Source organism: Kitasatospora sp. NPDC101801, assembly GCF_044766665.1.
In the GTDB taxonomy this organism is placed as follows: Bacteria; Actinomycetota; Actinomycetes; order Streptomycetales; family Streptomycetaceae; genus Kitasatospora.
Window position 1 is genome coordinate 1 of sequence record NZ_JBIWML010000004.1, and the last position, 56,150, is coordinate 56,150.

General features: G+C 71.0%; 52 protein-coding genes (1 of these 52 running past the window's edge). 30 read left to right on the plus strand and 22 right to left on the minus strand.

The annotated features are described in order from the left end of the window. Positions 1–329: 329 nt before the first annotated feature. The 12 genes from ACIRPK_RS07780 to ACIRPK_RS07835 all read left to right on the plus strand — a co-directional run bounded on the left by ACIRPK_RS07780 (position 330) and on the right by ACIRPK_RS07835 (position 16,346). Positions 330–2,054 (plus strand): ABC transporter family substrate-binding protein, encoded by a 1,725-nt coding sequence (locus ACIRPK_RS07780; protein ID WP_403034517.1) that lies wholly within the window; start codon positions 330–332, stop codon positions 2,052–2,054. Between the two features lie 233 nt (positions 2,055–2,287). After that, a complete protein-coding gene (typA, locus tag ACIRPK_RS07785) occupies positions 2,288–4,156 on the plus strand; it encodes a translational GTPase TypA (RefSeq protein WP_403034520.1) in 1,869 nt (622 codons plus the stop codon). Positions 4,157–4,567: 411 nt separating this feature from the next. Next, entirely contained in the window at positions 4,568–6,190 is a 1,623-nt protein-coding gene (locus ACIRPK_RS07790) for an ABC transporter substrate-binding protein (RefSeq protein ID WP_403034523.1), read from the plus strand. A gap of 152 nt (positions 6,191–6,342) precedes the next feature. Next, the gene (locus ACIRPK_RS07795) at positions 6,343–7,269 is read left to right on the plus strand and encodes an ABC transporter permease (protein ID WP_403034525.1); all 927 of its coding nucleotides are present in this window, start codon (positions 6,343–6,345) and stop codon (positions 7,267–7,269) included. Next, on the plus strand, positions 7,262–8,206 hold the full coding sequence (locus ACIRPK_RS07800; protein WP_403034526.1) for an ABC transporter permease: 945 nt from the start codon (positions 7,262–7,264) through the stop codon (positions 8,204–8,206). The genes ACIRPK_RS07795 and ACIRPK_RS07800 overlap by 8 nt, the downstream gene beginning before the upstream one ends. A 15-nt stretch (positions 8,207–8,221) precedes the next feature. Beyond that, the gene (locus tag ACIRPK_RS07805) at positions 8,222–9,271 is read left to right on the plus strand and encodes an ABC transporter ATP-binding protein (protein WP_057227189.1); all 1,050 of its coding nucleotides are present in this window, start codon (positions 8,222–8,224) and stop codon (positions 9,269–9,271) included. Then, positions 9,264–10,277, plus strand: a complete 1,014-nt coding sequence (locus ACIRPK_RS07810; RefSeq protein WP_403034529.1) for an ABC transporter ATP-binding protein — start codon at positions 9,264–9,266, stop codon at positions 10,275–10,277. Before ACIRPK_RS07805 ends, ACIRPK_RS07810 begins: the two co-directional genes overlap by 8 nt. A gap of 152 nt (positions 10,278–10,429) precedes the next feature. Then, on the plus strand, positions 10,430–12,049 hold the full coding sequence (locus ACIRPK_RS07815; RefSeq protein ID WP_403034530.1) for an ABC transporter substrate-binding protein: 1,620 nt from the start codon (positions 10,430–10,432) through the stop codon (positions 12,047–12,049). A 228-nt stretch (positions 12,050–12,277) separates the two neighbouring features. After that, entirely contained in the window at positions 12,278–13,204 is a 927-nt protein-coding gene (locus tag ACIRPK_RS07820) for an ABC transporter permease (protein WP_403034533.1), read from the plus strand. Continuing rightward, on the plus strand, positions 13,197–14,195 hold the full coding sequence (locus tag ACIRPK_RS07825) for an ABC transporter permease (protein WP_403034535.1): 999 nt from the start codon (positions 13,197–13,199) through the stop codon (positions 14,193–14,195). Before ACIRPK_RS07820 ends, ACIRPK_RS07825 begins: the two co-directional genes overlap by 8 nt. 17 nt (positions 14,196–14,212) lie before the next feature. Then, complete coding sequence (locus ACIRPK_RS07830) at positions 14,213–15,265, plus strand: ABC transporter ATP-binding protein (RefSeq protein WP_403034538.1); 1,053 nt, start codon at positions 14,213–14,215, stop codon at positions 15,263–15,265. A 25-nt stretch (positions 15,266–15,290) separates the two neighbouring features. Continuing rightward, positions 15,291–16,346 carry an ABC transporter ATP-binding protein gene (locus ACIRPK_RS07835; RefSeq protein ID WP_403035114.1) on the plus strand — a complete coding sequence of 352 codons (1,056 nt, stop codon included), beginning with the start codon at positions 15,291–15,293 and terminating at the stop codon, positions 16,344–16,346. Positions 16,347–16,383: 37 nt separating this feature from the next. Here ACIRPK_RS07835 and ACIRPK_RS07840 read toward each other — a convergent pair whose 3' ends face one another. The 9 genes from ACIRPK_RS07840 to ACIRPK_RS07880 all read right to left on the minus strand — a co-directional run bounded on the left by ACIRPK_RS07840 (position 16,384) and on the right by ACIRPK_RS07880 (position 27,086). Further along, complete coding sequence (locus ACIRPK_RS07840) at positions 16,384–17,457, minus strand: ABC transporter ATP-binding protein (RefSeq protein ID WP_403034540.1); 1,074 nt, start codon at positions 17,455–17,457, stop codon at positions 16,384–16,386. Between the two features lie 16 nt (positions 17,458–17,473). After that, a complete protein-coding gene (locus ACIRPK_RS07845; protein ID WP_403034543.1) occupies positions 17,474–18,550 on the minus strand; it encodes an ABC transporter ATP-binding protein in 1,077 nt (358 codons plus the stop codon). 65 nt (positions 18,551–18,615) lie between these two features. Further along, complete coding sequence (locus ACIRPK_RS07850) at positions 18,616–19,593, minus strand: ABC transporter permease (protein ID WP_403034546.1); 978 nt, start codon at positions 19,591–19,593, stop codon at positions 18,616–18,618. A gap of 141 nt (positions 19,594–19,734) precedes the next feature. Next, entirely contained in the window at positions 19,735–21,501 is a 1,767-nt protein-coding gene (locus ACIRPK_RS07855) for an ABC transporter substrate-binding protein (protein WP_403034548.1), read from the minus strand. A 112-nt stretch (positions 21,502–21,613) separates the two neighbouring features. Continuing rightward, on the minus strand, positions 21,614–22,639 hold the full coding sequence (locus tag ACIRPK_RS07860; protein ID WP_403034550.1) for an ABC transporter permease: 1,026 nt from the start codon (positions 22,637–22,639) through the stop codon (positions 21,614–21,616). A gap of 537 nt (positions 22,640–23,176) precedes the next feature. Beyond that, on the minus strand, positions 23,177–25,270 hold the full coding sequence (locus ACIRPK_RS07865; protein ID WP_403034552.1) for a peptidoglycan binding domain-containing protein: 2,094 nt from the start codon (positions 25,268–25,270) through the stop codon (positions 23,177–23,179). 261 nt (positions 25,271–25,531) lie between these two features. Beyond that, positions 25,532–25,960, minus strand: a complete 429-nt coding sequence (locus ACIRPK_RS07870; protein ID WP_403034555.1) for a DUF6113 family protein — start codon at positions 25,958–25,960, stop codon at positions 25,532–25,534. Continuing rightward, complete coding sequence (gene mshB, locus ACIRPK_RS07875) at positions 25,957–26,856, minus strand: N-acetyl-1-D-myo-inositol-2-amino-2-deoxy-alpha-D-glucopyranoside deacetylase (RefSeq protein WP_403034557.1); 900 nt, start codon at positions 26,854–26,856, stop codon at positions 25,957–25,959. Before mshB ends, ACIRPK_RS07870 begins: the two co-directional genes overlap by 4 nt. A 35-nt stretch (positions 26,857–26,891) precedes the next feature. Further along, positions 26,892–27,086 carry a DUF2304 domain-containing protein gene (locus tag ACIRPK_RS07880; RefSeq protein WP_403034560.1) on the minus strand — a complete coding sequence of 65 codons (195 nt, stop codon included), beginning with the start codon at positions 27,084–27,086 and terminating at the stop codon, positions 26,892–26,894. Positions 27,087–27,318: 232 nt separating this feature from the next. Between ACIRPK_RS07880 and ACIRPK_RS07885 the strand changes: the two genes are divergently transcribed. From ACIRPK_RS07885 to ACIRPK_RS07905, 5 genes are all read left to right on the plus strand, one after another. Further along, positions 27,319–29,436, plus strand: coding sequence for an alpha/beta fold hydrolase (locus tag ACIRPK_RS07885; protein ID WP_403034562.1), 2,118 nt, complete (start codon positions 27,319–27,321; stop codon positions 29,434–29,436). Positions 29,437–29,585: 149 nt separating this feature from the next. Next, positions 29,586–30,536: an ABC transporter ATP-binding protein gene (locus tag ACIRPK_RS07890; protein WP_403034565.1), complete on the plus strand. Its 951-nt coding sequence runs from the start codon at positions 29,586–29,588 to the stop codon at positions 30,534–30,536. After that, positions 30,533–31,255 carry an ABC transporter permease gene (locus tag ACIRPK_RS07895; RefSeq protein ID WP_403034568.1) on the plus strand — a complete coding sequence of 241 codons (723 nt, stop codon included), beginning with the start codon at positions 30,533–30,535 and terminating at the stop codon, positions 31,253–31,255. The genes ACIRPK_RS07890 and ACIRPK_RS07895 overlap by 4 nt, the downstream gene beginning before the upstream one ends. An 8-nt stretch (positions 31,256–31,263) precedes the next feature. Next, the gene (locus ACIRPK_RS07900) at positions 31,264–32,505 is read left to right on the plus strand and encodes a histidine kinase (RefSeq protein ID WP_403034571.1); all 1,242 of its coding nucleotides are present in this window, start codon (positions 31,264–31,266) and stop codon (positions 32,503–32,505) included. Next, the gene (locus ACIRPK_RS07905; RefSeq protein WP_403034573.1) at positions 32,502–33,107 is read left to right on the plus strand and encodes a response regulator; all 606 of its coding nucleotides are present in this window, start codon (positions 32,502–32,504) and stop codon (positions 33,105–33,107) included. Before ACIRPK_RS07900 ends, ACIRPK_RS07905 begins: the two co-directional genes overlap by 4 nt. Positions 33,108–33,307: 200 nt before the next feature. Here the strand turns inward: ACIRPK_RS07905 and ACIRPK_RS07910 are convergent, their stop codons facing one another. Both ACIRPK_RS07910 and ACIRPK_RS07915 read right to left on the minus strand, forming a co-directional pair. After that, entirely contained in the window at positions 33,308–34,180 is an 873-nt protein-coding gene (locus tag ACIRPK_RS07910; RefSeq protein WP_403034576.1) for a transglutaminase family protein, read from the minus strand. 21 nt (positions 34,181–34,201) lie between these two features. Continuing rightward, positions 34,202–35,215: a GNAT family N-acetyltransferase gene (locus tag ACIRPK_RS07915; protein WP_403034578.1), complete on the minus strand. Its 1,014-nt coding sequence runs from the start codon at positions 35,213–35,215 to the stop codon at positions 34,202–34,204. 131 nt (positions 35,216–35,346) lie between these two features. Here ACIRPK_RS07915 and fdxA point away from each other — a divergent pair, with 131 nt between their 5' ends. Beyond that, positions 35,347–35,679 carry a ferredoxin gene (gene fdxA, locus ACIRPK_RS07920; protein ID WP_057227153.1) on the plus strand — a complete coding sequence of 111 codons (333 nt, stop codon included), beginning with the start codon at positions 35,347–35,349 and terminating at the stop codon, positions 35,677–35,679. 4 nt (positions 35,680–35,683) lie between these two features. Then, the gene (gene dapC, locus ACIRPK_RS07925; RefSeq protein ID WP_403034582.1) at positions 35,684–36,829 is read left to right on the plus strand and encodes a succinyldiaminopimelate transaminase; all 1,146 of its coding nucleotides are present in this window, start codon (positions 35,684–35,686) and stop codon (positions 36,827–36,829) included. A gap of 383 nt (positions 36,830–37,212) precedes the next feature. On the opposite strand, the gene ACIRPK_RS07930 is transcribed toward dapC, so the two are convergent. Together ACIRPK_RS07930 and ACIRPK_RS07935 are read right to left on the minus strand one after the other, a co-directional pair. Next, the gene (locus tag ACIRPK_RS07930) at positions 37,213–37,953 is read right to left on the minus strand and encodes a hypothetical protein (protein ID WP_403034585.1); all 741 of its coding nucleotides are present in this window, start codon (positions 37,951–37,953) and stop codon (positions 37,213–37,215) included. Positions 37,954–38,269: 316 nt separating this feature from the next. Beyond that, positions 38,270–39,208 carry a hypothetical protein gene (locus ACIRPK_RS07935; protein ID WP_403034588.1) on the minus strand — a complete coding sequence of 313 codons (939 nt, stop codon included), beginning with the start codon at positions 39,206–39,208 and terminating at the stop codon, positions 38,270–38,272. A 99-nt stretch (positions 39,209–39,307) separates the two neighbouring features. Between ACIRPK_RS07935 and dapE the strand changes: the two genes are divergently transcribed. Continuing rightward, positions 39,308–40,396 carry a succinyl-diaminopimelate desuccinylase gene (gene dapE, locus ACIRPK_RS07940; protein ID WP_403034590.1) on the plus strand — a complete coding sequence of 363 codons (1,089 nt, stop codon included), beginning with the start codon at positions 39,308–39,310 and terminating at the stop codon, positions 40,394–40,396. A 64-nt stretch (positions 40,397–40,460) separates the two neighbouring features. Next, positions 40,461–41,267 (plus strand): TIGR00730 family Rossman fold protein, encoded by an 807-nt coding sequence (locus ACIRPK_RS07945; protein WP_403034593.1) that lies wholly within the window; start codon positions 40,461–40,463, stop codon positions 41,265–41,267. Between the two features lie 158 nt (positions 41,268–41,425). On the opposite strand, the gene folP is transcribed toward ACIRPK_RS07945, so the two are convergent. Continuing rightward, positions 41,426–42,238, minus strand: a complete 813-nt coding sequence (folP, locus tag ACIRPK_RS07950; protein ID WP_403035116.1) for a dihydropteroate synthase — start codon at positions 42,236–42,238, stop codon at positions 41,426–41,428. A 161-nt stretch (positions 42,239–42,399) separates the two neighbouring features. Here folP and ACIRPK_RS07955 point away from each other — a divergent pair, with 161 nt between their 5' ends. Then, complete coding sequence (locus ACIRPK_RS07955; protein ID WP_403034595.1) at positions 42,400–42,786, plus strand: DivIVA domain-containing protein; 387 nt, start codon at positions 42,400–42,402, stop codon at positions 42,784–42,786. Next, positions 42,783–43,352 carry a DNA-3-methyladenine glycosylase I gene (locus ACIRPK_RS07960; protein ID WP_403034597.1) on the plus strand — a complete coding sequence of 190 codons (570 nt, stop codon included), beginning with the start codon at positions 42,783–42,785 and terminating at the stop codon, positions 43,350–43,352. Before ACIRPK_RS07955 ends, ACIRPK_RS07960 begins: the two co-directional genes overlap by 4 nt. 235 nt (positions 43,353–43,587) lie before the next feature. Here the strand turns inward: ACIRPK_RS07960 and ACIRPK_RS07965 are convergent, their stop codons facing one another. Next, positions 43,588–44,376: an enoyl-CoA hydratase-related protein gene (locus ACIRPK_RS07965; RefSeq protein WP_403034600.1), complete on the minus strand. Its 789-nt coding sequence runs from the start codon at positions 44,374–44,376 to the stop codon at positions 43,588–43,590. A 291-nt stretch (positions 44,377–44,667) separates the two neighbouring features. Here ACIRPK_RS07965 and ACIRPK_RS07970 point away from each other — a divergent pair, with 291 nt between their 5' ends. Continuing rightward, the gene (locus tag ACIRPK_RS07970) at positions 44,668–44,835 is read left to right on the plus strand and encodes a DUF3117 domain-containing protein (protein WP_082597987.1); all 168 of its coding nucleotides are present in this window, start codon (positions 44,668–44,670) and stop codon (positions 44,833–44,835) included. Between the two features lie 118 nt (positions 44,836–44,953). Here the strand turns inward: ACIRPK_RS07970 and ACIRPK_RS07975 are convergent, their stop codons facing one another. Beyond that, positions 44,954–45,619 carry an O-methyltransferase gene (locus ACIRPK_RS07975; protein WP_403035118.1) on the minus strand — a complete coding sequence of 222 codons (666 nt, stop codon included), beginning with the start codon at positions 45,617–45,619 and terminating at the stop codon, positions 44,954–44,956. Positions 45,620–45,877: 258 nt separating this feature from the next. Here ACIRPK_RS07975 and sigE point away from each other — a divergent pair, with 258 nt between their 5' ends. The 4 genes from sigE to ACIRPK_RS07995 all read left to right on the plus strand — a co-directional run bounded on the left by sigE (position 45,878) and on the right by ACIRPK_RS07995 (position 48,756). Beyond that, complete coding sequence (gene sigE, locus ACIRPK_RS07980; protein WP_403035121.1) at positions 45,878–46,582, plus strand: RNA polymerase sigma factor SigE; 705 nt, start codon at positions 45,878–45,880, stop codon at positions 46,580–46,582. After that, positions 46,579–47,415: an anti-sigma factor family protein gene (locus ACIRPK_RS07985; RefSeq protein WP_403034603.1), complete on the plus strand. Its 837-nt coding sequence runs from the start codon at positions 46,579–46,581 to the stop codon at positions 47,413–47,415. The genes sigE and ACIRPK_RS07985 overlap by 4 nt, the downstream gene beginning before the upstream one ends. 129 nt (positions 47,416–47,544) lie before the next feature. Next, on the plus strand, positions 47,545–47,973 hold the full coding sequence (locus tag ACIRPK_RS07990; protein WP_403034606.1) for a sec-independent translocase: 429 nt from the start codon (positions 47,545–47,547) through the stop codon (positions 47,971–47,973). A gap of 114 nt (positions 47,974–48,087) precedes the next feature. Next, positions 48,088–48,756: a hypothetical protein gene (locus ACIRPK_RS07995; protein WP_403034609.1), complete on the plus strand. Its 669-nt coding sequence runs from the start codon at positions 48,088–48,090 to the stop codon at positions 48,754–48,756. 78 nt (positions 48,757–48,834) lie between these two features. Here the strand turns inward: ACIRPK_RS07995 and ACIRPK_RS08000 are convergent, their stop codons facing one another. Genes ACIRPK_RS08000 through ACIRPK_RS08010 form a run of 3 tightly spaced genes read right to left on the minus strand, consistent with a single transcriptional unit; the run spans position 48,835 to position 51,960 of the window. Beyond that, entirely contained in the window at positions 48,835–49,995 is a 1,161-nt protein-coding gene (locus ACIRPK_RS08000; RefSeq protein ID WP_057227126.1) for an Mrp/NBP35 family ATP-binding protein, read from the minus strand. A 56-nt stretch (positions 49,996–50,051) separates the two neighbouring features. Continuing rightward, a complete protein-coding gene (locus ACIRPK_RS08005) occupies positions 50,052–50,624 on the minus strand; it encodes a DUF1003 domain-containing protein (protein ID WP_403035122.1) in 573 nt (190 codons plus the stop codon). A gap of 49 nt (positions 50,625–50,673) precedes the next feature. After that, the gene (locus tag ACIRPK_RS08010; protein WP_403034612.1) at positions 50,674–51,960 is read right to left on the minus strand and encodes a magnesium transporter MgtE N-terminal domain-containing protein; all 1,287 of its coding nucleotides are present in this window, start codon (positions 51,958–51,960) and stop codon (positions 50,674–50,676) included. Positions 51,961–52,068: 108 nt separating this feature from the next. On the opposite strand from ACIRPK_RS08010, the gene ACIRPK_RS08015 reads away from it, so the two are divergent. After that, positions 52,069–52,485: a VOC family protein gene (locus tag ACIRPK_RS08015; protein WP_403034615.1), complete on the plus strand. Its 417-nt coding sequence runs from the start codon at positions 52,069–52,071 to the stop codon at positions 52,483–52,485. Positions 52,486–52,492: 7 nt separating this feature from the next. Here ACIRPK_RS08015 and ACIRPK_RS08020 read toward each other — a convergent pair whose 3' ends face one another. Both ACIRPK_RS08020 and ACIRPK_RS08025 read right to left on the minus strand, forming a co-directional pair. Beyond that, complete coding sequence (locus tag ACIRPK_RS08020; RefSeq protein WP_403034617.1) at positions 52,493–53,317, minus strand: MerR family transcriptional regulator; 825 nt, start codon at positions 53,315–53,317, stop codon at positions 52,493–52,495. Between the two features lie 356 nt (positions 53,318–53,673). Continuing rightward, positions 53,674–54,225, minus strand: a complete 552-nt coding sequence (locus ACIRPK_RS08025) for a hypothetical protein (RefSeq protein ID WP_403034620.1) — start codon at positions 54,223–54,225, stop codon at positions 53,674–53,676. 169 nt (positions 54,226–54,394) lie between these two features. On the opposite strand from ACIRPK_RS08025, the gene ACIRPK_RS08030 reads away from it, so the two are divergent. Next, positions 54,395–55,312, plus strand: a complete 918-nt coding sequence (locus ACIRPK_RS08030; protein WP_403035125.1) for a DMT family transporter — start codon at positions 54,395–54,397, stop codon at positions 55,310–55,312. On the opposite strand, the gene ACIRPK_RS08035 is transcribed toward ACIRPK_RS08030, so the two are convergent. Beyond that, positions 55,309–56,150 carry the 3' portion of a magnesium and cobalt transport protein CorA gene (locus tag ACIRPK_RS08035; RefSeq protein WP_403034622.1) on the minus strand. Its footprint extends 280 nt past the window's final position, so the window shows 842 of its 1,122 coding nt (coding positions 281–1,122); its start codon lies off the right edge, out of view — the gene reads right to left on this strand; it ends in the stop codon at positions 55,309–55,311. The two genes, ACIRPK_RS08030 and ACIRPK_RS08035, sit on opposite strands and share 4 nt — an antisense overlap.

Sequence of the window (56,150 nt, forward strand, 5' to 3'; positions counted from 1 at the left end):
CGAGCAGGCCTGGATCAACGAACCGAAGCGAGAGACAGAACCAGCACAACAGCCCGCATAGCATCAAACCGTCTCATTTGACTTGACAACTTCCGGGCCCCTGGGTGGTCGACGGCTGAGTGCCTGCCTACGGTGCAGCCCCGGGCCCCTGGGTGGTAGACGGCTGAGCGCCTGCCGACAGCGCAGCCCCCGGGCCCCTGGACCGTAGACCTGGAGCGCCTGCCTACGGTGCGGCCCCGGGCCCCCCGGGCAGTGCCATTCGGGTGCATCTCCGGGGTCTGACGTCGTGTCAGCCACCGGGGGTCGTCGGGGGCCGGTTGACTCGGGAGATGCGTGCCCGTCAGCTTCTCGCCGTTGCCGTCCTGACCGTGCTGTTGGCCGGGTGCTCCGAGGACCCGGGGCCCGAGCCGAGGGCGTCGGACGTCGCCACCGTGGCCCGGGACCAGGTCAAGGACGGCGGGACGCTGCGGTGGGCGGTGGAGGCGGTCCCGGCCACGCTCAACGTGTTCCAGCCGGAGGCCACCGCCGACAGTGAGCTGCTCACCGAGGCCCTGCTGCCGCACCTGTTCCGGTGGGACGACCACGCCCGCCCCACCGCGGACCCGGACTACCTGGCCGCCGCGGAGTCCACCCCGGCCGGCCAGCGCCCGCAGACCGTCACGTACCGCCTCAACCCGAAGGCGGTCTGGACCGACGGCACCCCGATCACCGCGGCCGACTTCATCGCGCAGTGGCACGCCCTGGGCGAGGCCGCCGACCCGGCCTACCGGACCGACCGCCCGGCGGGCTACGCCGCGATCGCCGCCGTCACCCAGGGCGCCGACGCCCGCGAGGTCAAGGTCGCGTTCAAGCAGTCGTACGCGGGCTGGCGGACGCTGTTCAGCCCGCTCTACCCGGCCGCCGCCAGCGCGACCCCGGCCGCCTTCAACCAGCCGCTGACCAACGCCCCGTCGGCCGGACCGTTCACGGTGAAGACGTACGACCGGGCCGGCGGCAGGGCCACCGTGGTCCGCAACCCGCGCTGGTGGGGTGACCCCGCCAAGGCGGAGGCGATCGACTTCCTGGCCACCCCGGCCGCCAAGCGCCTGGACGCTCTCGACCAGGGCACGCTGGACATCGCCGCGCTCACCGACGCCGTCGACCACGCCACCCCGGCCGCGCAGACCAACGCCGCCCCGCCCGACGCGGCCGCCGTCGCGGAGGCGTCCGCCCAGGCGCTGCGCCGGGCCGAGGCACTGCCGGGCCTGAAGCTGCACCGGGCCGTCGCCCCGGCCTTCGCCCAGCTGACCCTGAACGGCACCCGGGGGCCGCTGGCCGACCCCGCCGTCCGCCGGGCGGTGGCCCGCGCGGTCGATCGGCAGCGGGTCGCCGAGGCCGCCGTCGACCCGCTCGGGCTGACGCCCGTACCGCTCGGGCACCACCTGCTGATGGCGGGTCAGGACGGCTACCAGGACAACAGCTCCGCCGCGGGCGGTGCCTCCGCCGCCGAACTGCTCGACCAGGCCGGCTGGCACCGGGGCGGCGCGGCCCGGACCAAGGACGGCAAGGAACTGGCCCTCGGTCTGCTGATCCCGGAGGGCTCGGCCGGAGCCCGACGCGCGGCCGACGCGCTGACCGCCGGTCTGGCCGAGGCGGGCATCACGCTCCGCCCGCAGGCCGTCCCCGCGGAGAGCTTCCTGAAGGACCACCTGGCCACCGGCGAGTACGACCTGGCGCTGTTCTCCTGGCCGGCCGGCCAGGACGCCACCGGCGCGGCCACCCGCTACGGCAAGCCCCGGCCCGGTCCGGACGGCCTGCCGGTGATCGGCCGCAACTACGCCAGGACCGGCAGCGAGGAGATCGACCAGTTGATCGCCCAGGCGGACGCCGAGCTCGACCCGGCGGCCCGGCGGGCCCTGCTCCAGGAGGCCGACGCGCGGATCTGGCAGGTGGCCCACTCCGTCCCGCTCTACCAGCGCCCCGACCTGGTCGCGGTCCGGACCGAGGTGGCCAACGCGGGCGCCTTCGGCTTCGCCACCCCGCGCTTCCAGGACCTCGGTCTGCGCCGGGGCTGACCCGTTCAGAACCGCCCTGTGACCCGTCCGGCCTGCCCGTTTCGGTGGCGCTCGGTGGTTCCACGTACCATAGGAGGAAGCCGTGGCATGTCGTGCCCGGCGGGTGGACCGGTAGTAGCAGGCGGAACGGGCGGCGGCGATCAACGGATCGCAGGTCGCCCGCGGCGAAGACGCTGATCAACGCTGAACGCAGCCGGGCGCCGTAACCCACGATCCGGGAGATACCGCTCAGCATGCCCACGCGCAGTGACATTCGTAACGTTGCCATCGTCGCCCACGTCGACCACGGCAAGACGACCCTCGTCGACGCCATGCTGAAGCAGGCCGGTGCCTTCGCCGCCCACCAGCACCTCGACGACCGGATGATGGACTCCAACGACCTGGAGCGCGAGAAGGGCATCACCATTCTCGCGAAGAACACGGCAGTGAAGTACCACCCCAAGGAGGGTGGCGCGCCGATCACGATCAACATCATCGACACCCCGGGCCACGCCGACTTCGGTGGCGAGGTGGAGCGCGGCCTGTCCATGGTCGACGCCGTCGTGCTGCTGGTGGACGCCTCCGAGGGTCCGCTCCCGCAGACCCGCTTCGTGCTCCGCAAGGCGCTGACCGCCAAGCTGCCGGTCATCCTCTGCATCAACAAGACGGACCGCCCGGACTCCCGGATCGACGAGGTCATCAACGAGACCTACGACCTCTTCCTGGACCTGGACGCGACCGAGGACCAGATCGAGTTCCCGATCGTCTACGCCTGTGCGCGTGACGGTGTGGCCTCGATGACCAAGCCGGAGAACGGCACCGTGCCGCCGGACAGCGACTCGCTGGAGCCGTTCTTCTCCACCATCCTGGAGCACGTCCCGGCCCCGGTGTACGACGAGGCCGCCCCGCTCCAGGCGCACGTCACCAACCTGGACGCCGACAACTTCCTCGGCCGTATCGCCCTCTGCCGGGTCGAGCAGGGCGAGCTGCGCAAGGGCCAGCAGGTCGCGTGGATCAAGCGTGACGGCACCATCCAGAACGTCAAGATCACCGAGCTGCTGATGACCGAGGCGCTCACCCGCAAGCCGGCCGAGGTGGCCGGCCCCGGCGACATCTGCGCCGTCGCGGGTATCCCGGACATCATGATCGGCGAGACCCTGGCCGACCCGGAGAACCCGATCGCGCTGCCGCTGATCACGGTCGACGAGCCCGCCATCTCGATGGTCATCGGCACCAACACCTCGCCGCTGGTCGGCAAGGGCGGCAAGGGCCACAAGGTCACCGCCCGCATGGTGAAGGACCGCCTGGACCGCGAGCTGGTCGGTAACGTCTCGCTCCGCGTGCTGCCGACCGAGCGTCCGGACGCCTGGGAGGTCCAGGGCCGTGGTGAGCTCGCGCTCGCCATCCTGGTCGAGACCATGCGCCGGGAGCTGTTCGAGCTCACCGTCGGCAAGCCGCAGGTGGTCACCAAGATCGTCAACGGCAAGACCCACGAGCCGGTCGAGCGGATGACCATCGACAGCCCCGAGGAGTATCTCGGTGCCATCACCCAGCTGATGGCGACCCGTAAGGGTCGGATGGAGACCATGACGAACCACGGCTCCGGCTGGGTCCGGATGGAGTTCATCGTCCCGTCGCGCGGCCTGATCGGCTTCCGCACCCAGTTCCTCACCGACACCCGCGGCACCGGCATCGCGCACTCCATCTTCGAGGGCCACGAGCCGTGGTTCGGCGAGCTCCGGATGCGCAACAACGGTTCGCTGGTGGCCGACCGCGCGGGCGTCGTGACGCCGTTCGCGATGATGGGCATCCAGGAGCGCGGCACGCTCTTCGTGGAGCCCACCACCGAGGTGTACGAGGGCATGATCGTCGGCGAGAACTCGCGCCAGGACGACATGGACATCAACATCACCAAGGAGAAGAAGCTCACCAACATGCGTGCCGCTTCCTCCGACACCACCGAGAACCTGGTGCCGCCGCGCAAGCTCTCGCTGGAGCAGAGCCTCGAGTTCTGCCGCGAGGACGAGTGCATCGAGGTGACCCCGGAGACCGTGCGCATCCGCAAGGTCGTCCTGGACGCCAAGGAGCGTGGCCGTACGGCCTCGCGCGCCAAGAAGAACTGACGCAGTACCACCGGCCCGGCCCGGCACCTCTCTTGGGAGTGCCGGGCCGGGCTTTTTCGTGACGCTGTGCTGTCAACGCGCGTAGCGATTGTGAGAGGTAAGTGTTCGTTAATCGGACGTGACGAGCTGTCATTCATGACAACTGTCCGTTTAGTACCTGTCTGGGTATGTCTGGTATGTCCGATTTTCGAAACTCGGCGTCCGCTCATGTGACCAAAATGAGATCAGTAATGGCCTAGTTCGTATCCGAGCGTGACGGATAGTGGGTGCAGTCGAGCTCGGGTCAAAGGTTTGCGCAGGGGTGCGCGCCGAACCTGAGCGAGGAAAGCACCGTCTGACCCACGGCGACGAAGCCGGTCAGCCCCCCGCGGTGCGCTCCACGTTTGCAACAGGAATTCAGGAGGCACACCCATGCGCGGTGCCAGCCAGGCCAAGTGGGTCGTCGCAGCCGTCGCGGTCGCCCTTGCGGCCACCGCCTGCGGTAGCGGTTCGTCGTCCAGCTCGGACGGAGCGGCCAACGCGGCCGGGACGTTCAGCTACCAGAGCACCGAGCCGCAGCACCCGCTGCAGCCCGCCAACGCGATGGAGGTCGGTGGCGGTCGCGTCGTCAAGAACCTCTTCCGCGGTCTGGTCGACTACGACCCCGCCGACGGCAAGCTGCGCAACCAGGTGGCCGACAAGATCGAGACCACCGACGCCCAGCACTACACCGTCACCCTGAAGTCCGGCTGGACCTTCCACGACGGAACCCCGGTCACCGCGGCCTCCTTCGTGGACGCTTGGAACTGGTCGGCCAACACGAAGAACGACCAGATCAACTCGAACTGGTTCTCCGACATCGCCGGCTACGACGCGGTGCACCCGGAGAAGGGTGACCCGACTGCCGACAAGATGTCCGGTCTGAAGGTCGTGGACGACACGCACTTCACCATCGACTTGACTGCCCCGGTCTCGTACTTCCAGTACAAGCTCGGCTACACCGCCTTCTCGCCGCTGCCGAAGTCCTTCTTCGCGGACCCGGCGAAGGCCGGCGAGAACCCGGTCGGCAACGGCCCCTACAAGTTCGTCTCGTGGGAGCACAACAAGGCCGTCACGCTCGCCGCCTACGACAAGTACGCCGGCAGTGACAAGCCGAAGAACGGCGGCATCGTCTTCAAGAACTACTCCCAGGCCGAGGCCGCCTACAAGGACCTGGTCTCGGACAACCTGGACGTGCTCGACCAGGTGGACCCGTCCGACCTGGCCTCGTACAAGAACGACCTGGGTGACCGCGCGGTCGACCAGCCGATGGGTGGCATCACCTCGATCGCCTTCGCCATGTACCAGGACGCTTGGAAGAGCGTCGACAAGGCGAAGGTCCGGCAGGGCCTGTCGATGGCGATCGACCGCGAGACCATCACCAAGACCGTGCTGAACGGTTCGCGGGCCGCCGCCGACGCCTGGGTCGCCCCGGGTGTCGCGGGTTACAAGAAGGGCGCCTGCGGCGAGGCGTGCACCTTCAACCCCGAGCAGGCGAAGAAGCTGATCACCGAGGGTGGCGGCGTCCCGAACAACAAGCTCACCATCACGTACAACGCCGACGGTGGCCACAAGGACTGGGTCGACGCGGTCTGCAACTCGATCCGCCAGTCCACCGGTGTGGAGTGCGTCGGCGACGCGAAGCCGGACTTCAAGTCCGCCCGTGACGTCATCGACGGCCACAAGGTCGAGTCCCTGATGCGCTCCGCCTGGCAGCAGGACTACCCGCTGAACGCCAACTTCCTGCGGGACATCTACGGCACCGGCGCCTCGGCGAACGACTCGCTGTACTCCAGCCCGGCGTTCGACAAGCTCGCCAAGGAGGCCGACGCGGCCGCCGACGTGACCAAGACCACCGAGCTGTACGCGCAGGCCGAGGCCCAGCTGGCCAAGGACATGCCGTCCATCCCGCTCTGGTACTACAAGGTCAACTCCGGTTGGTCCAAGAAGGTCCAGAACGTGAAGTTCGACTCGTTCGGCGACCCGGTCTTCACCCAGGTCGAGGTCAAGAAGTAATTCGGCCGGAACCACTCGGCCCGCCTGGGCTGCGAGCAGCGCAGCCCGGCACACAGCAGCAGGCGTAACGGGCCGGTGCGGATCCCCGCTCCCCACAAGGGAGTTGGGGCCCGCACCGGCCGCTTCCGCGCCGACCACGCAATGGAGGCATGATGGGGCGCTTTGTCGCGAGGCGACTGCTCCAGATGATCCCGGTGTTCCTCGGTACGACCGCGCTCATCTTCTTTATGGTGAACGTTCTGCCGGGTGACCAAGTCCGGGCACTGTGGGGCGACAAGCAGCCGGACCCGGCCCAGCTCGCCTCGCTGAAGCACAAGCTCGGCCTGGATCTCCCGCTCTGGCAGCAGTACCTGCACTACATGGGGAACCTGTTCACCGGGAACTTCGGCGAGACCATGGCGGGCCGTCAGGTGATCGACGTGATCACCGAGGCGCTGCCGGTCACGATCCGGCTGGCGCTGATGGCCTTCGCCATCGAGATCGTCTTCGGGGTCGGGATCGGCCTGCTGTCCGGTCTCAAGCGCGGGAAGTTCGCCGACAAGAGCACCCTGGTCTTCACGCTGATCCTGATCTCGATCCCGGTGCCGGTGCTCGGCTACCTGTTCCAGACGCTCTTCGCGGACCAGCTCAAGTGGGTCACGCCGACCGTCCAGGACTCGATGAACCTGAGTCAGCTGCTGCTGCCCGCCGTGGTGCTGGGCTCGCTCTCGCTGGCGTACGTCGCCCGGCTGAGCCGCACCTCGATCGTGGAGAACATCCGCGCCGACTACATCCGCACCGCGACGGCCAAGGGCCTGCCGCGTCGGAGGATCATCGGCACCCACCTGCTGCGCAACTCGATGATCCCGGTCGTCACCTTCCTCGGCACCGACCTCGGCGCCCTGATGGGCGGCGCGATCGTCACCGAGGGCATCTTCAACGTCAAGGGTGTCGGCAACGCGCTGTTCCGCGCGATCAACCAGAAGGAAGGCGCGACGGTCGTCGGCTTCGTGGTCGTCCTGGTCATCGTCTACCTCGTCGCCAGCCTGATCGTCGACCTGCTCTACGCGGTCCTGGACCCGAGGATTCGGTATGCCTGACCTGATCGAGAAGAAGACCGCCGCCAAGATCCCGGCCCAGAGCGGTGGTTCGGCCCCCGCGCCGAAGCCGGAGAAGGCCCGCAGCCTCGGCTCGGACGCCTGGGACGACCTGCGCCGCCGACCGATCTTCCTGATCTCGGCCGCGCTGATCCTGGTGCTGATCGTGATGACCGTGGTCCCCGGCCTGTTCACCTCGGTGGACCCGCGCGCCGGCGACCTGCGCAACCACTACCTGAGCACGCCGAACTACGGCCACTTCTTCCAGGCCGACTGGCTCGGCTACGACGGCCAGGGCCGGTCGATCTACGCCCGCGTGGTGTACGGCGCCCGGGCCTCGATCATCGTGGGCATCTGCGTCACGGCCGCGGTGACCGTGACCGGTGGCATCATCGGCATGCTGGCCGGCTACTTCGGCGGCTGGATCGACACCCTGCTCTCCCGGGTGACCGACATCTTCTTCGGCATCCCGCTGCTGCTCGGCTGCCTGGTGGTGCTGAACGCCTTCACCGAGCGCACCGTGTGGTCCGTGGTCTTCGCGCTCACCGCGCTCGGCTGGACCCAGATGGCCCGCGTGATGCGCGGCTCGGTGATCACGGTCAAGCAGGCCGACTACGTCACCGCCGCCAAGGCGCTCGGGGCCGGCACCAGCCGGATCCTGCTCAAGCACGTGCTCCCGAACGCGATCGCCCCGGTGATCGTGGTGGCCACCATCGCGCTGGGCGGTTACATCGCCACCGAGGCGACGCTGAGCTTCCTGGGCATCGGTCTGCAGGACCCGACCATCTCCTGGGGCATCGACATCAACTCGGCCCAGAAGGTGATCCGCACCGCCCCGTTCGCGCTGTTCTTCCCGGCCGGGATGCTCAGCCTCACGGTGCTGGCCTTCATCATGATGGGCGACGCCGTGCGTGACGCCCTCGACCCGAAGCTGCGCTGAGAGGCGGTAGGCACCATGACCACTGTGATCGAGAAGGCCCAGGCGACCGACCGCCTCGTCCCCGGCACGCCCCTGCTCGAAGTGCGTGACCTGCACGTCGAGTTCAAGACCAAGGACGGCATCGCCAAGGCCGTCAACGGGGTCAACTACAGCGTGAGCGCGGGGGAGACCCTGGCCGTGCTGGGCGAGTCGGGCTCCGGGAAGTCCGTCACCGCGCAGACCATCATGGGCATCCTGGACATGCCGCCGGGCCGGATCACCTCCGGGGAGATCCTGTTCCGCGGCCAGGACATGCTCAAGATGAGCAACGAGGAGCGCCGGAAGCTGCGCGGCCGGAAGATCGCGATGATCTTCCAGGACGCGCTGTCCTCGCTCAACCCGGTGCTCAGCGTGGGCTACCAGCTCGGCGAGATGTTCCGGGTGCACGAGGGCGCCTCCCGCAAGGAGGCCAAGGCCAAGGCCATCGAGCTGATGGACCGGGTGCGCATCCCGGCCGCCAAGCAGCGGGTCGGCGACTACCCGCACCAGTTCTCCGGCGGCATGCGGCAGCGCATCATGATCGCGATGGCGCTGGCCCTGGAGCCGGACCTGATCATCGCGGACGAGCCCACCACCGCCCTGGACGTCACCGTCCAGGCCCAGGTGATGGACCTGCTGGCCGAGCTCCAGGCCGAGTACCACATGGGCCTGATCCTGATCACCCACGACCTCGGCGTGGTGGCCGACGTCGCGGACAAGATCGCCGTGATGTACGCCGGCCGGATCGTCGAGACCGCCCCCGTGCACGAGCTGTACGCCAACCCGGCGCACCCGTACACCGAGGGCCTGCTCCGCTCGATCCCGCGGTTGGACCAGAAGGGCCAAGAGCTCTACGCGATCCAGGGCCTGCCGCCCAACCTGCTGAAGGTGCCCGCCGGTTGCGCCTTCAACCCGCGCTGCGACAAGGCCACCGACCTGTGCCGCAGCGAGATCCCCGCGCTGCACCAGGTGCTCGACCGGGACGGCGCCGAGCTCGCCGGCCGGAAGAGCGCCTGCCACCTCTGGAAGGAGACCCTCCATGGCTGAGCCCATCCTGGAGGTCAAGGACCTGGTCAAGCACTACCCGCTCAGCCAGGGCATCCTCTTCAAGAAGCAGATCGGCGCGGTCAAGGCGGTCGACGGCATCTCCTTCGACCTGATGCGCGGTGAGACGCTGGGCATCGTCGGCGAGTCGGGCTGTGGCAAGTCCACCCTGGCCAAGGTGCTGATGAACCTGGAGCGGGCCACCGCCGGCCAGGTGCTCTACAAGGGCGAGGACATCTCCAAGCTCTCGGGCGCCGCGCTGAAGGCCGTCCGCCGCAACATCCAGATGGTGTTCCAGGACCCGTACACCTCGCTGAACCCCCGGATGACGGTGGGCGACATCATCGGCGAGCCGTACGAGATCCACCCGGAGGTGGCGCCGAAGGGCGACCGTCGCAAGGCCGTTCAGGACCTGCTCGACGTGGTCGGCCTCAACCCGGAGTACATCAACCGGTACCCGCACCAGTTCTCCGGCGGTCAGCGGCAGCGGATCGGGATCGCCCGTGGGCTGGCGCTCAAGCCGGAGATCATCATCTGCGACGAACCGGTCTCCGCGCTGGACGTCTCGGTGCAGGCCCAGGTGATCAACCTGCTGGAGCAGCTACAGAGCGACTTCGAGCTGTCGTACATGTTCATCGCGCACGACCTCTCGATCGTCCGGCACATCTCCGACCGGGTCGGCGTGATGTACCTCGGCAAGATGGTGGAGATCGGCACCGACGAGGAGATCTACGAGCACGCCACCCACCCGTACACCCAGGCGCTGCTGTCGGCGGTGCCGGTGCCGGACCCGACCGCGCGGGCGAACCGGGACCGGATCGTCCTGGTCGGCGACATCCCCTCGCCGGCCAACCCGCCGAGCGGCTGCCGGTTCCGGACCCGGTGCTGGAAGGCGGAGGAGCGTTGCTCCACCGAGCTCCCGCTGCTCGCGGTGCCGTCCCTGGACGGCGCGGCGGCGCACGAGTCGGCCTGCCACTTCGCCGCCGAGCGGGTGCTCAGCACGGTCTGACCGAGCCTCAGTCTGACGGCCCCACAGCTCACGCTGTGGGGCCGTCGGCGTTGTGGCCTCCACCCATCCGGCGGTACCACGGTCGCGCCGTCGGGCCGGTGCCCGTCGAATGGGGTGTGATGCGTCACAGACCTTCTGAGGAGGAGCCCTCCATGCCCGCAGCCACCAGAACCCGCTGGGCCGTTATCGGTGCGACGTCCGTGGCCCTGGTGGCCACCGGATGCGGAAGCAGCGGGAGCGGCGGCGGCTCGGCCGACGCCGGCAAGACCTTCAGCTACCAGAGCAGCGAGCCGCAGAACCCGCTCCAGCCCGCCAACGCGAACGAGGTGGGCGGCGGCCGGATCTCGCAGAACCTGTTCAAGGGTCTGGCCGACTACGACCCGGACAACGGCAAGCTGCGGATGCAGATGGCCGACAAGATCGACACCACCGACTCGAAGACGTTCAACGTGACGCTCAAGTCGGGGTGGACCTTCCACGACGGCACGCCGGTCAAGGCGAAGAACTTCGTGGACGCCTGGAACTGGGCGGCGACCACGGCGAACAACCAGATCAACAGCTCCTGGTTCTCCGACATCCAGGGCTACACCGACGTGCACCCGAAGAGCGGGGCCGCGACCAAGACCACCATGTCGGGCCTGACGGTGGTGGACGACACCCACTTCACCATCGTGCTCAACAACACGGTGTCGTACTTCCCGTACAAGCTCGGCTACGTCGCCTTCTCCCCGCTGCCGGACGGCTTCTTCGCCGACCCGACCGGGTACGGCCAGAAGCCGGTCGGCAACGGCCCGTACCAGTTCGTCAGTTGGGAGCACAACTCCCAGGTCGTCACCAAGGCCTTCGCCAACTACCAGGGCGTGGACAAGCCGAAGAACGGCGGTGTCGTCTTCAAGATGTACACCACAGCCGAGGCCGCCTACGCGGACCTGCAGTCCAACAACCTGGACGTGATGGACCAGGTGCCGCCGTCGGCGCTGGCCAACTACAAGAACGACCTCGGCGACCGGGCGATCGACGCGCCGCAGGGGTCGATCCAGAACATCGGCTTCACGCTCTACCAGTCCGACTGGGCCGGGGCGAACAAGGCCAAGGTCCGGCAGGGCCTGTCGATGGCGATCGACCGCGACACCATCACCAAGACGGTGCTCCAGAACTCCCGCAAGCCGGCCAGCTCCTGGGTGGCCGAGGGCGTCGAGGGCTACAAGGAGGGCATCTGCGGTGACTCCTGCAAGTTCGACGCCACCAAGGCCAAGCAGCTGATCACCGAGGGCGGCGGCGTCCCGAACAACAAGCTGCTGATCACCTACAACGCCGACGGCGGCCACAAGGAGTGGGTGGACGCGGTCTGCAACTCGATCCGGCAGGCCACCGGCGTCGACTGCGTCGGTGACCCGAAGACCGACTTCAAGACCGCCCGTGCGGCGATCACCGGACACACCATCAACGGTGCGTTCCGGACCGGCTGGCAGCAGGACTACCCGCTGAACGCCAACTTCCTCGCCGACGTCTACCGGACCGGTGCGGCCTCGAACGACTTCGGCTACAGCAGCCCGCAGTTCGACCAGCTGGCCAACACCGCCGACCAGGCCGCCTCGGTGCAGGCCTCGGTCACCGGCTACCAGGCGGCGGAGGCGGTGCTCGCCCAGGACTTCCCGGCGATCCCGCTCTGGTACTACCGGACCAACTCCGGCTACTCCACCAAGGTGCAGAACGTGAAGTTCGACTCCTTCGGCAACCCGGCCTGGACCCAGGTCGAGGTCAAGGGCTGACAGCCACCCCCGCCGGCCCCGCCCTCCCCATCCGGGAGGGCGGGGCCCAGGCACCCGGGAGTGGCCCGTGGATCAGGCCGCGGCGCCAGGGCACGCACCTCGCCGGTCTGTCGCCGATGCTCCGCATGGACTCCCTCCTCCGCACCGCCGAGGCACGCACCCTGGCGCCGCGGCCTGATCCGACCTGATCCACAAGCCACTCCCGCCCCCCTTGCGGAAGGAGGAACGATGGGCAGCTACGTCCTACGGCGAGTGCTGCAGATGATCCCGGTGTTCTTCGGTGCGACCCTGCTGATCTTCCTGATGGTCTACACCCTGCCGGGTGACCCGATCGCCGCCATGTACGGCGACAAGGCGGCCGACCCGGCGACGGTGGCCAACCTGCGGCACAAGTTCTACCTGGACCAGCCGCTCTGGAAGCAGTACCTGCACTACATGGGCAACGTCCTGACCCTGGACTTCGGCACCAGCTTCACCGGACGCCCGGTCTCCGAGATCATGGCCGACGCGTTCCCGGTCACCATCCGGCTGGCCCTGGTCGCCTTCTTCTTCGAGATCGTGATCGGTCTGACGCTGGGTCTGCTCTCCGGTCTCAAGCGCGGCTCGGTCGCCGACACCCTGGTGCTGGTGCTCACCCTGGTGGTGATCTCGATCCCGGTGTTCGTGCTCGGCTACATCGCCCAGACCATCTTCGCGATCGATCTCGGCTGGGTGACCGCGACCGTGCAGGACTCCACGGACATCACCCAACTCATCCTGCCCGGCCTGGTGCTGGCCTCGCTCTCGTTGGCGTACGTGGCCCGGCTCACCCGGACCTCGATCGGCGAGAACCTGCGGGCCGACTACATCCGCACCGCGACGGCCAAGGGCCTGCCCCGACGCACCATCATCAGCCGTCACCTGCTGCGCAACTCGCTGATCCCGGTGGTCACCTTCCTCGGGACCGACCTGGGCGCGCTGATGGGCGGTGCGATCGTCACCGAGGGCATCTTCAACATCGCGGGCGTCGGCAACATCCTCTACCGGGCGATCAACCAGAAGGAGGGCCCGACCGTGGTCGGCGTGGTCACCGTCCTGGTGCTGGTCTACCTGGTCGCCAGCCTGGTGGTGGACCTGCTCTACGCCGTCCTGGACCCGAGGATCCGCTATGCCTGACGTGCACGACGAGAACGACCCGAGGCCGGTCCCGCCGGCCGGCAGCAGCCACCTGGACTACGCGGGCAGTCAGGGCCTGCTGGTCGAGCAGGACACCATACTGGAGCCCGATCCGACCAAGCGCGAGGAGGCCCGCAGCCTCTGGGGCGACGCCTGGCGGGATCTCCGGCGGCGGCCGATCTTCCTGATCTCCGCCGTGCTGATCGTCCTCCTGCTGGTGATCGCGGCCTTCCCCGGCCTGTTCACCGACGCCGACCCGCGCCAGGCGGACCTGGTCAAGAACTACCTGCGCAAGCCGGACTGGGCCGACGTCTTCGGCGCCGGCTGGTTCGGCTACGACGGCCAGGGCCGGTCGATCTACGCCCGGGTGCTGTACGGCGCCCGCGCCTCGATCATCGTCGGTGTCTGCGTCACCCTCGCGGTCACCCTGGTCGGTGGCCTGGCCGGCATGCTGTCCGGGTACTTCGGCGGCTGGGTGGACGCGATCATCTCCCGGATCGTGGACATCTTCTTCGGCATCCCGCTGCTGCTCGGCGCCCTGGTGCTGCTGAACGCCTTCACCACCCGCACGGTGTGGAGCGTGGTCATCGCGCTGGCCTTCCTGGGCTGGACCCAGATCGCCCGCGTGATGCGCGGCGCGGTGCTGACGGTCAAGCAGGCCGACTACGTGGTGGCGGGCCGGGCCCTCGGCGCGGGCACCAACCGGCTGATGTTCCGGCACATCCTGCCGAACGCGATCGCCCCGGTGATCGTGGTCGCCACCATCGCGCTGGGCGGCTACATCACCGCCGAGGCGACGCTGAGCTTCCTGGGCATCGGCCTGCAGGACCCGACCATCTCCTGGGGCGTGGACATCTCCTCGGCCCAGAAGGTGATCCGCACCGCCCCGTTCGTGCTGTTCTTCCCGGCCGCCGCGCTGTCCGTCACCGTGCTGGCCTTCATCATGATGGGCGACGCCGTGCGTGACGCCCTCGACCCGAAGCTGCGCTGAGAGCGAGGGACGCACCGATGACCACCGCAGTCGACACCGGCAAGCAGGTCCACGAGGCGCCCTACCAGGGGCCGCTGCTGGACGTCCGGGACCTGCACGTCGAGTTCAAGACCCGGGACGGGCTGGTCAAGGCCGTCAACGGGGTCAACTACAGCGTGAGCGCGGGGGAGACCCTGGCCGTGCTGGGCGAGTCGGGCTCCGGGAAGTCCGTCACCGCGCAGGCCATCATGGGCATCCTGGACATGCCGCCGGCCCGGATCCCGCAGGGCGAGATCCGGTTCCGCGGCCAGGACATGCTCACCATGGACAAGGAGACCAGGCGGCAGATCCGCGGCCAGAAGATCGCGATGATCTTCCAGGACGCACTGTCCTCGCTCAACCCGGTGCTGACCGTCGGCTTCCAGCTCGGCGAGATGTTCCGGGCCCATCGGGGCGCCTCCCGGAAGGACGCCAAGGCCAAGGCGATCGAGCTGATGGACCGGGTGCGGATCCCGGCCGCCAAGGACCGGGTGGGGGACTACCCGCACCAGTTCTCCGGCGGCATGCGGCAGCGCATCATGATCGCGATGGCGCTGGCCCTGGAGCCGGACCTGATCATCGCGGACGAGCCCACCACGGCGCTCGACGTGACGGTGCAGGCGCAGGTGATGGACCTGCTGGCGGAGTTGCAGGCCGAGTACCACATGGGCCTGATCCTGATCACCCACGACCTCGGTGTGGTCGCCGACGTCGCGGACAAGATCGCGGTGATGTACGCCGGCCGGATCGTCGAGACGGCACCCGTGCACGAGCTGTACGCGCGCCCGGCGCACCCGTACACCCGGGGGCTGCTGGACTCGATCCCCCGGCTGGACCAGAAGGGCCAGGAGCTCTACGCGATCAAGGGCCTGCCGCCCAACCTGCTGCACATCCCGCCGGGCTGCGCCTTCAACCCGCGCTGCCCCCGGGCGCAGGACATCTGCCGCCAGGAGGTGCCCGCGCTGTTCCAGGTCACCGACCGGGACGGGGCCGAGCTGACGGGGCGGCAGAGTGCCTGCTTCTACTGGAAGGAGACCCTCGGTGACGCCTAACGGAGCGAGTGCGCTCGGCACCACGGTGCCGGAGGAGGTGGCCTTCCAGCAGGAGGTGCCGAAGGGCGAGCCGATCCTGGAGGTGCGCGACCTGGTCAAGCACTTCCCGCTGACCAAGGGCATCCTGTTCCGGAAGCAGGTCGGCGCGGTCAAGGCGGTCGACGGGGTCTCGTTCGACCTGATGCAGGGTGAGACGCTGGGCATCGTCGGCGAGTCGGGCTGTGGCAAGTCCACGCTGGCCAAGGTGCTGATGAACCTGGAGAACGCGACGGCCGGCTCGGTCCGCTACAAGGGCGAGGAGATCTCCCGGCTGAGCGGTGCCGCGCTGAAGGCGGTGCGGCGCAACATCCAGATGGTGTTCCAGGACCCGTACACCTCGCTGAACCCCCGGATGACGGTGGGCGACATCATCGGCGAGCCGTACGAGATCCACCCGGAGGTGGCGCCGAAGGGTGACCGTCGTAAGGCGGTGCAGGACCTGCTGGACGTGGTGGGGCTGAACCCGGAGTACATCAACCGGTACCCGCACCAGTTCTCGGGCGGTCAGCGGCAGCGGATCGGGATCGCGCGAGGTCTGGCGCTCAAGCCGGAGATCATCATCTGCGACGAACCGGTCTCCGCGCTGGACGTCTCGGTGCAGGCCCAGGTGATCAACCTGCTGGAGCAGCTGCAGAGCGACTTCGAGCTGTCGTACATGTTCATCGCGCACGACCTCTCGATCGTCCGGCACATCTCCGACCGGGTCGGCGTGATGTACCTCGGCAAGCTGGTCGAGATCGGCAGCGACCTGGAGATCTACGACCACGCGATCCACCCGTACACCCAGGCGCTGCTGTCGGCCGTGCCGGTGCCCGACCCGACCGCGCGGGCCGACCGGGACCGGATCGTGCTGGTGGGTGACATCCCGTCGCCGGCCAACCCGCCGAGCGGCTGCCGGTTCCGCACCCGGTGCTGGAAGGCCCAGCCGAAGTGCGCGGAGGAGGTGCCGGAGCTGGTGGTCCGGCCCTGGTTGCACGATCTGGCGGCGCACGACTCGGCCTGTCACTTCGCTGCCGAGCGTGAGACGGACCTGGAGAAATGACGAAGGGCCGCCCCCTCGGGGGCGGCCCTTCCGCCTTCTACAGTTCCTTCGCTTCCCGGGGCTCCGGGACGGCGGCGGTGCTGCCGTCCTCCGGGAAGTGGCAGGCCGTCAGGTGGCCGGCCAGGTTGCCGGAGAGCTGCACCAGCGGCGGCTCCTCGGTGGCGCACTTGTCCTGCGCCTTCCAGCACCGGGTGCGGAACCGGCAGCCGGTCGGCGGGTTGATCGGCGACGGGACGTCACCGACCAGCCGGATCCGCTCGCGGACGTCGTCCGGGTCGGCCTCGGGCACGGCGGAGAGCAGCGCGTGGGTGTACGGGTGCCGGGGGCTCTCGTACAGCGACTTGCGGTCCGCGATCTCGACGATCTTGCCCAGGTACATCACCGCGACGCGCTGCGAGAAGTGCCGGACGATCGAGAGGTCGTGCGCGATGAACAGGAAGGCGATGCCCAGGTCCTTCTGCAGCTGCTGCAGCAGGTTGACCACCTGGGCCTGGATCGAGACGTCGAGCGCGGAGACCGGCTCGTCGGCCACGATCAGCTTCGGGCTGAGCGAGAGCGCGCGGGCCACGCCGATGCGCTGGCGCTGGCCGCCGGAGAACTCGTGCGGGAAGCGGTTGTAGTGCTCCGGGTTGAGGCCGACGGTCTCCAGCAGCTCCTGCACCCGGTTCTGGATGCCGCCCTTGGGGTTGATCCCGTTGATCTCCATCGGCGCGCCGATGATCGCGCCGACGGTCTGCCGCGGGTTCAGCGAGGAGTACGGGTCCTGGAAGATCATCTGGATCTCGGACCGGATCGGCGCCAGCTGCTTGCGGGAGGCGTGGGTGATGTCCTGGCCCGCGTAGGTGAGCTTGCCGTCGGTCGGTTCCAGCAGGCGGGTGACCACCCGGCCGAGGGTCGACTTGCCGCAGCCGGACTCGCCGACCAGGCCGACCGACTCGTTGGCGTACACGTCGAGGTCGATGCCGTCCACCGCGTGGACCGCGCCGACCTGACGCTTGAACAGCAGACCGTCCATCACCGGGAAGTGCTTCTTCACGCCGGAGAGCTGGAGCAGCGGGTCACCGGTGGCGGGGGTCGCGTCGGGCTTGTCGAGGGTCAGTTCGTTGCTCATGGTGTCGCCGTCCCTCTCAGCCGAGTCGGGGCTGGATCTGGTCGATGAAGATGCTCTGCTTCTGTCCCGCGGACAGGTGGCAGGCGGTGGCGTGCCCGGTCTCCGGCGCGAGCGGCGGACGCTCGGTGGTGCACTTGCCGCCGACCACCTGCTCCCGGTGGTCGCAGCGCGGGTTGAACGGGCAGCCGGTGGGCAGGTTGATCAGGCTGGGCGGGGTGCCCCGGACCGGCCGGAGCGGGACGTCCACCGGGCCGGTGAGGCTGGGCATCGAGGACAGCAGGCCCCAGGTGTACGGGTGCTGGGGGTTCTTCAGCACCTCGCGCACGGTGCCGCGTTCGACCGCCCGGCCCGCGTACATCACCATGATGTCCTGCGCGGTCTTGGCCACCACACCGAGGTCGTGGGTGATCAGGATGATCGCGGTGCCCATCTCCTGCTGGAGGTCCTTGAGCAGGTCGAGGATCTGGGCCTGGACGGTGACGTCCAGCGCGGTGGTCGGCTCGTCCGCGATGACCAGCTTCGGGTTGCAGACCAGCGACATGGCGATCATCGCCCGCTGGCGCATACCGCCGGAGAACTGGTGCGGGTAGTCGTCCACCCGGGTGGTCGGCTGCGGGATGCCGACCTTGGTGAGCATCTCGATCGAGCGGTCCCGGGCCTCCTTCTTGCTGGCCCCGGTGTGCTTCCGGAAGGTCTCGCCGATCTGCTTGCCGATGGTGTGGAACGGCGACAGCGCGGTCAGCGGGTCCTGGAAGATCATCGACATGGTGGCGCCGCGGAGCTTCTCCAGCTCCTTGGCCGGGGCGCCCACCAGCTCCTGGCCGGCCAGCCGGATCGAGCCGGTGATCTCGGTGCTGTCCGGGTTGTGCAGACCGAGCACGGCCAGGTTGGTCACCGACTTCCCGGAGCCGGACTCGCCCACGATGCCGAGCGTGGTGCCCGGCTCGACCTCGAAGGACAGGCTGTCCACGGCCCGGACCACGCCGTCCTCGGTGCTGAAGCGGACCGAGAGGTCACGGACGGAGAGGAAGGGCGAGCTGCTGCTGCCGCCGCGGTCGGCGGCCGCCTCCTCGGGCTTGGCCAGGGTGGTCATGGACGGGGCTCCTCGGTGTGGTACGTGAGGTCGGGCGGGCTGGAACGGCCAGGGGGTGTCGGCCGTCAGGCCAGACGGATGCGCGGGTCGATCAGGGCGTACGCGGCGTCCACGATGATGTTGAAGACCACGATCAGGGTGGCGGCCACCAGGGTGACACCGACCAGCATCGACAGGTCGGAGTCCCGGTAGGCGCCGATCGCGAGCTCGCCGAGACCGTGCAGGCTGAAGACGGTCTCGGTGATGATCGCGCCACCGAGCAGGACACCGAGGTCGATGCCGAAGACGGTGACGATGGTGCCCATCGCGCCGCGCCAGGCGAACCGGAGGAAGACCGAACGGCCCGACATGCCCTTGGCCCGCGCGGTCCGGACGTAGTCCTCGGACAGCTGCTCGACCATGGAGGAACGCGTCATGCGGGTGTAGTTGGCGGTCCAGATCAGCGAGAGCACGATCCACGGGACCAGCAGGCCGCTGAACCAGGCGATCGGGTCCTCGGTGATCGGGGTGTAGGACGGCTGCTTCAGCAGGTCGGTGGAGTACACCAGCGCGAACAGGGCGAGCGGGCCGGCCACGTAGATCTGCATCGAGGAGGCGATCAGCGAGGCGGCGCTGGCGATCTTGTCGGCGGCCTTGCCCTGCTTGTGGGCGGCCAGCATGCCGGTACCGATACCGAAGACCAGGAAGACGGCGGCCGAGCCCACGGTCAGCGACAGCGTGGTCGGGAAGCGGTCCAGCAGGACGTCGGTGATCATCTCCTGCTTGACGAAGGAGTAGCCGAGGCAGGGGGCGTCGCAGTGGGCGGCGGAGTAGTCACGGCCGATGAAGATCCCGCTGAACCAGTGCCAGTACTGCATGATCGTCGACTCGTCGAGCCCCATGCTGTGCCGGATCAGGGCGAGGTTCTCGGGGGTGCAGACCTTGCCGCAGGAAAGGCGTGCCGGGTCCGCCGGGATTTTGAAGAACAGCCAGAAGGTGACCAGGCTGATGATCAGCAGGATGACGAGTGCGCCGAGAGAACGGCGGACGAGGAAACGGAGCATGGGGTCGGGCTCTCCTGGTCGGGGCGCCGGCTGCGAGTGCGGTGGGCGGAGCAGGGCGGTGGGGCGATGGCCGGACCACGGGGCGCCGGTGCTCGGGGATGTGCGAGACCGGCGCCCCGTGGAACTACCGCTGGGCTGTTACTACTTGACGTAGATGTTCAGCGGGTACTGCAGGCCGAACAGGCTGTCGAACTTGACGCCACCGAGGCCCGAGCCGTAGAGGCTGAGCGAGCGCTGGTAGACGTCCGGGATCGAGTAAGCCTTCTTCTGCAGCTCCTTGTCGATCGCGGCCCACGCCTTGCCCTGGGCGACCGGGTCGGCGATCTTGACCGCGTCGTCCATCAGCTTGTTGATGGCCTCGTCGTTGACGTGCGCGTAGTTGGCCGCACTGTCAGCGATCGCGCGACCGTCCCACACCGGCTGGAGCGAGGTGTAACCGGTCGGCCAGTCGGCACCCCAGCCACCCCAGTACAGGTCGAACTCGTTGTTCACGACGCCGATGGCGTCGTAGTAGGTCTTGGCGTCGAGCGGCTTCGGGACGAACTTGAAGCCGGCCTTCTCCAGGGCGATGCGGATCGCCTCGGTGACCTTCTGCTGCAGCGGGGTGTTGTTGTACGCGTAGACGATGGTCTGACCGGTGGCGCCGGCCTCCTCGAGCAGCTTCTTGGCCGCCTCCGGGTCACCCTCGGGCTTCTTGAGGATGCCGTACTGGTCGTTGGCCTCGTAGCCGAGAACAGTCGGGCTCATGTAGTTGGTCGCGTAGTCACCGTAGCTGGTGCCGCCCTGGAGCTGACGGGTCTGCTGGTGCGGGAACGCGCGGAGCAGCGCCTCGCGGACCTTCTGGTCCTTGATGCGGCTGTTGTTGATGTAGTAGTAGTCCACGTACGGGGTCAGGCCCTCGAGCGTGCGGGACTTGAGGGTCTCGTCGCCCTTCACCTTGTCGATGAAGGTGGGGTGGACCTGGTTGTGGAAGCTGAAGGTCGTCTTGTCAGCGCCGTTGTCCGCGATGAAACGCTCGGTGGACTGCTGCGACTGGACGCCGAACTCCATGTGCCACTTGTCCGGGTACGCGTTCCGGATCGGGTCGGTGGCCGGGTCCCAGTTGGGGTTGCGGACCAGGTCGAGCGACTTGTCGGTGACGTGCTCGGCGATCTGGTACGGACCGGAGGAGAACGGCTTCTTGTCGTAGGCCTCCTTGGTGTCCTGGGCCTTCGGCACGACGCCGTAACCGGTCATCGCCACGGTGAAGTTGGCGTCCGGGTGGACGTCCTTGAAGTTGAAGACGACCGTCTTCGCGTCCGGGGTCTGGATCGCGTCCAGCTCCTTGCCCTCGTACGGGCCCGGGTACGCCTCGCGGTACTTGTCGCTGGTCAGCCACGTCTGGAGGTACGTCGGGCCGGACTTGATGAACGGCGCGAAGGTGCGCTCCACCGAGTACTTGACGTCCGCCGAGGTGATCGGGGTGCCGTCCTGCCACTTCACCCCGTCCTTCAGGGTGAACTTCCAGGTCTTGCCACCGTCGGTGGTGCTGCCGGTGTCGGTCGCGAGGTCGCCGACCAGCTTCGAGGTGCCGTCCGCCTGCAGCTTGTAGCCGGTGAGCTGACGGGTGAAGAGCAGCGAGGCCTCGCTGTTGTAGTTCAGGTAGACCTGGGCCGGGTCGAGGTGCGAGAAGTCGTCGCGGTCGATCATCGTGACCGTGCCGCCCTTCTTCGCGCCGGGCTCCGCGACGGCCGGGCCGACCGAGTCGGCAGCGGTGCCGACGGTGATCGAGGTGGCCGCAACCTTGGACTTCGAGGCATCGGGCTTGCTGCCGGAGTTGCTGTTGCCGCTGGAGCACGCCGTGGTGACGGTGAGGGCCCCGACAACCATGACGGCCGCGGCGAGCTGCCGCGACTTACGAGCGTTCATGTTCTTCCTGCCTCTTGAGTGCCAGATAGGTGGTGGGTTGCCCGGGGCGGGCATGCCGATCCCCCCGGAGTCTGTGGGTCTTGGTACGCGGCTCACCGACGGCGGGCGACGGTCATCGCTTCGTCTTCGGGTCGAAGGCGTCGCGGACGGAGTCCCCGAGCAGGTTGAAGGCGAGGACGAACAGCACCATCGCCAGGCCCGGGAAGAGCAGGAAGGTGACGTCGGTGCGCAGGAAGTCGGCCGCGAGGGCGATCATCCGGCCCCAGTCCGGGGTGGGCTCGGGGACACCGACACCCAGGTAGGACAGACCGGCCTCGGCGGTCACGAACGCGGGCAGCGTCAGCGTGGACTGCACCAGGATCGGGGTCCACAGGTTGGGGAGCAGCTCCTTGAAGATGATCCGGAGCGGCGAGGCCCCGGTCACCTTCGCGGCCTCGATGAACTCCCGCTCGCGCAGCGACAGCGCGGTCGCCCGGAGGATGCGGGCCAGACCCATCCAGCCCAGCACCGAGAGCACGATGGTCACCGCGACGAACGGCAGCCAGGTGGGCTGCGCCTCGTTGTTGGCCACCAGCAGACCGGTCACCACCGGCATGATCGCGATCAGGAAGATCTGCGACGGGAACGACATCAGGATGTCGATGATGCGGCCGATGAAGTAGTCCGTCTTGCCGCCGAGGTAGCCGGCGGCGATACCGATCGCCACACCCAGCACCGTGGTCAGCAGCGAGGTGAGGAAGGCGATCAGCAGCGAGGTGCGGATGCCGTAGATCAGCTGCATGAACACGTCGCGGCCGAGGCCGGGCTCCAGACCGAACCAGAAGTCGGGGCTGATGCCGCCGTTCGGCCCCGTCGGCAGACCGGAGTCGGTCAGCAGGTCGGGGGTGTTCTGGCCGTACGTGGTGTTCGGGTCCTTGCCGTAGATCATCGAGATCAGCGGCGCACAGACGGCGATCAGGATGAACAGCAGCACGATGGCGGCACTGACCACGCCGGTGCGGTCGCGCAGGAAGCGGCGCCACATCAGCTTGCCGGGCGAGAGCCCGCGGAAGACCGGGGCCGACGCGCCGTCGGTCGGCGCGAGGGTGTCGGCCGTTCCGAGTTCGTCGGCCTCGGGGGCCTTGGTGGGGTTAGTCATGGTGCTGGAGCTCCCGCCCGGGGTGTAGCGGCTGCAAAAAGGTGATCGCACGGACTCTTGCAAGTCGTTTATCGAACGTCAAGAGTTCCCCAGTTGCTGGCCGTGCATTTCTTGGTTCGTGTTGGAATATCAACCACTTCGTAGTTCCAGACACCTTGACAAGCGTCCAGCGATACCGTCAAAAGTGGACATAGCGCCACAAAGTGAGTTCATGCGTCCGTAACCCGAACTTGGCAACTCCGGTATCAGGACAGACTGTCCGCGCATCCGTAAATGTGATGCGCGTAGACCCGGTGTCCGTTATGACGGTTATCACGGTCAATGTCCAGTGCAATTGCATGTCCGATAATCGGACACTACCGCTTTGTTGGGTCCGGCGGGGAATTTGGGGGCCATCGACCCAATTCAACCGGGGTCGTTGTCACGCACGGTTGCTGGCAATTTCACGCCACTGGCGAGTATTCGCCGCCCGGGGGAGCGGAAAGCGCGAGCCGGAGCCGTGGTGGCTCCGGCTCGCGCTGGGGCTTGCAAGGCGGGTCAGGCGAACTTGTACGCCCTGGTGCCGGTCTTCTCCAGCATCGAGGTGATGCCGTCCGCGACGTCCTGGGTGGTGATCGGGACGAGCGCGCTGCCCTTCTTGGTCTTGCTCTTGGCGAAGGCGCCGTCCAGCTCGGCGGTCAGCTTGTCCAGGTCCCAGGTCGGCACGATCTTGCCGGAGGCGTCCGGGGCCAGCGTGAGCACCTTGGCGGCGATCGCCTTGGTGAAGTCCCAGCGCTTGGTGCCGGCGGTGACCGAGACCGGCCCGCTGGTGACCTGCTTGCCGAGCGACTCGGCGGCGGCCTTCAACGCCTCCTCGGAGACCTTCGGCTGAGCCGCCGTCACCGGGACGCTCAGCACCGCGTCCGGCTGCCCGGCGGCCCGGGCCCGGTACGCCTGCTCGACCTGGTCCAGCGCGGCGGCGGCGTCCACCCGCTGTCCGGCCCGGCCGGGCACCACCTCGGCCTTGCCGTCCGGGGTGAACCGGACGAAGCCCTCCTGCAGGCCCGTGCTGGACTTGGCGCTCAGGCCCTCCAGCGCGGCCTTCAGCTTGGCCCGGTCGACCCGTACGGCGGGGGCCACCGCCTTGCTGCCGCCGGCCAGCGAACCGATCACCTCGACCGGGTTGTAACTGTGCCGGGTCAGCCCGTCCACCGTCTCGGTGGTGTCGAAGCCGAGCCCGGCGGCGGTCGGGTCCAGGTCCACGGTCTGCTCGCCGAGCTTGAGCTTGAGCGGCTGCTGGCCGGTCTTGGCCACCGTGCCGTCCAGCACGCTGACCGCCTGGTCCCGGGTGTCCCCGCCGATGTCGGTGCCGAGCACGGTGGTGCCCTTGGGGATGTCGGCCTGATTGAGCATCAGGCCGGTGCCGTACGCGGCGGCTCCGGCGAACAGCAGGCCGACCACGGCGTAGGTGGCCAGCTTGCGGCCCTTGCCCCGGCGGGCGGGGGCGGCGGCCGGGGCCTTGGCGGCGGGCTTCGGCGCGGGCGGCTCGGCCTCGGCGGCGGCCGGCTCGGGCGTGGCGGTGCCGAACGGGTCGGCGGGGGCGGTGCCGAACGGGTCGGCGGCCGGCGGCCGGGAGCCGTTCGGCCGGGTGCCGGGGAACGGCTCGGCGGGCTCGTACGAGACGTCGGCGAACCGGCCCGGCGCGGGCGACCGGCCGGTGCCGAACGGGTCGTTCGGGGGCTGCGGAGTGGCCTGCGGGGCGGAGCCGAACATCGCGGCACCGCCAGGTATGGCACCGGGCCTGGCCGAGGGGTCCTCGTAGTCGTCCCGGATCGGGTCGAAGCCGCCGATCTGGGTGTCCTCCGGCTCGCCGTGCGGGCGGGTCGCGAACGGGTCCGCCACCGGCGGGGCCTGACGGACCGGCTCCTCGCGGAACTGCTCCCCGCGGAACGGTTCGGCGGCGTACGGGTCGGCCGCGTACGGGTCGTTGGAGAACGGCCCGGCCGGCGGCCGGTGGTCGGCGTACGGGTCGTCGGACCGGCCGCCCGCAGGGGGCGGTCCCGAGGGCGCGAACGGCGAGGCGGGGGCCCCGGACGGGAGTGGTCCGGGCGGCATCCCGGGGCCGCCGGGGCGGGCCTGCCGGTCGGCGCTCTCGGCGCGCGGCGCACCGGCGGTCACCGGGGCCTGCGGGCCCTTCTGCCGGGGCCTGAACCACTCGCCGGTGTCGCTCCCGGATGGTGCGGCCGGGCCCTCCTGCTGCCACTCGGGCGGCAGGTTCGCCGGGGTGCTGCTCGGGGCGGTCGCGTCGACCACGCCCAGCACCGGGGAGGAGGGGGCGGCCGAACGGTGCCGGGGACCGGCGGGCTCGGCCGGCTCGCCGCTCTTCACCGGACTGCGCATCACCACCGGCGGGATCGGCCGGGAGCCCGGGATGTTGATCCGGACCCGGGTGGTCAGCGTGGTCTCGGTCTTCGGCACCTCGTCGGCCTCGGCCGGCTGGGCGGCCGCTGGCTGACCGGGCGTCGGGCCGAACGGGTCGGCACCGGAGCCGTTCGGGATGCCCGTGCCGTACGGCGGGGTGCCCGACGGGTAGGCATCCGGCCCGGTACGTCGGGGCGACGGATGCGCGCTGTCAGATTCGCGGCTGCTCAATGCTGCTCTGCTCCGGGTTCGCGGCCGCGCCGTGGGAACGGCGGTCGCGGGTTGTGGGGGTCACGGTCTCCCGGCGGCGGCTGCTGCACCGGCCGATGGGACCGAACACCCCTCCGACACCAGCTCTTCACATAGCTTCGGCAGGCCAGCAGGCCTGTCGCGGCACCACCTTACTGGGCAAACGTGCGTGGCGAACTGGTTCGGATAGAACCCGTTACGTCCGGTTCCTCCGGGAAAGGCGGGGTGACCGCTCGGGACCGGTCAGCGCGTCAGGCTGCCGTAGCCGAAGCCGGACCTGGTCGGCAGGGTGGCGCAGATCACTCCGCCGACCGCGCCGAGGAACAGGTAGGCGTAGGAGGTGAACCCGGCCGCCAGTACGAAGTCACCCTCCGGGCGCGGGGCCATCAGGACCATCAGCAGCAGGAACCAGCCCGCCAGCGGGACCCCGGCGCCGAGCTTGGTGCCGGTCACCCGCAGGCCGCCGTAGAACACCGCGAGGGTGGCGGCCAGCGCCAGCAGCAGGCCGGCCGGCGGCCAGAGCGACTGGACGAAGCAGCCGCAGAGCGAGACCACGGCGCCCAGGACGAACAGCAGCGGGTAGGCCACCAGGCGTCCGGTGCGCGACGGCTGACGCTCGGCCAGCCGCTCCGCGCGGCTGCCGAGGATCCGGGCGGGCAGGGTGCGGATCATCGGTGCGCCTCCAGCCCGAGACCGGCGAACAGGTCGGTCTCCGGCAGCTCGGGCCCGGGCTCGCCCCGGACCAGCTGGTAGTACTCGGTGGCCACCAGCGGCTGCCCGAGGTCGTTGCTCAACGCGAAGTACTCGCCGGAGACGGTGATCTGGGTGGCGTGCGCCGCCATCGCGGCGGCCTTCGCCCCGGCGTACGCCGCGCCGTCCAGCACGGTGGTGACCAGCTCGTCCGGCACCACCCCGGGCACGTCGGCCGGTGCCGCGACGCCGGGGAAGGGCGCGGCGGCGGCGGTCGCGGCCAGGCCGGCCTCGATCACCGAGCGCGGCATCCGGTTCCAGTACACCTTGGCGATCCGCCAGGCCGGGCCGAGCTCGGGGCGCCAGGCCGGGTCGGCGGCCAGTTCGGCGGCCCGCATGGCGACCTGATGGGCCTTCACGTGGTCCGGGTGCCCGTAGCCGCCCTGCTCGTCGTAGGTGACCAGGACCTGCGGCCGCAGCTCGCGGACCACCGCCACCAGGTGCCCGGCGGCCTCGTCCAGCGGGGCCCGCCAGAAGCAGTCGGGGCGGTCGTTCTCCGGCAGGCCCATCATCCCGGAGTCCCGGTAGCGGCCGGGGCCGCCCAGGAAGCGGAGGTCGGTGACGCCCAGCTCGCCCATCGCGGCGGCCAGTTCGCCGATCCGGTAGGTGCCCAGGGTGTCGGTCCGGTCGGCGGTCAGCTCGGCCAGCTCCGGCGGGATCACCTCACCGCCCTCGCCGAGCGTGCAGGTCACCAGCGTGACGGCGGCACCTTCGGCGGCGTACCTGGCCATGGTCGCGCCGTTGCCGATCGACTCGTCGTCGGGGTGGGCGTGCACCAGCAGCAGCCGGCGCGCGGGCCGTTCGGAGGCAGCGGTCATACCGGGCAGCCTACCGACCAGCCTGTCCCGTCCGGTCAGAGCTTCAAGCCGTTGATCATGCCGGCCACGTTGCTGGTCACCTGCTGGATCGAGGGGGCGATCGAGCTGGACGCCAGGTAGAAGCCGAGCAGTGCGCAGATGACCGCGTGCGCCAGCTTCAGTCCGGAGCGGCGGATCAGCACCACCACGATGACCAGCATCAGCACGGCTGCGGAGATGGAGAGAGCCATCAGGCTCACACCCTTTCTCGGGTGCACCGCCCTGGGCGGGGCGGCAGGGGGGACGTGATGGCTCAAGGAATACCCGATCAGTGAGGGGCGCATTACTTTCCGTGAGCCGTCGGGTCCGTCCGGAGCAGCCCGCCGTCCGGCCCCTTGGCCGGTGGGAGGGGGCGTGAAGCCCTCCCGAGGCCGGTTACGGAGGCTGCTCCGAAAGAGTGATCAAGGTCTAGGGTTCGGTGCCATGACCACCGACACATTCCCCCGGCAGTACGCGCGCACCCAGCGCTTCACCGTCGGCGCACCCCGGTCCTTCGCCGTCGCACCCGACGGGTCCCGGGTCGTCTTCCTCCGTGCCCGGGGCGGCGGGGAGCGCGCCAACCTGCTCTGGACCCTCGACCCGGCCACCGGCGCGGAGCGGATCGCCGCCGATCCGGTGGCCCTGCTCGGCGGCGGCGAGGAGAGCCTGTCGGCCGCCGAGCGGGCCCGCCGCGAGCGCAGCCGGGAGGGCTCGGCCGGCATCGTCGGCTACACCCTGGACGGAGCCGGCGCGCTGGCCGCCTTCGCGCTCTCCGGCCGCCTGTTCGTCGCCGACCTGACGGGCGCCGAACCGACCCGTGAGCTGCCCGCCGCCGGGCCGCTGATCGACCCCCGGTTCTCGCCCGACGGGCAGTACGTGGCCTACGCGACCGTCGAGGGCGAGCTGCGGGTGACCCGCACCGACGGCTCCGGCGACCGCGCGCTGGCCACCCCGGAGCAGGCGGGGGTGACGTGGGGTCAGGCCGAGTTCATCGCCCAGGAGGAGATGGACCGGGACCGCGGCCACTGGTGGGCCCCGGCCGGCGACCGGCTGCTGGCGGCCCGGGCCGACGACGCCCCCGTGCAGCGCTGGTGGATCGCCGACCCGGCCAACCCCGGCACCGTGCCCGCCGAGGTGGCCTACCCGGCGGCCGGCACCGCCAACGCCGAGGTCGGCCTCTGGCTGCTCGGCCTGGACGGCTCCCGGACCGAGCTGGACTGGGACCGCGCGGCGTTCCCGTACCTGGCCCGGGTGCACTGGTCCGAGCAGGAGCTCACCCTGCTGGTGCAGGCCCGTGACCAGTGCAGCCAGCAGTACCTGACGGTCGACCAGACCACCGGGGCGACCGGGACGGTGCTGACCGAGACCGACCCGGTCTGGCTGGACCTGTTCTCCGGTGTGCCGGCCAGGACCGCCGACGGGCAGCTGGTCCGGATCGCCGACCAGGACGGCGCCCGGGTGCTGGTGGCCGGGGAGCGGCAGCTGACCGACCGTCGGCTGCACGTCAGGTCGGTGCTCTCGGTGGGCGACACCGTGCTGTTCACCGCGAGCGGCGGCGCCGAGGAGGCCGACCCGGTCGTGGGCTGGATCGGCACCTTCGAGATCGGCCTGGACGGCTCCGGCCTGACCCGGCTCGGCGCGGCCGGCGCGGTCTCGGCCGTCCGGGGCGGCGACGTCACGGTGCTGGTCAGCGCGGACCCGTCCTGGTCCGGGGCCCGGGTCGAGGTGCTGGTCGACGGCGAGCCGCTGGCCACCGTCGCCTCGTACGCCGAGACGCCGCTGATCACCGCCCGGCCGGAGTTCGTCTTCGCGGGTGAGCGCCGGATCCCGACCGCCGTCCTGCTGCCGACCGGTTACGACCGGGAGCGGGACGGGCTGCTGCCGGTCCTGATGGACCCGTACGGCGGCCCGCACGGGCAGCGGGTGGTGCGGTCGCAGAACCCGCACCTGACCTCGCAGTGGTTCGCCGACCAGGGCTTCGCGGTGATCGTCGCGGACGGCCGGGGCACCCCGGGCCGGAGTCCGGAGTGGGAGAAGGCGATCGCCTTCGACTTCGCCGGGGCCACCCTGGAGGACCAGGTGGACGCGCTCCGGGCGCTGGCCGGGCAGTACCCGCTGGACCTGGAGAAGGTCGCCATCCGGGGCTGGTCGTACGGCGGCTACCTGGCCGCGCTCGCGGTGCTGCGCCGCCCGGACGTGTTCCACGCGGCGGTCTCCGGCGCCCCGGTCACCGACTGGCGGCTCTACGACACCCACTACACCGAGCGCTACCTCGGCCACCCGGACCAGCGCCCGGAGGTCTACGACGCCAACTCGCTGACCGCCGACGCCGCCAAGCTGGAGCGTCCGCTGATGCTGGTGCACGGGCTGGCCGACGACAACGTGGTGGCCGCGCACACCCTGCGGCTGTCCTCCGCGCTGCTCGCCGCCGGGCGTCCGCACACCGTGCTGCCGCTCTCCGGGGTCACCCACATGACGCCGCAGGAGCAGGTCGCCGAGAACCTGCTGCTGCTTCAGGTCGACTTCCTCAAACGGGAGTTGGGCCTGACCTCGGCCGTCTGACGACCGGTCACGGGCCCCGGTGTCACGCCGGGGCCCGTGACATCCGTCATGCCGAGCACACGACGGTGCACACTGACGCCGGACCCCCTGTCCACGGGATTCTTGAGTGGTCGGGCCGAGAAGCGGGCCGAACGGGGAGAGGACAGGACATGGGCACGGTGACAGCGGCGGAGACCGAGGTGGCCGCCTTCCGTCAGGTGAGCAAGAGCTACGGCTCGGTGCAGGCGGTGAGCGGCCTCGACCTGGTGCTGCGGCCGGGCGAGACGGTCGCGCTGCTCGGCCCGAACGGGGCGGGCAAGTCCAGCAGCCTGGACCTGCTGCTCGGCCTGCGGGAGCCCGACCAGGGCACCGTCTCGCTGTTCGGCGGCAGTCCGCGGGCCGCGATCGAGGCCGGCCGGGTCGGCGCGATGCTGCAGAGCGGCGGCCTGCTCGGCGAGGTCAAGGTCCGCGAGCTGGTCACGTTCGCCTGCGACGTCCACCCCCGGGGCCACAACCCGGCGAAGGTGATGGAGCACGCCGGGATCACCGACCTGGCCGAGCGCAAGGTCGACAAGCTCTCCGGCGGCCAGGAGCAGCGGGTCAGGTTCGCCCTGGCGATCGCCGGGGCCAACGACCTGATCGTGCTGGACGAGCCGACCACCGGCATGGACGTCTCAGTTCGCCAGCAGTTCTGGGCCGCGATGCGGGCCGAGGCCGACGCGGGCCGCACGGTGCTGTTCGCCACCCACTACCTGGAGGAGGCGGACTCGATCGCGGACCGGGTGCTGGTGCTGCACCGGGGCCGGCTGATCGCCGACGGCACCTCGGCCGAGATCAAGGCCAAGGCCGGCGCCCGCCGGATCTCGTTCGAGCTGCACCCCACCGACGGGTCGGCCGAGGAGAGCGTGCTGCGCGCCCTGCCGGGCACCGTGGGACTGGACGTGACGAACCGTCCGGACGGCGTCCGCAGTGTCCGGATCCGCAGCACCGACGCCGACGCCGGGGTGGCCGGCCTGTACCGGGCTGGGCTCTACCCCCGCGCCCTGGAAGTCACCAGCCTGGGCCTGGAGCAGGCCTTCCTGACCATCACCGGCGAGGCCGACGAGGAGAACGCGCGATGAAGACCCTGGTGCAGCTCGAGATCCTGCGGACCCTCCGGAACAAGCGCTACCTGATGTTCACGGTGCTCTACCCGGCGCTGCTCTACTTCTTCTTCATCAACGCCTACGGCAACGAGACGGTGGCCGGCGGCGTGTCGGTGAAGGCGTACTTCATGGTCTCGATGGCCACCTTCGGCGCGGTCGGCGCGGTGCTCACCGGCAGCGCGCAGCGGATCTCGCTGGAGCGGAAGAGCGGCTGGGTCCGGCAGTTGCGGCTGACCGCGCTGCCCGGCCGGGCGTACACCGTCGCCAAGATCGCCTCCTGCGCGGTCACCACGCTGCCCGCGATCGTGGTGGTCTTCGTGATCGGCGCCTTCGAGGGCGTCGAGCTCTCCGCCGCCCAGTGGCTCGGTCTCGGGGTGGCGCTGTGGCTCGGCAGCTTCGTCTTCGCGGCGCTCGGGGTGGCGCTCGGCTACGCGGCCCAGCCGGACGCGGTGCAGCCGATCGTGATGATCGTCTACATGCTGATGGCGCTGTTCGGCGGCACCTGGTTCCCGGTCGGTGACTCGCTCAAGACGGTGGCGCAGTTCAACCCGGTGTACCTGTACAACCAGTTGGCCGGCTTCGTGCAGCCGGGCCGGTCGCTGGACCTCGGCGCGGTGGCGGGACTGGCCGGCTTCCTGGTGGTCTTCGTCGCCGGGGCGGCCGTCCTCTACCGCAAGGACACCAAGCAGGCATGATGGCCGGCATGTCGAAGTTCATCCCCGCCCGCTTCCGTCCCACCGGGACGGGGGCGGGCGGTTCCGAGTCGTTCGCCGTCGTGCCCGGCGCCCGGGTCGAGAACGTCCGCCAACTGGTGGTCAAGCTCGCCTGGATGCTGCTCTGGATGGTCTACCTGTACTACCCGGTGGAGGACCTGCTCGGTGACGAGCACACCCTGGCGGGCAAGCTCGCCGGCTGGATCGCGCTGACCGCCTTCCTGGCCGCCTACCTGGGCATGGTGGCGGTCCGCTCGATGGCCTCCCCGCACTGGCGCGGCGGGATGGCGGTGGCGGGCGCGATGCTGCTGATCGCGCTGGCCACCTCGCTCTCCTTCGGGGTGCCCTGGCTGGTGCTGTTCACCTACACCTCGGTCTGCGTCGGGGCGGTGCTGCCCCCCAGGCTCGGGTTGATCGGGGTGGCCGGGATCACCGTGATCGCGGTGCTGGTCGCGCTGGGTATCCACACCGAGCGGGACACCCTGGCGGCGATCGTGCTGCCCTGCTTCCTCAGCGGGCTGGCCATGAACGGCCTGCAGCGCCTGATCAGCACGATGCGCGAACTCCGGGAGGCCCGGGCCACGGTGGCCCACCTGGCGGCCTCCGAGGAGCGGCTGCGGCTCGCCCGCGACCTGCACGACCTGCTCGGCCACTCGCTCTCGCTGATCACCATCAAGGCCCAGCTGGCCGGCCGCCTGCTGGACCAGGAGAAGGGCGAGGCGGGACGGGGCCAGGTGGACGACATCGAGCAGGTCGCCCGGCAGGCCCTGACCGACGTCCGGGAGGCGATCGGCGGCTTCCGCCGGCCCACCCTGGCGGTCGAACTCGCCGCCGCCCGCAGCGCGCTGACGGCGGCCCAGATCGCCGTCGAGGCCGACCCGGCGATCGCCGACCCGCAGCCCGACCTGGAGGCCCCCGAGGCGGCCGCCCTGGCATGGGCGCTCCGGGAGGCGGTCACCAACGTGGTCCGGCACGGCCAGGGTGCCACCCGGTGCGGTATCGGGCTCGACCGCACCTGGGAGGAGGACGGCAGCCGGTTCGCCGTCCTGGAGGTCAGTGACAACGGCCGTGGCCCGGGCAAGTCCCCGGCGGGCAACGGGCTTTCGGGCCTGCAGGAGCGGCTCGCGCTGGTCGGCGGCCGGCTCGACACCGGTCCCGGCGCCCGGGGGAAGGGCTTCCGGCTGCGGGCCCTGGTCCCGGTCCGGGCCGTGGCCGATAGTGTGCCCGAATGATCAGGGTGCTGCTGGCCGAAGACCAGGGAATGGTGCGGGAGGCGCTGGCCGCGCTGCTCTCGCTCGAGGGCGACATCGAGGTGGTCGCCCAAGTGGCGCGCGGCGACGAGGTGGTGGCCGCGGTGCTGGAGCATCAGGTCCAGGTCGCGGTGCTGGACATCGAGATGCCCGGGATGACCGGCATCGAGGCGGCGGCCGAGCTCCGCCGGGCCGCCCCGGGCACCCGGGTGGTGATCGCCACCACGTTCGGACGGCCCGGCTACCTGCGCCGCGCGATGGAGGCCGGGGCGGACGCCTTCCTGGTGAAGGACGCCCCGGCGGCGGAACTCGCCGAGGCGGTCCGGCGGGTGCTCCGGGGCGAGCGGGTGATCGACCCGACGCTGGCCGCAGCGGCCCTGGCGGAGGGCGCCAACCCGCTGACCGCCCGCGAGCGGGACGTGCTCGGGGCGGCGGCCGACGGGGCGGTGAACGCGGAGATCGCGGCGCGGCTGCACCTCTCGGAGGGGACGGTCCGGAACTACCTGTCGATGGCGATCCAGAAGACCTCGGCGCGGAACCGGGCCGAAGCGGTGCGGCTCGCCCGCGAAAAGGGCTGGCTCTAGGCAGGCGCTCCAGGGCCACGGTCCAGGGGCTCGGGGAACTGCGACGGTTCGTGGCCGGCGGGTGTCACTGCGAAAGTCCCTGACCACCTACGTGACGATCACCTTGCACGAGGCCGGCGTCGCCCACGCGGCGGAGCCGCGCAACAGCAGAGCCCCGAGCCCCTGACCGTGGACCCGAAGGCCCTGCCGAAGGCTGAGCTTCAGTTGAGGCGGTGCCGGGCCGCGCGGGCTTCGTGGCGGGTGCGGGCGGCGCCGTCGGGGTCGAAGGCGTCGAGGATCTCCGCGTAGGCGTCCATCTCAGCTGCGCCGGCGATGAAGTCTCCGGTGCGGACCATGAGTTGGGCGCGTTCCAGCCGGAGCTGGGCGGGGTGGCGGGGGAGCAGCAGGGAGAGTTCGGTGGCCCAGAGCTGGTGCCGGGCGTGTTCGGGGCGGTCGGCGGCCCAGCTGCGGATGTTGCCGAGCACCCGGAGGACCAGGTCCAACGGCTGTGCGGGGCTGAGCATCTCGGGGGAGAAGTGGTGCCCGGCGGCGGTGGCCAGCCGGGCCACGTCGGGCAGGTCGAGCAGCCGGCCGCCGTGGTACGGGTCGGCCAGTACGTAGTCCTCGCCCCCGGCGGGGTCGCCCACCGCGACGATGAAGTGGCCCGGCAGCGCCACCCCGTGGGCGGTCAGCCCGGCCCGGCGGGCCACCGTCTGCCAGACCAGTGCGAGCATGATCGGCAGCCCGCGCCGCCGCCGGAGCACGTCCGGCAGCAGCGAGGACTCCAGCCGCCCGTAGTCGGACGGCCGGCCGTGGAAGCGTTCCCGGCCGCCGAGCACGGCGGCCAGCAGCGCGGCGACCTCGTCGGCCCCGGCCGGTGCCCGTTCGCGCACGGCTAGTCGGACGGCGGCGGCGTGCCGGTCCAGGGCGGCCTGACAGGCCGCCACCAGCTCGTCCAGCGTCGGTGGTTCGGAGCCGTCGGCGGGCGGCTCGGCCAGCGTGTGCTCGGCGGCGGCGAGCACACAGAGCAGCACCGGGTCGGGCTCGTCGGCCCTGGCCTCGGCGCGGAATCGTGCACGGCTCTGCTCGGTCACAGTCCACACTCTCCGGTGACGCTACCGCCGGGGCAGGCCGGCGTAGTGGTAAGTGTGACTGGTGGTGAAGCCCAGGCGGTCGTACAGGGCGATCGCGCCCGTGTTCGTCACCTCGACCTGAAGGTACGCGCCGGTGGCGCCCTCCTCGGCGGCGCGCGCCGCCAGGACCGCCATCACGGTGGAGGCCAGCCCGGTCCGGCGGGCGGACGGGTCCACCTCGACCGCGCCGAAGCAGGCCCAGGGGCCGTCGATGACGCACCGTCCGATCGCGACCGGCGGCCGGCCGGGGCCGCCGGGCACCGTGGCGAACCAGACCGAGGGGCCACCGTGCAGCACCTGGTGGGCGGCCCGTTCGACCTCGGGGTCGTCGGTGACCCGGCGGTAGCGGGACAGCCAGTCGGCGTCGGCGGTCCGGGAGAGCCGGACCCGATCGTGTCCGGAACCCAGCTTCACCAGACCGGCCGGCGGGGCGACCCGGACCGTGGTCGGGGCCTCGGCGGCACCGAGCCGGGCGAGTTCGGCGGCCAGCTCGGGCGGCGAGCCCGGCGTGGTCACCTCGAAGAAGGCGGGCAGGCCGCGCGCCTGGTACCAGTCCCGGGCCACCTCCAGCGCCTCGGGCAGCGGCAGACCCGGATCACCGAGCGTCTGCACCGAGTTGGCCCGCCGGGTGAAACCGGCGGAGGCGCGCAGGGTCCACTCGCCGAGCGGTTCCTGCTCGACGGCGGGCCAGCCCCGGGCGGCGATCCGCTGCAAGTCGACCGGGGAGCTGACGGGCAGTGGGGCGCGGCGGGCCGGGAACAGCGGCACCGGTTTGCCCGCCACCAGCAGTTTCTCCGGGAAGGACACTTCGGGGCCGCTTCTGGGCACCACGGTGAGGCCGTGATCGTCCCAACGGGCGAGCACCCCGATCACATCGCGGAACACCGGACGGTCGTCCACCAGCTCCGAAATCCGCCGTACGGAGACCCGTCGCCCCACGTCAGAGCGGTCGAGCCGGACCTCGGGACGGCCGCCGGCGACGGTTCCATCCATCATCAAGGGCACCTCCTGTGTAATTGCGGTCTCTGACCCGCGATACTAGGGGCGGGCATCGACGACGCCGCGCGTATCCGCGCACGCAAGCAATGAGTTTGGGCTGCCACGCCCAACCGAGGAGGAACGACAGCGTGACCTACGTCATCGCGCAGCCTTGTGTCGACGTCAAGGACAAGGCGTGCATCGAAGAATGCCCTGTTGACTGCATCTACGAGGGCCAGCGTTCGCTCTACATCCACCCGGACGAGTGTGTCGACTGTGGAGCCTGCGAGCCGGTCTGCCCGGTCGAGGCGATCTTCTACGAGGACGACACCCCGGAGGAGTGGAAGGACTACTACAAGGCCAACGTCGAGTTCTTCGACGACCTGGGCTCCCCGGGCGGCGCCTCCAAGCTCGGCCTGATCGACTCGGACCACCCGTTCATCGCGGCCCTCCCGCCGCAGAACGCCGACAGCGGCCACTGAGCACGTGAGCACCGAAGACACCACGCACGCGCCGCTCCCGGGCCACCCGGGGGCGGCGCGCCGCGTCTCAGACCTGTTGCCCACGTTCCCCTGGGACAAGCTGGAGCCGTACAAGCGGACGGCGCTGGCCCACCCGGACGGACTCTGCGACTTCTCCGTCGGCACCCCGGTCGACCCGGTCCCCGAGGTGATCCAGCAGGCGCTGGCGGCCGCCACGGACACGCCCGGCTACCCGACCGTCTGGGGCCCGGTGGAGCTCCGCGAGGCGATCGCCGGCTGGCTGCGCCGCCGGCTCGGCGCCGAGATCGGCCCGGACGCGATCCTGCCGACCATCGGCTCCAAGGAACTGGTGGCCTGGCTGCCCGCCCAGTTGGGGCTCGGCCCCGGCGACCAGGTGGCCTACCCGACGCTCGCCTATCCGACCTACGAGGTCGGCGCCCGGCTCTGCGGGGCCGAGCCGGTCGCGTACGACTCGGTGGACGAGCTGGACCCCACCCGGGTCCGGCTGCTCTGGCTCAACTCGCCGTCCAACCCGACCGGTCGGGTGCTGACGGCGGACCAGCTCCGGCACGCCGTGGCCTGGGCCAGGGAGCACCGGGTGCTGCTGGTCAGCGACGAGTGCTACCTGGAACTCGGCTGGGAGGCCGACCCGGTCTCGGTGCTGCGCCAGGACGTCTGCGGCGGCGACCACCAGGGCCTGCTCGTGGTGCACTCGCTCTCCAAGCGCTCCAACCTGGCCGGCTACCGCGCCTCCTTCGTGGCCGGTGACCCGGTGGTGGTCCGGGAGTTGCTGGAGATCCGCAAGCACGGCGGGATGATCGTGCCCGCGCCGGTGCAGGCCGCGACGGTCGCGGCGCTGGCCGACGACGCGCACGTGGCCGAGCAGCGGGGGCGGTACGCGGCGCGCCGTTCGGCGCTGCGGACCGCACTGGAGGCGTACGGCTTCCGGATCGAGCACTCCGAGGCGAGCCTGTACCTCTGGGCGACCCAGGACCGCCCCTGCTGGGAGACCGTGGCCGAACTGGCCGACCTGGGCATCCTGGTGGCCCCCGGCGACTTCTACGGCCCCGCGGGCGACCGGTTCGTCCGGGTGGCCTTCACCGCCACCGACGAACGCGTGGCGGCGGCCGTGGCCCGCCTGAAGCACTAGGCACACGGTTCAGAGGGCGGGGGGCTCGGGGCTGTGCGTTCCGGGCTCAGCCACCAGGGGCTCGGGGCTGTGCTGTCGGCAGGTGCTCAGCCCGCTACGGAGTCAGGGGCTCGGGGAACTGCGACGCCGACCTTTGCAAGGTGATCGTCGCGTAGGTGGTCAGGCACTTTCGCAGTGACCCGAACGCCAGATCTCCTCGCTCACGCGGCGGAGCCGCACAGCAGCAGAGCCCCGAGCCCCCCGGACAGCGCAACCGTGCGCCCTGCAAAGAGCCGAGCGCCGGCCGAAAGCGCAGCGCCGAGCTTCTGGGGTGGCGCAAGTGAACGTCCCGCCGAAGTGAAGGGCCCCTACCGAGGTCGGTAGGGGCCCTTCGTGATGGGAGGTCAGCCGCCGATGGGCAGGCCGCCGAGGGGGAGGCCGCCGCCGAGGAGGCCGGTCACGGCGCCGAGCGGGTTGCCCGCGCCGCCGAGGCGGTTGCTGCCGTCGGTCGGGTCCTGGGTGTCGATCGGCAGCTTGGCGGTGTCGGGCAGGGCGTGGCCCAGGCCGCCCGGCAGGGCGCCGGTGAGCTGGTGGGTGTCGGGCATGCCGCCGGTCGGCAGCGCGCTGGAGGCGAGGCCGGTGAGCGAGCCCGAGGTGAGCTGACCGAGCGGCAGGCCGGGGACGGCCGCGCTGCGGGTGCCGGCGGCCGGGGAGCCGGGCAGGTGCGGCACCTTGTCGGTGACGGCGGGGGCGAGGCGGTCGACCAGGGCGGGGGTGGCCTTGCCCGCGACGGCGGCCAGCACGCCTGCGGTCTCGGTGGTCTTGGCGGCCGGGGCGGCCACCTTGCCGAGCATCTGGTCGGCGTCCGGCAGGGTGCCCGCGACGGCCTTGCCCGCGACGTCGGCGGTGGCCGGGACGCCGGTCTGCACGGTGGCCGCAGTGGTGTCGGCGGCGGCGTGGCCGGCGTCGTGGGTGGCCCCCTGGAGCGTCGCGTGCGGCTGGTCGAGCTGGCTCAGCCCGGCCCCCAGGTCGGTCGGCGGCACCAGGTCGGCGGCGGACGCCGCGCCTGCTGCGGCCATCGGGGTCGCGGCGGCGGCAACGAGCAGCGCGGCCTGGGCGATCCGGCGCGTGAGGGGGAGAGACATGGTGCTCCTAAGAGGTGAGGTCCCCCCGGCTGTGCACATGCTCGGGCCAGGGGTGTCCGTCGGGCGGACGACGTTATTACCGCTGGAGCCGTCAGAAGGTTTCGCCACCCGATGGTCAAGGGTCGGCAAAGATCGGACGATCCTCTTTCTGGCATTCGCGACATTTCGGGCAGCTTCGCGCGTGCTGGCGAAACGTCACTCCTCTTGGGGGGCAAGGGAAGTACGGCGATGGTCCGCCGCAGCGTCAGGGCGCCCGGTGCCGTCCACCGGGATTGACCGGAATCACCCGGTCGGCCGGTGGTAGTTCACCAGTGCGTCAACCGGACTTCGGGGTGCCCAGCGTGACCAGCACCCGGTCCGCACCGATGCCCTCGGCGCCCTTCGACTGCCAGCCGTCGGCGGGCCGGTCGACCTTCCAGACCTTGCCGTCGTAGGAGACCTGACCGATCCCCAGGTCGCCGGCCTGGGCCACCGCCCACTGGGCCAGTGCCCAGCCGGTCTGCCGCTGGGCCGCCCCAGCCTGCGGGGTGAGCGCCAGCACCGTCCGGGTCTCCTTGCCGGCCGGCGGGACCGGTGTGGTGGTGACCAGCTTGCCGAACTCGCGGCGGGCCCGGTCGGCCAGGCTCGGCTGCGGCTGCTCCTCGTTGGCGGCCGCGACGGTGGCCGCCAGGTCGTGCACCACGCAGCTCAGCGCGGCGGGCTCCCGGCCGGTCAGGGCGGAGGCGAGCAGGGTCGCGTTGGTCTCGTGCTTGGCGTACGCCTGCGGGAAGCCGCTGCGCTGCACCTCCTGGGCCGCGTCGGTGAGCGGCAGCCGGGCGTAGCCGGGCACCTTGACCAGACCGTCCAGGAACTTGTTGGTGGCGTACACCGGGTCCTTGATCTGCTGGACGGTGCCCCAGCCCTGCGAGGGGCGCTGCTGGAACAGGCCGACCGAGTCGCGGTCGCCGCCGTCCAGGTTGTGGATCTTCGACTCCTGCATCGCGGTGGCCAGCGCGATGGTGACGGCCCGCTCGGGCAGGCCGCGGGAGAGGGCCACGGCGGTGATGGTGGCGGCGTTGGCGGCCTGGGCGAGTTCGAGGTCGCCCTTGCCCGTGCCGGTGGCCACCGTGCAGCCCTCGGGCGGGGGGCTCAGCTTGTCCCGGTTGAGGAAGAGCACGGTGCCCGCGAGCACCGCGAGCGCGGTGAGCCCGACCAGCACCCGGCGTACCGGATGGCGCCGACGGCCCGTCGACTCCTCTGCCGCAGTCTCGGCCACCACTACCCCTCTCGCCTCGCGTTCTCGCCCGCACACCGTACCCACTCGGACGGCTGTGCGGTGCCGGTGGTTGCAACGGCGGCTACTAGGCTGGCCGCCATGACCAGCCCTGAGACGTCCCTGCACCAGAGCCTCGACCTCGGCCTCGACGGCGGCACGCTGACCGCCAGGTTGGTCGACTTCCCCTCCGTGAGCGGGAGCGAGGGCCCGCTGGCCGATGCGGTGGAGACGGCGCTGCGGGCGTACCCGCACCTGACCGTGGACCGGTTCGGCAACAACGTGGTGGCCCGGACGAACCTGGGCCGGGCCGAGCGGGTGCTGCTGGCCGGGCACCTGGACACCGTGCCGATCGCCGACAACGTGCCCTCGCACGTCGAGGGCGACCTGCTCTACGGCTGCGGCACCTCCGACATGAAGTCCGGCGTCGCCGTGCAGCTCCGGCTGGCCGCGACCCTGCCCGACCCGAACCGCGACCTCACCTTCGTGTTCTACGACTGCGAGGAGATCGAGGCGTCCCGGAACGGCCTCGGTCAGCTGGTGGCCAGTCACCCCGACTGGCTGGCGGCCGACTTCGCGGTCCTGCTGGAGCCCAGCGGCGCGATGGTCGAGGGCGGCTGCCAGGGCACCCTGCGGGTCGACGTGAGGCTGACCGGCACCCGGGCCCACTCGGCCCGCAGCTGGCTCGGCGAGAACGCCGTCCACAAGGCGGGCGAGGTGCTGCGGCGGCTCACCGCGTACCAGCCGCGCCGGGTCGAGATCGACGGCCTGGAGTACCGCGAGGGCCTGAACGCCAACCTGATCAGCGGCGGGGTGGCCGCCAACGTGATCCCGGACGAGTGCGTGGTGCACGTCAACTTCCGCTACGCGCCGGACCGGACCGAGGAGCAGGCCCTCGCGCACGTCCGCGAGGTGCTGGCGGGCTTCGACCTGGTGGTCGCCGACTCCGCCCCCGGCGCGCTGCCCGGCCTCGACCAGCCCGCCGCCCGGGCCTTCCTGGCGGCGGTAGGCGGCGAGGCCAGGGCCAAGTTCGGCTGGACCGACGTGGCCCGGTTCAGCGCGCTCGGCGTCCCGGCGGTCAACTACGGCCCCGGTGACCCGAATCTGGCGCACAAGCGCGAGGAGCACTGCTCGCTCACCGCCATCGCCGAGGTCGAGGACCGGCTGCGGGCCTGGCTGACGGCCAACTGACCGTCACCGGGCGTACCTTCCGTTGTTCCCCGAAATCGGGGAACAACGGGCGTAGGGTTTCGTCATGACAGGCACTGGAGACGAAAAGCACTACGGGGACAGCCCTGACCAGGGCCAGGACCCCGAGCAGAAGAACGTTCCGGAGAAGCGGAAGGGCCCGGTCCTGCTCCGTCGGGACCAGGTCGGCACCAGCACCACCGACCAGCGGCTGCTGGACACCACGGGTCCGACCGACTGGCTGCACACCGACCCCTGGCGGGTCTGGCGGATCACCTCCGAGTTCGTCGAGGGCTTCGGCGCCCTGGCCGAACTCCCGCCCGCGATCAGCGTGTTCGGCTCGGCCCGGACCCCCGTCGACTCACCCGAGTACGCGGCCGGGGTGGCCATCGGCCGGGCCCTGGTGGACGCGGGCTACGCGGTGATCACCGGCGGTGGGCCGGGCGCGATGGAGGCCGCCAACCGGGGCGCCTCGGAGGCCGGCGGCCTCTCGGTCGGGCTCGGCATCGAGCTCCCCTTCGAGCAGGGGCTGAACGAGTTCGTCGACCTCGGGCTGAACTTCCGGTACTTCTTCGTCCGGAAGACGATGTTCGTGAAGTACGCCCAGGGCTTCGTGGTGCTGCCGGGCGGGCTCGGCACGCTGGACGAGCTGTTCGAGGCGCTCACCCTGGTGCAGACGAAGAAGGTCACCCGGTTCCCGGTGATCCTGTTCGGCTCGGCGTACTGGGGCGGGCTGGTCGACTGGCTGCGGGACACGCTGGTCGCGCAGGGGAAGGCGAGCGCGCACGACCTGGAGCTCTTCCACGTGGTGGACGAGATCGACGAGGTCCTCAAGATCATCGCGGAGAACCGCCGCCCGGCGAACGAGATCTGACGCAGCGCAGCCAGGTGCACTACCCAGGGGCTCGGGGAACGGCGACGGTTGGTGGCGACCGGGGCAAAGTGCGAGAGTGCCTCACCCGGTACGCACGTCGAACGCTCCTGAGGCCGGCGCCGCCGTTCCCCGGGCCCCGGTCTTCCGAAGCGTGTGCCTCAGGCGAGGCCCCGGCGGGCGACGGCCGGGGGGCGGGTGCCCTGGATGGCGGCGACCATGTCGAGGACCTGGCGGGTCTCGGCGACCTGGTGGGCGCGGTAGATCCGGGCGCCGAGCCAGGCGGAGACCGCGGTGGTGGCCAGGGTGCCGAGCAGGCGCTCGTCGACCGGGCGGTCCAGGGTCTCGCCGACGAAGTCCTTGTTGGAGAGCGAGACCAGGACCGGGAAGCCGGTCGCGGTCATCTCGGGCAGCCGACGGGTGGCCTCCAGCGAGTGCCGGGTGTTCTTGCCGAAGTCGTGACCCGGGTCGATGATCAGCGCGTCCCGCCGCACCCCGAGCCCGGCGGCCCGCTCGGCCAGCCCGACGGTGACCCGCAGGATGTCGGCCATCACGTCCTGGTACCCGACCCGGTGCGGCCGGGTCCGGGGCTCGGCCCCGCCGGCGTGGGTGCAGACCAGCCCGACGTCGTACCGGGCCGCGACCTCGGCCAGCTTCGGGTCGACCCCGCCCCAGGCGTCGTTCAGCAGGTCGGCGCCGACCTCGCAGACCGCCGTGCCGACCTCGTGCCGCCAGGTGTCGACGCTGATCACGGCCTCGGGGTGACGCTTCCTCAGCTCGGCCACGAACGGGACGGTCCGGCGCAGTTCCTCCTCGACCGTCACCTCCTCGCCGGGCCCGGCCTTCACGCCGCCGATGTCCAGGATCGCCGCGCCCTCGGCCACCGCCCGGTCCGCGGCGGCGAACGCCGCCTCGTCCGCGAAGGTCGCGCCGCGGTCGAAGAACGAGTCGGGAGTGCGGTTGACGATGGCCATGATCACCAGTTCGTCCTCGCCGAATTCGCGTGGGCCCAGACGGAGTGCCACCGGTGTCTCCTCCACAGCTCGCCCGGGTGCAATGATGGGCCCCGGTCTGTTCGGGGACCATGATCCCATCTCTCTGGCCGGGTCCACTGGAAGGTACTGGAGGACAGCTCGTGTTCTGGTTGGTCGTGGTCGCGATGGCCGTGGTGGTCGGTGGAACCGCACTGGTGGCCCTGGGTGGTGGCGGTACCCTGCCCGAGGCGGTGCACGACCGGATCGCGGCCCGGTTGCCGCAGGACCGGCCGTTGAGCCGGACGGACGTGGACGAGATCCGGCTGCCGATGGCGCTGCGCGGCTACCGGATGGACGAGGTGGACGACGTGCTCGACCGCCTCGGTGCCGAACTCGCGCTCCGCGACACCCGGATCGCCGAGCTGGAGGCCACCGCGGTGCTGGTCGGCTCGGTGGAGGCGAACACGCCCGAGGGCGAGGAGCCGTTGCCCGGTCTGGAGGAGTTCGCCAAGGTGACGGACCACCGGGACGGCGGGGCCGGGCTGTGACCGGAGCGGTGCTCGGCGCGGACGGCCTGCGGCGCTGCGGCTGGGGCGACTCGGCGGACGACTACCGGGTCTACCACGACACCGAGTGGGGCCGTCCGGTGCACGGCGACGACGCGCTGTTCGAGCGGGTCGCCCTGGAGGCGTTCCAGTCCGGGCTGTCCTGGATCACCATCCTGCGCCGCCGGGAGGGCTTCCGGGCCGCGTTCGCCGGCTTCGAGATCGCCGCGGTGGCGGAGTTCGACGAGGCGGACGCCGAGCGGCTGCTCCAGGACCCCGGCATCATCCGGAACCGGGCCAAGATCGCGGCCACCATCGCCAACGCCCGGGTCGCCCGTGAGCTGGACGGCGGACTGGACGCGCTGATCTGGCAGTTCGCGGTCGAGCCCGGTGCCCGGCCGGCGCCGCACACCCTCTCCGACGTACCGGCCGTGACGCCGGAGTCCACGGCCCTGGCCAAGGAGCTCAAGAAACAGGGCTTCCGCTTCGTCGGCCCGACCACGGCCTACGCCCTGATGCAGGCCTGCGGCCTGGTCAACGACCACCTGATCGACTGCCACGCCCGCTGAGCCCTCTTGGCAGGTGCTCAGCTTTTCGGCAGGTGGTTCGGAAGAGTCAAGGGCTCGGGGCCCTGCTGAGGTGCGGCTCCGCCGCGTGGGCGACGCCGGCCTCGGAAAAGACGATCGTCGCGTAGCTGGTGAGGTACTTTCGCAGTGACCCGCACGCCGGATCTCCGCGCCCACGCGGCGGAGCCGCACGTCAGCAGAGCCCCTGGACCGTAGACCTGGAGCGTCCGGCCCAGGGTTACCGGCCGAGGTAGACCGGCTGCTCCTTGGCGATGAAGGCGTTGACCGCGATGCGGTGGTCCTCGCTGGCGCCGGCCAGGGTCTGGAGTTCGTCCTCCTTGTCGAGGAGCTCGCTCAGGGTGTGGGTGGCCCCGTACGCCAGGGCGGTCTTGATCGCGCCGAGGGCGACCGTCGGCCCCTGCGCCAGTCGCTGCGCGAACTCGCGGGCGGTGGTGGCCAGTTCGGCGGACGGAACGACCTTGGTGGCCAGCCCGAGCTGGGCCGCCTCGGCCGCCTTCACGGTGCGCGGGAACATCAGCAGTTCGGTGGCCCGGGCGTGCCCGACCAGCCGGGGCAGCGTCCAGGACGCGCCCGAGTCGGCGGTCAGCGCGACCCCGGCGAACGAGGTGTTGAAGCCCGCGGTGTCGGCCACGATCCGGAAGTCGCAGGCGAAGGCCAGCGAGGCGCCGGCGCCGGCCGCGACGCCGCCGACCGCCGCGACGGTCGGCTTGTTCATCCCGGCCAGGGCCCGGACCAGCGGGTTGTAGTGCTCGGCGACGGTCCGCAGCGGGGCGTCGCTGGTGCCGAGCAGGCCGAGGTGCTCCCTGAGGTCCTGGCCGACGCAGAACGCCTTCTCGCCCGCACCGGTGAGCAGCACCGCCCGGACGGCACCGTCCTCGGCCGCCGCGATCACGGCGTCCCGGAGCGCCACCTTGGTGGCGATGTCCAGGGCGTTCATCGCCTCGGGCCGGTTGATGGTGATGACGGCCAGGCCGCCGTCGAGTTCGAACAGCACGGAGTCGGACATGGGCGGGGGCTCCCTGGGTGTCGAGGGTGGACGAAGTCAGCATGCCCGAGGGGCGCGGGTGGCGGGGAGTGTGAGGTCGGGCACCTTTTCGCGGTGCCGCCGGAGCAGTGCCGCCAGGGCTTCTGGTGGGTAATGCGGTGCTCTGGGCGGGTGTGGCCGGTGGTGCGGAGAGAGTGACGTTGGTCATCAAGCCGTCCGATGCGGGATAATGGCTTCCGATCAATGCGTTCGATACCGGCGGTGGACGGACTGCCGGGACGTAGCTGAGCGGTTGCAGGAAGGGGAACGAGCATGGCGGCCATGAAGCCGCGGACGGGTGACGGCCCGCTCGAGGTCACCAAAGAGGGACGGGGCATCATCATGCGGGTGCCGCTCGAAGGCGGCGGACGTCTCGTGGTGGAGCTCACGCCGGATGAGGCGAGCGCCCTCGGTGACGCCCTGAAGGCGGCCACCGGCTGACCCAGCGGGTGATCCCGCGTTCTCCCCGGAGACACGCGCACACCGCCGAGCCCGGCTCCGGAACCTCGGAGCCGGGCTCAGTGCTGCCCGGCGGGCCCGCGTGCGGACAGTGGCGGCGTCAGCGCTTCACGGCGCAGAGCAGCCCGTCGCTGACCGGCAGCAGGGCGGGCAGCAGCAGGTCGCTCTCCCGGACGTCCCGGACCAGTTCGCGGACCGCGCGGGTCTGCGGGTCGTGGTGGTCGGGTTCGGCCAACCGGCCCTGCTGGAACACCCCTTCGAAGCAGACCACGCCGCCGGGGCGAAGCAGGCGCAACGATTCTGCAAGGTAGGCCTGCGATTCGGCCGGGTCGCCGTCGCAGAAGACCAGGTCGTACTGACCGTCCGCCAACCGGGGCAGCACGTCCAGTGCCCGGCCGGGGATGAACCGGGCCCGGTTCGGGGCGAAGCCGGCCGCGTGGTACGCCTCCCGGGCGTACTGCTGGCGGACCGGCTCCAGGTCGACGGTGGTCAGCACGCCGTCCGGCCGCATCCCGCGCAGCAGGTAGACCCCGGAGACGCCGGTGCCGGTGCCCACCTCCGCGATCGCCTTGGCGTCCACCGCGGCGGCCAGCAGCCGCAGCGCGGACCCGCCGCTCGGCCCGATCGCCCGGATGCCGGTCCGCGCGGACTGGGCCCTGGCGTAGGTCAGCACCGCGTCCTCGCCGACGAAGGTGTCGGCGAGAGCCGCGTGTGCGGGCCCGAAGTCGGTGATGGCTGCCTCTTCCGGAGCGCCTGATGTCGATATTTCCAGCCACAGATTACTGGCCGGGCGGGAACCGCGTTCGAAGACCGGCCGTTGACCCGGAAGGGAAGTGGTGATCGGCCCACGGAGCAGTGGCTCCCCGGGCGGGAATCGGTGCTTTATCCGGATCTGACGGGTGAGGTGGATATGGTGGTGGCCCTGCTGGGCAGAAGAGCCGACCGAGGAGGTGTGGCCGAGGACGACGTCCGGACGCCGTGGCACCTGAGCGGCTCTGCGTCGGCCCGTACGCCGAAGCCCGTGATGAACCAGTCTGCGCACTCCCCCCTGGACAAGTCGACCGCAGCCGACACCGTGGTGGTCGACGCCCCCGCCCCACTCGCGACCTTCGCCGAGGGCCCCGACGCGCAGACCTGGACGCCGCCGAGCTGGGCGGAGATCGTCGAGGCGCACAGCGCCCGGGTGTACCGGCTGGCCTACCGCTTGACGGGCAATCAGCACGACGCCGAGGACCTGACCCAGGAGGTCTTCGTCCGGGTGTTCCGCTCGCTCTCCACCTACACCCCCGGCACCTTCGAGGGCTGGCTGCACCGGATCACCACCAACCTGTTCCTGGACATGGTGCGCCGCCGTCAGCGGATCCGGTTCGACGCGCTCGGCGACGACGCCGCCGAGCGGCTGCCGAGTCGTGAGCCGAGCCCGGCCCAGCACTTCAGCGACACCCACTTCGACGCCGACGTCCAGCAGGCGCTGGACACCCTGGCCCCCGAGTTCCGCGCCGCCGTGGTGCTCTGCGACATCGAGGGCCTCAGCTACGAGGAGATCGCCGCGACCCTGGGCGTCAAGCTCGGGACGGTCCGCAGCCGGATCCACCGCGGCCGTTCGCACCTGCGGGCCGCGCTCAAGCACCGTGCCCCGGGGTCCGCTCCGGGCCGGGTGCGCCGGGGCGGGGCCGAGCCGGTGGCGGTGGGTGCCGAGCCCGCCGGGGCCGATCGGGGGTCGGCGTGACCTCCGCCGAACCCACCGGCCGGGCCAGGCGAGGCTCCGGCTGGGCCCAACTCGGCCGTCGGGCCGAGCCGGTGACGGAGCTTCGGGCGGTCCCGCTGCGGGCCGCCGCCGAGCCGCCCACCGAGCAGCACCACCTCGGTGACCGGCTCTCCGCCTTCGTCGACGGCGAGTTGGACCACGACGCCCGCGAGCGGGTCCAGGCCCACCTGGCCACCTGCCCCGACTGCCTCGCCGAGGCGGACGAGAGCCGGTCGGCCAAGCAGCTGCTGACCAGCAGCGCCGCTCCCGGCCCGTCCGCACTGCTGATGGCCCGGCTGCTCGCGGTGGCCGCGCTGCCCGAGGACGACGAGCACCCCGGGGCCGGCGGTCCCACCGTGCCCGAGGTCGGCACGCTCGGCGGCAGCCGGCTGACCGGCGGTTCGTTCGGCCGGGGTGCCGGGGCCTCGTTCGGGGGCGGTGCGCTCGGTGCCGGTGCCCCGCTGCCCGGGGTGGACCCGAGGGCCCGTCGGACGTTCCGCCCGCTGGCGGCCGCGGCCGCGCCGCCGGTGACGCGCTCCGCACCGCTCGGCCGGCGCTTCGTCTTCGCGGCGGCCGGCGCCTTCTCGGTCGCGGCGGTCACCCTGGGCGGGGTCTCCGCGGTCTCCGGCGAGGAGCAGCACGGCACGGTCACCCCGGTGAGCGGCCCGGGCGGCGGCTCGGTGGTGGTCCCGGTGGACTTCCCCGCCGCGTACCCGGTGCGGACGCCGGGCGGGCTGATGGCGGCGCTGCCCAGTTGGCAGCCGAGCGCGGAGGCCGACCGCCGACCCGTCGCGCCCCAGCACTACCTTCGCTGAACCACGCAGGGGCCCGGCCGCCGGCCTGGATCTTTGCCACAGCTTCATCAAGCTGGGGCCTCGGGACACGCCGGTGGCCATTACTCTGTACTGACGCTGTCCAGATTTCATCAGGTGCCGGGAGCTCGGGTGTTCACAGACGTAGGCCCACTTGAGGTCGTGACACTGGTCATCCTGGCCATCGTGATCTTCGGCCCGGACAAACTGCCGAAGCTGATCCAGGACGTGATGGGCTTCGTCCGCAAGGTGCGCACCTTCGCGGACAGTGCCAAGGAGGACATCCGCTCGGAGCTGGGCCCGGACTTCAAGGACTTCGACTTCGAGGACCTGAACCCGAAGACCTTCGTCCGCAAGCAGCTGCTCGGCAACAACGAGGACCCGCTGGGCTTCAAGGAGATCCGGGACGGGCTGGACATCAAGTCCGTGCTCAACGACGACCCGGCGCCGAGCCGGGCGGTCTCCGACCTGACCAAGTCGGCCTCGCCGCTCGCCTCCCCGGTCGCCGCCGATCCGCTGAAGAAGGACGAGCGCCCGCCCTTCGACCCGGACGCCACCTGACCCACCCCCGCCTTCCGTACGCCCCGCCCGGCCGCCGCGCTGAGCGGGGCGTCGGCGGCTCCGCCGCTATTGTGCTGAGAGCCATTGACCAGTGCGGTACGAGGAGGCCCAGGGATGGACGCGACGAGCCGTGCGGTGGGGACGGCCACGGTGGGCGCCACCGTGGGAGCACAGACCCGGGCGGCGGCCGACCCGCTGGCGCCCTACCTGGCCGCCGACTTCCCCTGGTACGGCCTGGACGACGGCTGGACCGGGCGGCGCTGGCTGCTGCAGGCCGGAGCGGCGGCGGGCCGGGCCGAGCAGCCGATCGACTACGGCACCCTGGGGCACGGCGAGGAGCCCGCCAGGCACTACGAGGCCCGGGACGTCCGCAAGTTCGCCGTGGTGGTCACGGTGGCCCGCCGGGACAACCGCCGCAGCGCCGACAACACCGGCATGCTCGAAGCCACCTCCGCCTCCTCCGCCGCCTGGCTGGCCGGTTCGGGGCTGCTCGCCGCGACCTGGCCCGGCCAGCTCGACCGTACCCTCCGGCAGGACTGGCTCGACCAGCAGAGCGCCCTCGCCTGGGACCTCGCCGACGACCTGGACGGCCCCGGCTGGTCCCCGCTCAGCCTCCCCGTCAACGGCCTCCCGCAGCCCTTCCGCTACCGCGAGTCCGAGTACGGCTGGGTGCTCGCGGGCGAGGCCCCCGGCGTCCTCCTCGGTGCCTACGGCCGCGGCGTCAGCGCCTACGGCGCCGGCTTCGCCACCGTCCCCGACCTGACGGTCTACGACGGCCGCTGAGCCCCTCCCGGAGCCGCCCCGGCCCGGGTAACGCCGAAGGCCCCGGGAGCACCTCCCGGGGCCTTCGGTGACGTCACGTCAGAACTTGTTCTTCGGGGTCAGCCCCAGGGAGAGACCGGAGAGGCCGCGCTGGCGGCCGCCGAGCTTGCCGGCGATGGTGCGCAGGGCGGTGGCGGCGGGCGAGTCCGGTGCGGCCAGGACGACCGGGCGGCCGTCGTCGCCGCCCTCGCGGAGGCGGACGTCGATCGGGATCGAGCCGAGCACCGGGACGGTGGCGCCGACCGAGCGGGTGAGGGCGTCGGCGACGGTCTGGCCGCCGCCGGTGCCGAAGACGTCGATCATCTCGTCGCAGTGCGGGCAGGGCATGCCCGACATGTTCTCGATCACGCCGACGATCTTCTGGTGGGTCTGCAGCGCGATGGTGCCGGCCCGCTCGGCCACCTCGGCGGCGGCCATCTGCGGGGTGGTGACGATCAGGATCTCGGCGTTCGGGACCAGCTGGGCGACCGAGATGGCGATGTCGCCGGTGCCCGGCGGGAGGTCGAGCAGCAGGACGTCGAGGTCGCCCCAGTAGACGTCGGCCAGGAACTGCTGGAGGGCGCGGTGCAGCATCGGGCCGCGCCAGACCACCGGAGCGTTGCCCGGGGTGAACATGCCGATCGAGATGACCTTCACGCCGTGCGAGGACGGCGGCATGATCATGTCCTCGACCTGGGTCGGGCGGCCCTCGACGCCGAGCATCCGGGGGATGCTGTGCCCGTAGATGTCGGCGTCCACCACGGCGACCTTGAGGCCGTCGGCGGCCATCGCGGCGGCCAGGTTGACGGTGACCGAGGACTTGCCGACGCCGCCCTTGCCGGAGGCGACGGCGTAGACCCGGGTCAGCGTGCCGGGCTTGGCGAACGGGATCTCCCGCTCGGGCGCGCCGCCGCGGAGCAGGTGCGAGAGCTCCTTGCGCTGCTCCTCGCTCATCACGTCGAGCTCGACCTGAACCTCCGTCACCCCGGCGACGCCGGAGACGGCGGTGGTCACCCGCTCGGTGATGGTCTCGCGCATCGGGCAGCCCGAGACGGTCAGGTAGATCGCGACCCGGACGGCACCGCCGTCACCGATCTCGACCGATTTCACCATGCCGATCTCGGTGATCGGACGGTTGATCTCCGGGTCGTTGACGGTCGCCAGCGCCTCGCGTACGGACTCCTCCGTGACGCCTGCCGCAACCTCTGTCTCGTTGGCCATGCCTTGATGGTACGGCGCGCCGAAACGACGCCGACCCGGCGGTAACGTGCCGCCGGTCACAACCGGTCGGCGACGTCCCGGCGTTCGTCCAGTTCCTTGAGCAGCGCCTGCAGTTCGGAGCGGACGAAGTCGCGGGTGGCGACCTCGCCGAGCCCGTGTCGCAGGGCCGCGACCTCCCGGGTCAGGTACTCGGTGTCGGCGATGTTGCGGTCGCTGCGGGCCCGGTCCTGCTCCATGTTGACCCGGTCCCGGTCGTCCTGGCGGTTCTGCGCCAGCAGGATCAGCGGGGCGGCGTAGGAGGCCTGCAGGGAGAGCATCAGGGTGAGGAAGATGAAGGGGTAGTTGTCCCACCGCAGGTTCGCCGGACCGACGGTGTTCCAGAGCACCCAGGCGATGATCACCACCGTCATCCAGACGATGAACCGGCCGGTGCCGAGGAAGCGGGCGATCCGCTCGGAGAGCTTGCCGAACGCCTCCGGGTCGTACACCGGCAGCGTGATGAAGCCGGGCCTGGCGGTGCGCGGCTGGTCCAGCCGGCTGCGGGCCGGGCCGGTCGGCTCGGGGCGGGGCGTACGGCGCTGGGAGCCCTCGCGGGCGCGCAGCTCCCGGAGCTCGCGCAGTTCGCGCAGCTCGCCCTGGAGGCGCTGGCGCGGGGTCTCGTCCCGGCGGCTCTTCCGGTCAGCGTCCACCACTCGCCTCGCTCTCGTGTGCGTCGCCCGCGTGCAGGGCGGCCTCGCGCCAGTCGTCCGGCAGCAGGTGGTCCAGGACGTCGTCGACGGTGACCGCGCCCAGCAGGTGGTCGGCCTCGTCCACCACCGGTGCCGCCACCATGTTGTACGCCGCCAGGTAACTGGTGATCAGTGGCAGCGGGGTGTCCGGCGGCAGCGGGTCGAGGTCGTCGTCGACCAGCGAGCCGACCAGGGTGTACGGCGGCTCGCGGAGCAGCCGTTGGAAGTGGATGGTGCCGAGGTACTTGCCGGTCGGGGTCTCGTTCGGCGGGCGGCAGACGTACACCTGGGCGGCCAGCGCGGGCTTGTTGTCGGAGATCCGGACCCGGGCCAGGGCCTCGGCCACGGTGGCGTCCGGCTCCAGCACGATGGGTTCGGTGGTCATCAGACCGCCGGCGGTGTTCTCCTCGTAGCTGAGCAGCCGGCGGACCGAGGCGGCGTCCTCGGGCTCCATCAGCCGCAGCAGCCGTTCGGCCGCCTCCTCGGGGAGGTCGGAGAGCAGGTCGGCGGCGTCGTCCGGGTCCATCGCCTCCAGCACGTCGGCGGCGCGTTCGTCCTTCAGCTTGCCGATGATCTCGACCTGGTCGTCCTCCGGCAGCTCCTCCAGGACGTCGGCCAGCCGGTCGTCGTCCAGTGCGGCGGCCACCTCGGCCCGGCGCTTGGGGGAGAGGTGGTGCATCACGTTGGCCAGGTCGGCGGGGCGGAGCTGTTCGAAGGTGGCCAGCAGGTTGGCCGCGCCCTGGCCCTCCTCGACCAGCGAGAAGCCGCTGACGGCGGACCAGTCCAGGGTCAGCGTCTCGCCCTTGGCCTTGCGCAGCCGGGAGACCTTGCCGGCCTGGACGAAGACCTTGCTGATCTCCCACTCGCGGACCCGGGTCTGCACCATCGCCACGTCCAGCACGGTGACCTCGGCGCCGGTCTTGGTCCAGGTGACGGTCCGGTCCAGCAGCTCGGCCAGCACCAGGGTCTCGGACGGGCGCTGCTCGAACCGCCGCATGTTGATCACACCGGTGGTGAGCACCTGGCCGGACTCCAGGCTGGTCACCCGGGTCATCGGCAGGAAGATCCGGCGGCGGCCGACCACCTCGACCACCAGGCCGAGCACCCGGGGCGGACGTCCGCCGATCCGGAGCGAGACCACCACGTCGCGGATCCGGCCGACCTGGTCGCCGTTCGGGTCGAAGACCGCGATCCCGGAAAGATGGGAGATGAAGACCCGGCTGCCTGGCCCTGCCATGGACTTCCTCTCTCGCGACGATCCGGGCCCAGGTTACCTGTCCGGGCGCCCCGCAGCCCGCCGACCGGCGGGCGCTACGGTGGGGCCGCCGACCGAGAGGGGAAGATCGTGAACGGTGCGTCACATGTCAGGATCGCCAGGCCGTCCAGGGATCTGGCGGCGGCGGAGCGGTTCTGGGTCGACGGGTTCGGCCTGAGCGTGCTGTGGCGCTCGGAGGCCGACGGGACCTCGGAGGAGCACGCCCTGCTGATGGTCGGTCGGCCCGACGCCGCCTGGCACCTGGAGCTGGTGGAGGCCGGGGAGATCCAGCCCCGGCCGACCGTCGAGGACCTCTTCGTGGTCTATCTGGGCGGGCCCGTGTCGGAGCAGCTGGTGGCCCGGCTGGAGGCGCACGGCGGCCGCCGGGTGAAGGCGCACAACCCGTACTGGGAGCAGTGGGGCGTGACGGTCGAGGACCCGGACGGCTACCGGCTGGTGCTCTCCACCCGCGAGTGGTCCAACAGCCGCGCGCTGTCCGGGTCCTGACCCGTGGTCAGGCGGTGGTGATCGGCTCCTGGAGCTCGGTCACCCAGGTGGACGGGTCGCCCTCGCACTCGATGTACAGCTCGCGGGTGTAGCCGAGCGAGCGGTGGCCGGTGGAGTCGATCCAGCGGGCCAGCGTCTGCGAGGTCGGCAGGATGTCGTCCATCGCCCCCCGGTACACGATGGTGGCCGCCACCGGCAGGGCGGGCAGGTCGGCGACCTCGAAGCCGTGGGCCGGACCGGGCTCGGCGCCGACCGGGATCGCCGCGAACGCGCGGACCCGCTCGGTGCCGGGCTCGACCTCCTCGTAGTACGCCAGGCCCGGACCGGCCGGGGTCAGCCCCGCCTCGGCGAGCAGGCCGCAGAGCCGCCCGAACAGCGGCCCGATCACCGGGCCGATGTGCTCCGGTTCGAAGCTCTCCGCGACGGCGGACAGCCGGGCCACCCGGACCGCCGGAATGCTCTTGACCACAACGTCGTCGGAAGGCATGTGCCCCTCGCTCTCGATCGTTCGGAGCCGCGACTCGACCCGGGCCAGCCGGACGGTTGCCTCCTGCACCACGGTCGCCAGCTCCGCCTGTCGCAGGCGGAGCATCCCGCGCAGCTCCTCCGCGCTCACCTGCTCGTCGACGATCGCGGCCACCTGGTTCAGGGTGAAGCCGAGGTCCTTGAGCGCGATGATGCGGTTGAGCCGGGCGAGCTGGGCCGCCTCGTAGCCCCGGTACCCGGTGAACGGGTCCACCCGGGCGGGGAGCAGCAGGCCGATGGCGTCGTAGTGGCGGAGCATCCGGATGGACACCCGGCCGTGCTTCGCGAAGTCTCCGATACTGAACATGATGGGGCTACTCCATGGCCTGACACGGTGTGAGGGTCAACTCTTCGGGCACACGGCTCGGAAGTCAGGGGCTCTGCTTTTGGCAGGTGGCTCGGAAGGGTCAGGGGCTCGGGGAACTGCGACGCCGGCCTCGGGAAAGGCGATCCGTTCAGGGGTGGTCAGGCACTTTCGCAGTGACCCCGGCGCCAGATCTCCTCGCAGTTCCCCGAGCCCCTGGACCGTAGATGCCCAAGCGCTGGCCAAAAGTGCAGCCCCCGAGCCCCTGACCGTAGCTGCCCGAGCGCCTGCCGAAGGCGCAGCCCCGCGCCCCTGGGTGGTCGACCGCTGAGCGCCTGCCTGTGGCGCAGCGCCGAGTGTTAGCGGGTGCGCTTGAAGAGGAGCTTCGGGAGACCCGCCGGGATGGGCTTGCGGGTGGTGGCCGGGGTGGGCATCGGGGTGGTGGCGTGGGAGTCGTCCGGCATGGCGCCGGGCTGCTCGGTGAGCGGGCCGGTGGGCGTCAGCCGGAGGACGCGGCAGTCCCGGGCCCACCGCTCGGCGATGGTGTCGGTGTCGGGGGCGTTCAGGCGCTTGCCCTTGAGCTCCTCGACCGCGCCGAGCCAGGCGTCGCTGCCGGCGGCGAGCTCGCTGACGGTGGCCGGCCAGGCGGTCAGGCGGCCCCACTTGTCCTTGCTGCGGACGGTGACCTCGGCCTGCTGACCGGCCGTCAGCCCGTGCAGGGGCTGCTCGATGCCGTCGCCGACCACCACCACCGCGCCGTCGTGCCAGGCGTGCCAGAGGGCCCGGCTCTGCGGCTGCCCGTCGGCCCGGACCCAGAGCAGACCGGACTTCTTCGCGGCCTCCTCCAGCAGGGCCCGGTCCAGCGTGGCCCGGTCGGGTCCGGTGGGGGCGTCGGTCGTCGTAGGCTCCATGGCCGACAGCGTAAGGCTTCGCCCCCGGGTGTGGTCCGCGTGGTGTCTCACGGCGCAGGACGACAGTTCCATGGGTCCGCTACAGCCCTTACCGTGGTGTCCGTCCGCCTCCTGCCCCCGTTCCGTCGCCCCGAGGAGAGCTGTGCCCGCCGCCCGGCCCGACACCGCCATGCCCGCCCCGTCGGCGGCCCCCGCGCTCACCACCCACCCGGCCACCCTGCCCAAGGTGGACCTGCTGCTGCTGGCGGTCTCGATCGCCGGCATCTCGCTGTCCGCCCCGCTGATCAGTGCCACCGCCGCCCCGGCGCTGGCCATCGCGTTCTGGCGGAACGTCATGTCGGTCGGGGTGCTCGGCCCGTACGCGCTGCTCCGGCACCGGGCCGAACTGCGCGGGATCGGCCGCCGGGCCCTGCTGCTGGCGGTGGCGGCGGGGGTGCTGCTGGCGCTGCACTTCGCGCTCTGGATGCCCAGCCTGCGGATGACCTCGGTGGCCTCGGCCACCGCGCTGGTGACCACCACGCCGCTGTGGACGATCCTGCTGATGCGGCTGCTCGGGCACCGGCCGCCCCGGCTGGTCTGGATCGGGACGTGCGTGGCGTTCGCCGGGGTGCTGGTGCTGACCGGGGTCGACATGTCGCTCTCGCCGGACGCGTTGCTCGGGGACGCGCTGGCGCTGGGCGCCGGGCTGGCCGCCGCCGGGTACATGCTGCTCGGCGCCGAGGTCCGACGGACCGTCAGCACCACGGCGTACACGCTGGTCTGCTACGCCACCACGGCCCTGGTGCTGCTGGTGGTCTGCCTGGTCGGTGGGGTGTCGATGGGTGGCTGGTCGGCCGGGGTCTGGTGGCAGATCGCGCTGCTGATGGTGGCCGCCCAACTGCTCGGCCACTCGCTCAGCAACCGGGTGGTGCGGACCCTGGGCCCGTCGGTCACCTCGACGGCGATCCTGCTGGAGACCCCCGGCGCCGCCCTGATCGCGGCGCTCTGGCTCGGCCAGCTGCCGCCGGTGGCCGCGTACCCGGCGCTGGTGGTCATCCTGCTCGGCCTGGTGCTGGTCGCCCGGGGCGGCCGCAGCACCGGGAACTAGAGCCAGCCGTTGCGGCGGAAGCCCCGGTACATGCCGATACAGAGCACGGCGATGCCGGCCATCACGATCGGGTAGCCGTACCGGCTGTGCAGCTCCGGCATGAAGTCGAAGTTCATCCCGTAGACCCCGGTGACCATGGTGGAGACGGCGAAGATGGCCGCCCACGAGGTGATCTTGCGCATGTCCTCGTTCTGCGCGACCGAGACCTGCGCCAGGTTGGCCTGGAGCAGCGAGTTGAGCAGCTCGTCGAAGCCGTGCACCTGCTCGACCACCCGGGTCAGGTGGTCGGCGACGTCCCGGAAGTACTTGCGGATGTCCGGGTCGACCAGCCGCTGGCCGGGCTCGGAGAGCTGCTGCATCGGGCGGAGCAGCGGCGAGACCGCGCGCTTGAACTCCAGCACCTCGCGCTTGAGCTGGTACACCCGGCCGACGTCCGCGCCCCGGCCGCCCTTGTTGGCGAAGACGTCGAACTCGATGTCGTCCACGTCGGTCTGCAGCCGGTCGGCGACCAGCAGGTAGTTGTCCACCACCTGGTCGGCGATCGCGTGCAGCACGGCGGACGGGCCCTTGGCCAGCAGGCCGGGGACGTCGCCGCTCTCGCTCTCCAGCCGCCGCCGCAGCTCGTGCAGCGAGCTGTGCCCGCCGTGCCGGACGGTGATCACGAAGTCCGGGCCGACGAAGACCATCAGCTCGCCGGTCTCGACCACCTCGCTGGTCGGGGTGAGCTGGTCGTGCTCGACGTAGCGGATGGTCTTGAAGACCGCGAACAGCACGTCGTCGTAGCGCTCGACCTTGGGGCGCTGGTGCGCGTGCACGGCGTCCTCGACCGCCAGCGGGT

Coding starts and splice junctions, on each gene's coding strand:
- ACIRPK_RS07780 (WP_403034517.1), top strand. CDS start 330: ATGCGTGCCCGTCAGCTTCTCGCCGTTGCCGTCCTGACCGTGCTGTTG.
- typA (WP_403034520.1), top strand. CDS start 2,288: ATGCCCACGCGCAGTGACATTCGTAACGTTGCCATCGTCGCCCACGTC.
- ACIRPK_RS07790 (WP_403034523.1), top strand. CDS start 4,568: ATGCGCGGTGCCAGCCAGGCCAAGTGGGTCGTCGCAGCCGTCGCGGTC.
- ACIRPK_RS07795 (WP_403034525.1), top strand. CDS start 6,343: ATGGGGCGCTTTGTCGCGAGGCGACTGCTCCAGATGATCCCGGTGTTC.
- ACIRPK_RS07800 (WP_403034526.1), top strand. CDS start 7,262: ATGCCTGACCTGATCGAGAAGAAGACCGCCGCCAAGATCCCGGCCCAG.
- ACIRPK_RS07805 (WP_057227189.1), top strand. CDS start 8,222: ATGACCACTGTGATCGAGAAGGCCCAGGCGACCGACCGCCTCGTCCCC.
- ACIRPK_RS07810 (WP_403034529.1), top strand. CDS start 9,264: ATGGCTGAGCCCATCCTGGAGGTCAAGGACCTGGTCAAGCACTACCCG.
- ACIRPK_RS07815 (WP_403034530.1), top strand. CDS start 10,430: ATGCCCGCAGCCACCAGAACCCGCTGGGCCGTTATCGGTGCGACGTCC.
- ACIRPK_RS07820 (WP_403034533.1), top strand. CDS start 12,278: ATGGGCAGCTACGTCCTACGGCGAGTGCTGCAGATGATCCCGGTGTTC.
- ACIRPK_RS07825 (WP_403034535.1), top strand. CDS start 13,197: ATGCCTGACGTGCACGACGAGAACGACCCGAGGCCGGTCCCGCCGGCC.
- ACIRPK_RS07830 (WP_403034538.1), top strand. CDS start 14,213: ATGACCACCGCAGTCGACACCGGCAAGCAGGTCCACGAGGCGCCCTAC.
- ACIRPK_RS07840 (WP_403034540.1), bottom strand. CDS start 17,457: ATGAGCAACGAACTGACCCTCGACAAGCCCGACGCGACCCCCGCCACC.
- ACIRPK_RS07845 (WP_403034543.1), bottom strand. CDS start 18,550: ATGACCACCCTGGCCAAGCCCGAGGAGGCGGCCGCCGACCGCGGCGGC.
- ACIRPK_RS07850 (WP_403034546.1), bottom strand. CDS start 19,593: ATGCTCCGTTTCCTCGTCCGCCGTTCTCTCGGCGCACTCGTCATCCTG.
- ACIRPK_RS07855 (WP_403034548.1), bottom strand. CDS start 21,501: ATGAACGCTCGTAAGTCGCGGCAGCTCGCCGCGGCCGTCATGGTTGTC.
- ACIRPK_RS07860 (WP_403034550.1), bottom strand. CDS start 22,639: ATGACTAACCCCACCAAGGCCCCCGAGGCCGACGAACTCGGAACGGCC.
- ACIRPK_RS07870 (WP_403034555.1), bottom strand. CDS start 25,960: ATGATCCGCACCCTGCCCGCCCGGATCCTCGGCAGCCGCGCGGAGCGG.
- mshB (WP_403034557.1), bottom strand. CDS start 26,856: ATGACCGCTGCCTCCGAACGGCCCGCGCGCCGGCTGCTGCTGGTGCAC.
- ACIRPK_RS07880 (WP_403034560.1), bottom strand. CDS start 27,086: ATGGCTCTCTCCATCTCCGCAGCCGTGCTGATGCTGGTCATCGTGGTG.
- ACIRPK_RS07885 (WP_403034562.1), top strand. CDS start 27,319: ATGACCACCGACACATTCCCCCGGCAGTACGCGCGCACCCAGCGCTTC.
- ACIRPK_RS07890 (WP_403034565.1), top strand. CDS start 29,586: ATGGGCACGGTGACAGCGGCGGAGACCGAGGTGGCCGCCTTCCGTCAG.
- ACIRPK_RS07895 (WP_403034568.1), top strand. CDS start 30,533: ATGAAGACCCTGGTGCAGCTCGAGATCCTGCGGACCCTCCGGAACAAG.
- ACIRPK_RS07900 (WP_403034571.1), top strand. CDS start 31,264: ATGTCGAAGTTCATCCCCGCCCGCTTCCGTCCCACCGGGACGGGGGCG.
- ACIRPK_RS07905 (WP_403034573.1), top strand. CDS start 32,502: ATGATCAGGGTGCTGCTGGCCGAAGACCAGGGAATGGTGCGGGAGGCG.
- ACIRPK_RS07915 (WP_403034578.1), bottom strand. CDS start 35,215: ATGATGGATGGAACCGTCGCCGGCGGCCGTCCCGAGGTCCGGCTCGAC.
- ACIRPK_RS07930 (WP_403034585.1), bottom strand. CDS start 37,953: ATGTCTCTCCCCCTCACGCGCCGGATCGCCCAGGCCGCGCTGCTCGTT.
- dapE (WP_403034590.1), top strand. CDS start 39,308: ATGACCAGCCCTGAGACGTCCCTGCACCAGAGCCTCGACCTCGGCCTC.
- ACIRPK_RS07945 (WP_403034593.1), top strand. CDS start 40,461: ATGACAGGCACTGGAGACGAAAAGCACTACGGGGACAGCCCTGACCAG.
- folP (WP_403035116.1), bottom strand. CDS start 42,238: ATGGCCATCGTCAACCGCACTCCCGACTCGTTCTTCGACCGCGGCGCG.
- ACIRPK_RS07965 (WP_403034600.1), bottom strand. CDS start 44,376: ATGTCCGACTCCGTGCTGTTCGAACTCGACGGCGGCCTGGCCGTCATC.
- ACIRPK_RS07970 (WP_082597987.1), top strand. CDS start 44,668: ATGGCGGCCATGAAGCCGCGGACGGGTGACGGCCCGCTCGAGGTCACC.
- sigE (WP_403035121.1), top strand. CDS start 45,878: ATGAACCAGTCTGCGCACTCCCCCCTGGACAAGTCGACCGCAGCCGAC.
- ACIRPK_RS07995 (WP_403034609.1), top strand. CDS start 48,088: ATGGACGCGACGAGCCGTGCGGTGGGGACGGCCACGGTGGGCGCCACC.
- ACIRPK_RS08000 (WP_057227126.1), bottom strand. CDS start 49,995: ATGGCCAACGAGACAGAGGTTGCGGCAGGCGTCACGGAGGAGTCCGTA.
- ACIRPK_RS08010 (WP_403034612.1), bottom strand. CDS start 51,960: ATGGCAGGGCCAGGCAGCCGGGTCTTCATCTCCCATCTTTCCGGGATC.
- ACIRPK_RS08020 (WP_403034617.1), bottom strand. CDS start 53,317: ATGTTCAGTATCGGAGACTTCGCGAAGCACGGCCGGGTGTCCATCCGG.
- ACIRPK_RS08025 (WP_403034620.1), bottom strand. CDS start 54,225: ATGGAGCCTACGACGACCGACGCCCCCACCGGACCCGACCGGGCCACG.
- ACIRPK_RS08030 (WP_403035125.1), top strand. CDS start 54,395: ATGCCCGCCCCGTCGGCGGCCCCCGCGCTCACCACCCACCCGGCCACC.